We start from the raw sequence: 57671 nt of genomic DNA, 5'->3' as shown, positions 1-57671 counted from the left end.
GAATACGAGGTCACCGACGACGATCTCGTCTGGTGCAAGTTCGTTCGGGCGGCGCTGCACGGCCCGGATGCGAGCAAGCATTTCCTCCAGGTCGAAAGGCTTCACCAGGTAATCGTCGGCGCCATCATCAAGCCCGGCTACGCGGTCGCTCAGTTCCCCGCGAGCGCTCAACACAATGATAGGCACGCCCGGATTGTCTACCCGCAGCTGTGGAATAAGGCTGAGGCCGTCGCCGTCAGGCAGCGTGCGATCAAGCAAAACGAGCTCGTGCACCTGCGACCGGGATGCTTCTCTCGCAAGCGAAATGCTAGTCACCCAGTCGGCCACGAAGCGATCACGTTCGAGGGCGCCGCGCATTGCTTTGGCGAACTCCACCTCGTCTTCGACCAGAAGTATCCTCATGCTAGTGCTCCCGCAACGTGGGAAGGTGCGCCTTAATCCGCGAAGAGCACCTCTTGCCACCGAGTTGTAGCTTTCTAATACCGATACGCCGCATTTTCCCTGATTTGCCCAGATTTGACACGTATCTGGGGGCTCCGACGGAAAGCTGAGATGACGATCTTCGCCGCAGCCGCGTTATCGACTGAACTTTTTCGTGCATGAGGTGCACGGGTATGGTCAGGAAACTCCCCGGGTTTTCAGAGATTGGAATTGACTAGGTCGGGATGGGACAGATGCTGGCGATGACCTGTTTCAGCGGCCTGTGTGATCGCCTCGAGCACCCGGTGACGATCGAGCGCTACCGCGAAGCCCGGCACATCGGCGGTTCCATCGCGGAGGTCGGCGGCGAACTGGGCGTAGAGGCGGGCGACACCAGCCGCGGGTGCGTCGAGTTGCAGGTCGGGAGCCGCATATGCGGGCGGGACCTGTAGCCGCTGGACAGGCTCGCTGCCGCGGCGCAAAGTGATGGTCACATCGCCGAAGTGGATGTAGCCCGATGCCGTCTCGACGCGCAGACTGCCTTCGGTGCCTTGGATCTCCCACACCATCGCCGAGCCGGCGGACTGCCCGGCACTGTAGTGCAGCGAAGTGACGATCCCGCCTTCGAGAACGCCGGCGACGACGATCTCGTCCGGCGCGTCCTTCGGGAGGGACGTGCCATCCGAGAGGCGGACACCGTCGCCTCGCTGATTGGCGACGACGGCGGACAGGCTCTCAAATGCGCCGAGTACGTGCGCGAGCGGTTGGAGCGCGTGGCCGAGCATGATGCTTAGAAGCGTGGCGCCATTCTCTGCGCGAGCCATGTACTCGAACGGCGGGTCATATCGGCCGAGCCACATGGCGTCGGTCAAATGCGCTCGGATGCTCGTACTGAGCGGCATGCCGATCACGCCCTGCCGGACGAGGTCGCGAAGGTAGCGGATCGGCGGGTGCAGGCCGCCCTGCAACCCAACAGCCGTCCGCAGCCGCCGTTCGCGGGCAAACCCCTCCAGCGCTTCCGCTTCCGATAGGTTTCGCGCGAGCGGCCATTCGCAATAGACCATCTTGCCCGCGGCGAGCGCGTCGGAAACGATCTGCTTGTGCTCCGGCACCTTAACCGCAACCACCACCAAGTCGACCTCCGGTCGCAGGACCAGCGCCTGGTGTGTGTCAAAGGCAAGATCGGCGCCCAGTCGGCTAGCGGTCGCTTTCGCACTCTCCATACGAGTCGTGCTGACAGCGCGGATCTGGAACGCATCGAGCGCCCGCAGCGCCGGGACGTGAGCAATTCCGCCCCAGCCTCGATCAGCACTGGCGCCGACGATGCCGACGCCGATCCGGGTGTTTGCTGAATTTGTCATGTAGGCGTGCTCCTGTCTGGTGCAACCCGGGCAATGCTCGCCGCGCTGCTTCACCATGGTTTCGTTTCCGGACAAATGCTGGGCGCATAGCGGGTGACCAATCATTGCCGTTCGCGTTGCGGCTGCGTGGGTTTGAGCCCAAGTAACGCAAACGCAGGGAATTAAACGTGAGTCCAATGGGCCTCGAGTTCGCGCGCGACATCGGCCGGACGCTCTATCATCGGCCAATGTGAGCTGCGCAGCTTCACGACGGCGCGTGCGCGTGTGGCATTGCCGAGCTCGTCGGCGAAGCGGTGCGGCAAAAACGGATCGTCCATGCCCCAGATCACCAGCGCTGGCGCGGTCATGCTGCTCAAACCCGGCTTCCACTCCGCGCCGACCTCGATTGCGGAACGGTAAAGTGCGAGAATGCTTGCCCGCATAGTGGCATCGAGATGCCGAACCGATTCATCCGCCGCATCTCGCGGCATCTGCGCCTCGACGAGCTTCGCCGCAAATTCCTCGAGGTCGAGGTCCTTCATCCATTGCTCGCCTTCACCTGGCGTCTGCCAGATCTTGGCGAGATAGTGCCATGGGTATTCTGGATCGATGGGCCCGCTGATTCCGGTCCAGGTTCGCACCAGATCGGGGCGGATCGACGCGAGGCGCCCTGTCAGCAGGCAGCCCCAGTCATGGCCGACCAGGTCCACGGGTTCGCCGATCTGCTCGACCTGCTTGATCAACGAGTCGAGATACTCCTCCTTGGTCGAGGCGAAACCTGATGGCAGCGGCGTGCCAAAGCCCGGGAGATCGAGTGCGACGATATCGGTGCGCGCCAGATGTGAGCGGACGGGATCCCAGAGGCGATGAGTGTCAGGAACACCGTGAACGAGGACTGCCGGCATGAATATCTCCTTGTTGAGCGTTGCGCCTTGTTGAACGTTGTTAGGAAGCTAATCGCCTCGATCGCGTTGCAGTAGCTGGCAGACATGAAACATGGGGTTGCTGTTTGAGGAACCCAGGCGAACGACAGCCATGTAACCCGCAAGGATCACGAGCCGCGACTGTTCGGCGCATTCAGAAGCCAGCCCGGATACTCGACCGGCAGGCGGCTGACGGAATCGAGACGCGCCATGTCGTCCGGCTCAAGCTGGACCTCTGTGGCCTGAACATTCTCCCGCAGCTGCTCGACCCGTTTGGCGCCGATGATGACGGTCGACACCACCGGCTGTTTGAGGAGCCACGCGATCGCCACCTGCGCGGGACTGCGATCATGCTTGCGGGCAACGTCCCTGAGGACGCGGATCAGCGGCTCACCCCGGACGCGGTCGATCGGCGGGAAGTCGAGTTCGGTCTGCCGTGCACCTTCGGGGTTTCCGCCGTCGGCGTACTTTCCGGTCAGATAGCCTCCGGCGAGCGGGCTCCATACCATCAGGCCCACCTGCTCGGAGGCGAGGAGCGGCACGATCTCGCGCTCCACGTCCCGGCCGACGAGCGTGTAATAAGCCTGCAGCGAGGTGATCGGCCCCAGATTTCGCGCGCGCGCAATGCCGATCGCCTTCATGATCTGCCAGGCGGCCCAGTTTGACAGCCCGATGTAGCGAACATCGCCTGCACGAACGAGGGTGTCGAGCGCCTCCAGCGTTTCCTCCATCGGGGTCGCCGGGTCGAAGGCATGAATCTGGTAGAGATCGATATGGTCGATCCCCAATCGGCGCAGACTGGCGCGGCACTCGCTCAGGATGTGAAGCCGAGACGCACCGCCTCGGTTCGGTCCATCGCCCATGGACGACGCCACCTTCGTCGCGACAACCACATCGTCCCGCGCCACGCCCAAACTTTTGAGCGATCGGCCCAGGATCTCCTCGCTCCGGCCATGCGCATAGATGTTGGCCGTATCGAAGAGGTTGACGCCCGCATCCAGCGCGGCGCCGATCAGCGCATCCGCATCGTCCTGCCCCAGTTTTCCGACCTGTCCCCACAGACCGTCCGATCCCCCGAAGGTCATCGCACCGAAGCAGAGCTCGGACACGAACAGTCCGCTGCTGCCAAGCTTGCGCATCCGCGTACCACATCTCCTTGTCTTGACGGCCCGGCGCGTAGAACGTGACGCCGGGTCCCGTTTGAAAATCAGGTCAGCCGAGATCGCGCTGCCGCTCGCCCGTCCGGGCCGCGCGCTCCACCGCAGCAACCAGGCGGCTGTTGCGAAGCGCGTGATCGAACCCCGGCGTCTTGTAAGTGCCCGCGATCAGGTCACGCGCGAGCGAGGCGTAGACTTCCCCGACGTTGATCGCGGCGCCTGCCCAAAAATCCGCGGCGGTCGGACCCACGCCTGTCGCGATCGGCGTGTCGGGTGGTGTGAACGCGACGGTCGCCGTGAGCCTGAGATCGCCGACCTGTGCACCGGCGAGGTGATTGCCGGTCAGGGTCAGCCGTCCCTCGGTTCCACGAATTTCGAAAGTGAAGTGCGCGTCTTCGGCCGGAACGCCGGCGAGCACCTGGGCCGATACCGGCGCTCCGCTCGAGGTCTTGGCGATCAGGTCAAGATGATCCGGGATCTCGCGGGCCGAGATATCCCCGGTATCGACGACCTCGATCTCCGGCCAGAGTAGCGTGACGCGGGCGTCGACCTCGGTGATGTCACCCAGAACAGCTTCGATCACATCGAGAACATGGGCGCTCGTGATCGTCATGAAACTCGCGCCCGACGCGGCCTTGTTGAAATAGTCGTAGTTGCTCGTCGTCTGGGGCCCGTAGCCGAACGTCGTCGCGTCGATGCGGGCCGACAGCAGACGTCCAAGCTTGCCGGAAGCGACCAGTTCCGCGGCGCGGCGCACAGCCGGATTGTGGCGGCCCTGCAATCCGATCGCGGTATGAAGCGACTTGGACGCGGCCGCCATCGCCTCGGTTTCCGCTAAGGTCGCTCCGAGCGGTGACTCTGAATAGACCGCCTTACCCGCTTTCAGCGCCGCCATTACCAGGTCATGGTGCGCCGGAACCTTCACCGCGACGGTTACGACGTCGATGCTTTCGTCCCGAATGAGCTCATAGGGATCCGCGTACCAGCGTTCGGCTCCGAACGCCTCGGCCGCAGCCCTCGCGCTATCTTCCCGGCGTGTCGCCACGCCTGCCAGCACCAGCGATGGCTGCGCCGCAAGCGCGGGGACGTGTGATGCGCCAGCCCAGCTCGCCTGCGTATCTGCACCGATGATCCCGACACGAAACTTCCTGTCCGTCATGATTATGCTCCAGCATTGATATTCGAGCGCTCATTGGCGCTGTCGCCGGGCATTTAAACTGGCGGAATCGATATCTTGAAATCGATATCTGATATGCACCATCATCCATCGCGTGGATGGTTCGCTGTGGGGCCGCCTCAGTAATATTGCTGTCGGAGGTCGGCGCAGACCTGTTCGGAACCTTGCCACACTTGCGGGAAGGCGCCGGAAAGGCAGCTGCGGAGCCAGCGCTGCGCCGGATGCGCGTCGTTGCGGCGATGCCAATTCAGGACGAACGGCACGGGGTTCAGTCGCAGCGGAAAGTCCCGCACCGTGAGTCGCTCCGAACAGCCCGATTGCCTGACGACGCTCTCCAGAACGGTTGCGACCATGTCGGAAGCCGCGACCAGTTCCGGCGCGCTCGCCATATGCTGAACCGTGACTGCGACGCGGCGCTTCAGGCCCTTGGTGGCGAGCGCGGCGTCGGCCACGTCCAGCCCTTCGTTTTCCGGCGAGACGAGGATGTGGGGCAGCGACAGGAACCGTTCCATGTCGAGCGGCTGGTTCGCCGCAGGATGATCCCTGCGCAGGATGCACACGAAGCGTTCCTGAAACAAACGGGCACTCAGGATTCGGCCGGTCTCGACCGGCGGAAGTCCGACTGCCATGTCAACCTCGCCGGCGTCCAGCATGCGCGTAGCCTCGTCCCGGCTGGCATAGTCGCGAACTCGAAGGTCAACCGACGGCGCACGGTCGGCGAGAATCCGGATCAGAGGCGGAAGAACCACGCTTTCGGTATGCCCCGAGAGCCCCAGCGAGAACGTCATCGCCGCAGCAGACGGATCGAACTCTTGCGTGAATTCCAGCGTTTGCTGAATGTTGCGCAGTGCCAGCGAGATCGGCTCCGCCAACTCCAGCGCGCGTGGTGTGGGCTGGAGGCCGTTGGGTCCCCTGACGAACAATTCGTCCCGCAACAATGCCCGCAAACGATTGAGCGCGGCGCTCATCGCCGGTTGCGTGCGTCCGATACGCTGGCCGGCACGCGTGACGTTCCGCTCGGCGATCAACGCGTCGAGCGCCACGAGCAAGTTCAGGTCGATGCCGTGTAAATCCATCATGTGGATGTATAACCGAACGTGCTATCAGCGACAAGCATGGGGCTGCCTATCAGACGGTCAGGACAGGAAGGCCCGTCAGCGCCGGTTCTCCATGTCGGCGTGCGCTGTACCGATCTGGTCGAAGCGATAGCGGACGACTTCGAGATCGCTGAAAAGATCTGCCCGGACCGCGTCCCAGAGCTGTTCCGTAGCGACCGCGACGGTTCCGCCATGCACATACTGCGGGGTTCCGCCGGCACGGATCTGGATGCCGCGCGACGCCATCTGCTCGGTCGCTGCCGTAGGCTGCCCCGACGCAGCGCCGATCGCCGCGATCACGCCGCCATCGCGCACGGCGGCACCGCCCACCGGAAAGGTCGCTTTCCCGACAAAATCATAGACCACATCGACACCGGCCTGCGCGATCGCGCGGATCTTGGTGGACAGCTCCGGGTCGCTTGCAAGAAACGCGTGGGTTGCGCCCGCCTCGACTTTGGCGAGCTTCTCAGGCGACCCAGCCACGCCGATTACCGTCGCGCCGAGCGCACGCGCCCAACGCGAAAGAATTGAACCGACACTGCCCGATGCGCCGAGCACGAGGATGACGTCGCCGGCGGTGAGCCGGTGCAGCGCATACAGCCCCATCCACGCGGTCAGGCCCTTCGCTAGGAACGTTGCCCCGACCTCGTTGGAGATGTCATAGGGCAGCCGGACCAGATTCTCTGCGGGTTTCAGTGACGCTGTGGCGTAGGCTCCCTCGACGAAGAAATAGGCGGCGCGGTCGCCCCGTTCGAACCCCGTCACGCCCGGTCCGACAGCGTCGATCACACCCGCCGCCTCGAAGCCCAGCGTGGCGGGCAGGCGCATCTGGAAGAGCCTGGTGCGCACCATCACGTCGACATAGTTGATGCCGATCGCATCCTGGACCAGTCGCACCTGACCCGCCCCGGGTGATCCGACGTCCGTCTCGACAATCTTGAGAACGGCGGGCGTGCCGATCGACTACTTTTCGACTCTTCTGCTAACCCTTTTCCTTGGAGGGTGCCGCACGACAATCGCGGCGCGACGAAACGTTCCTACGCAGGGGCGACCGGCCGCATCGTGCCGGCATGAGGGAACTTGCCCTGACGGTAGCGGCATAGTAGCCGGCGAGCTCACTCGCCGATCCCGCAATGAACGGCCCTTGCGCTACCACCTCGATGCTCTGTGGCTGCCCGGCGTAAAGCAGCACCCGCGCGCCGCGATCACGTGCGCGCATCGTGAGCGAGCTCGTGCCATCGCCCACCGGCGTGGTGCCCACCGAGCCTGTGGTCAGCTGCTCGCTGGTGACGCCAGCCTCCACCTCGCCATCGATCAAGACGACGAAGGCGTTGTAGGAGGCGGGCAATTGCGGCGCGAAGGCGGCTCCTGCTTCCATATGAACGTCGATCAAGGTGACAGGCACCGCGTTCAAGGTCGGCGCTGCCGCATCCTCCAGCTGGCCGCTGTAGACTATCGCCGTGACCCCCGGCTCAGCGTGCACCGGCATATCGGCACGGCGCAGGACCTGCACCCGGGGGCGCATGTTGCGCTGCGCTTCCGGCAGGATCAGCCAGAGCTGGAACAGACGCATCCCCGTCGAGACCACCGCATTCTCCGAGTGGACGATGCCGCTGCCCGCAGTCATCCACTCCACATCGCCTTCCTCCAGCCGGCCTCCGGTATCCTCCATCGTGCCTTTGAGCATGAAGGTCACTGTTTCGAGGCCGGCATGGGGATGTGCACCGCCGAAACGTCCCTCCAGTGTGATGTTGTCGTCGGCCATCAGGAAGAACGGATCGGTCGAGGCAAGGTCGCCGGGCGCGATCACCAATGCGGCCTTGTGCCGCTCGCCGTCGAAGCCCGGGCCGAGTGGAGGTATGCTTGTGACGCGGTCAATCGATCTCTGCAGCATAATTCTGGTCCTTCTCGTAACTTGGAACCGAGTTCGCCGCGATCGGCGCCACCTCGGCATCATCGCCAATCATCTCGGATCGGACCGGCCTCAATCAAGATAGGGGTTCGAGAACCCAGTGTTGCGCAACGAGGAACCCAAAGATGCGTGAAGAAATGCAACCGATCGGCTAGGGGGATGGACTGAGTTCAGAGTCCTGAGATGATCGAAACGTATTGCTACAGGTCGCCGAAGGAAGGCCGGCCTGATTCTGTGCTCGCGCTTTGGAGAGCCGTGTAATATTTATCTGCCAATTGTTGACCGCGGATCGACCCTCTCCACTTACTGCCTCTTGAGCTCGAGGATGACCATCGCGCCAGTAAGGGTCGCCGAAGCCGTATAAAGGATTGCGCCAGTCGAGCCGAAGCCCTCGAAATCCATGGGGGCGTCGAAGCGAATTTTGGATTTCGCTCCGGCATATTTCAGGATGTGAAACCACCATCAGCCCGGATGTCGGCACCCGTTACAAATGAAGCCTCTGGACTTGCAAGGAATGCGACAACGCTCGCAATTTCCTGAGGCTTTCCATAGCGGCCCACCGCGATACGCGAGATTTGCATAGCGGCAAACTCGCCATCAACAGGATTCATATCAGTGTCGGTTGGGCCCGGATGCACTGTGTTGACTGTGATGCCGCGTGGCCCGAGGTCATGAGCCAGGCTTCGGTTGAAGCCGGCGACAGCGCCCTTGGTGAGACCATACGCTGACAGGCCAGGTACCCCGGCATATTTCGTGATTGAACTGCCGATCTGTATGATCCGGCCGCCATCCTTCATATGACGTACGGCTTCCTGCGTAGCAACGAAAACGCCTGTTACGTTGACCGCGAGCATTGCCTGGTAGTCATCGAATGCGATTTCGTCGATCGGACCGGCGAAGGCGATCCCTGCATTATTTACAAGAATGTCGAGGCCTCCGAACCTATCGACCGTCTCGGCAACGGCGGCTCGTATTGCATCCGGATTAGCGGCATCAGCTGCAATAGCCAGTGCGCGCCCCCCCGCTTTCTCAATGGCGAGGGAGACTTCCTCAGCCTTCGCGGGTGATTCGCGATAGGTGAAAGCGACCTGAGCGCCGTCGGCCGCTAAACGATGGACGATTGATGCCCCAATCGACCGTGAACCACCGGTAACGAGTGCGATCCTGCCACTTAATGGCAAGGTTCGCGAAAAGGATTCCTCAGTCATAATTCACTCCGTCGAGTCCATGTATTTGGTGGAGTGATATTTGCGCAGCCCCTTCCTAAACCACTTGTGGAGAGTCGCTTGGATCACATTCAAGCGTCTTTTGAATATTGAGTAATTGATGCGGTTCCGGAGACAGCTTTTTATCCGCGGGTGGCAAAGACGTATGGGCGCTACGTGAGACTTCCGGCAAATCGAACACTCAGGCGCTCGCGACGAAAATACTCAGTGTAGAAATCGATGAATGCGCGCGTCTTTAACGGTTGAAGCACGCGGCCTGAATAGTACAGCGATATAGACCCGGCATCGGCATACCACTTCGGAAGGACTCGTTCGAGCGCTCCACTTTCCATTTGCGGAAGGACGTCGGGTACCGCCAACAGTGCGATGCCTAACCCCGCGATCGCCGCCTGCGCCATGGCCGCCGCGTCGCTCATCACGACCGTCTCGTTGAGCAGCGCACGCTCTTCGCGCCCTTGGGCGTCACGCATCATCCATTGCCGTATCCGGCCCGAATTCGAGGACCGCATCAAGATTCCGGCATGATTGGCCATATCAGCAGGGCTGATTGGCCGGCGACGTCCAGCAAAATAGGCGGGCGATGCGACCGCGATGACGTGGACCGGTGCGAGCGTCGTGGAAACGATGCCCGGATTGAGCTCAAAACCACCGCCGATCGCGGCGTCAAAGCCCTCGGCAATAAGATCGACCTTGCGGCTGTCAAAATGCCAGTCAGGCCTGATGCCTGGATAACGAGCCAGAAAGTCGGGCAATGCGGGAAGAACGTATCCCATGGCGAACGACAAACTCGTACTGATCTTCAGAACGCCGACAGGCTCACGATTCGTATGTGATGCCCCTTCGATAGCCCCCTGAAGGTGGTTTAGGCTTTCGCCAATGCCTGCCAGAAACGACTCCCCTGCCTCGGTCAGGGTCAGCTTCCGCGTTGAGCGGTGAAACAGCCGTATACCGAGGTTCCTTTCCAGCATTGCGACATTCCGGCTGACTGCGGCCGGTGTGATCGAGAGACGCCGTGCAGCCCCAGAAAAGCTGCTCGCTTCTGCACTTCGAACGAAGGCTTCAAGGTTTGCCAGTGTCTCCATGGGAATAACCTTCAAACGTTGATTGAAACTAAAACAATTCATTTATGACTTATGCTGCGTGTATTTGCCAGCCATATTCCAGCCAACAGCAGCACCGGTTTTCTGCAACGCCAACCGCATCAGGCCCAGGATGCGGCGGGAAAACCGACCGTCGCAGACAAAATTCTCACGAACCGTAAAGGAGTGGGTCATGACCGTAGGAATTATCGGAGCCGGCAATATAGGCGGTGCATTTGCCACTGCGCTCGCCAAGGCGGGAATCGAAGCCGTGATCGCAAACAGCCGAGGACCGGAAAGCCTCACGATGCTTGTTTCGAAGCTAGGCAGCACGGTCCGAGCTGGAAGCCTGCAAGAGGCCGCGGCGCAAGACATCGTTCTCGTGGCGGTCCCGTGGTCAAAGATACCTGGTGCGCTCGCCGGTTTGAACTTCGACGGCAAGATCGTAATTGATGCCAACAACTCTATCGAAGCGCCGCTTTACCGGCCGGCGGACCTTGGCGGCCGCACCTCTACGGATATCTTTACCGCCCTCGTGCCAGGCGCGCGCGTCGTCAAAGCGTTCAACCACCTGACACCAAAGCAACTGTCGGGCGACCCCCGCTCTGAAGGAGGCAGGCGCGTCCTGTTTTACTCGGGCAACGATATGAGGGCGAAGGCTGAGGTCGCCGCCATCATTGATCGCCTCGGCTTCTTCGGGATCGATCTCGGCGGCCTCGCGGTCGGCAGCCAGCTGGTTCAGTTCCCCGGCGGCCCGCTGCCCGCTCTCAACCTCGTCAAGTTCGATTGAACATCGCTGCGCTCCTTCCTCTGCAATCGGAACGCCGCGCGCCATCTGGAACACGGAGACAAGATCATGACAAGATTCGTTCAAATGCAGTCGGCCGGCGGACCGTCGGTCTTACAAGTCATCGAGAAAGACCTGCGCGCGCCTCGTGCCGGCGAGGTCAGACTCATTCAAGATGCGATCGGCCTCAACTTCGTCGATACGATGGTACGAAAAGGTCAGTATCCGATGGCGTTGCCGGCGGTCCCAGGTTTTGAAGCGGCCGGGACGATCACCGAGGTCGGATCCGGCGTCGAGGGGCTGTCGGTCGGCGACCGGGTCGCTTACTTCTTTTCGGAAGGCGCGTATGCCACCGAGAGGATCATTCCGACCGGGCCGCTCATCCGGCTGCCCGCCGATATCTCGAACGAGATCGCGGCGACCTTTTTGGCAAAGGGTGCGACGGCCTGGATGGGGATGCGTGGTCTCCACGATCTCAAACCCACCGACACGGTGCTGGTACTTGGGGCATCGGGAAGCGTGGGTGCTATCCTGTCTCGCTGGGCGAAGTCGCTGGGCGCAACCGTGATTGGCGTCGCCGGATCGCCGGATAAGCTCGACAAGGTCGCGGCCGGTGCTACTCACGCCTTCCACGCTGGCGAGCCAGATATCGCCGCCAAGATCCGTGCGATCGCACCTGACGGTGTCGACGTCGTTTATGATCTGGTCGGCCTGGCGACCTTCTCGTTGGGTGTGTCAAGCGTCCGCGATGGTGGTGTAATTGCCGCGATCGGAGCCGCGACGGGTCAGTCAGCGCCGGCCTCTGATGTTGTGCGACGAGGCATCGATGTCCGCAGCGGCGGTGCCCCGCAATACGTCCGGGGACCGACAGTCGAGATCGCGACCTCTCAGCTATGGGATGCGCTGCGCTCAGGCATCTTCAGTGATCTCGAAACCGCACGCTATCCGTTCGACGAGATAGCCCGCGCGCATGACGACATGGACAACCGCCGCTTGAGCGGTCTCCCGGTCCTGATCGCGTAATCCGAAAATAATCGTACGGCGGCAGGCCGCACGGACGCCCGCCGCAAGGCGGCCGGGCGAACATTTCCCCTGTCGATAAAGAAAGGAATAAATCGATGAGTGAACTAGCAGGTAAACGTGCGCTTGTGACTGGTGCGTCTCGCGGCATCGGAGCCGCGATCGCAATCGCACTGGCCGAAAAAGGCGCCGACGTAGCGATCACGTATGAACGCGCCGCTGATCGGGCAGCGCAAGTTGTCGCAACGATCGAAGGCAAAGGGCGCAAAGCGTTGGCTATCCAGGCTGACAGCATGGACCCCAATGCGGTCAAGCGGTCGGTTGATGAGGCGGCGCAGGCGTTGGGCGGCCTCGACATCTTGGTGAACAATGCGGCTATCGCGATCTACAAGGATGTGGCGGATTTCACCGTCGCCGAGATCGACGCCCTCTTCGCCGTCAACGCTCGCTCCCCGATCCTGGCATCGCAGGCCGCGATGCCGTATCTCGGCCAAGGCGGCCGTATCGTCACAATCGGTTCCGCAGGCGCAGAACGCATTGTCGGACCATCGACGGTTTATTCGATGACTAAATCGGCACTCCAATCATTTACCCGCGGTCTGGCGCGAGAACTTGGCCCGCGTGACATTACCGTCAACCTCATTCAGCCGGGATCAACCAACACGGAAATGAACCCGGCCGAGGGCGAGTTCGGAGATTTCCAGCGTGCTCTGATTCCGCTCGGCCGGTACGGCGAGCCGGAGGATGTCGCGGCTGCAGTGGCATTCCTCGCATCTGGTGCGGCCCGGCAAATCACCGGAACCATCCTGACAGTTGATGGCGGCACGCTGACCTAAACACACGCCAGCGGGCCCGTGACTTTTAACATAGGAGAGTGGGAGCAAACTAGATACTACCCCTACTAGCTCTCCACTCTCATTTCACTTTGCACCATCATCAAATAGCGTGTTCGAACGGCGTCTAGGTCGCGGGTCTTTTAGGAGCGGACCGGCTCGTCGCGCGGGGCATCGCGCCACAGCGGCGGTTCTGACCTACGCAAAATAGACACCGCTGGCTCTTCTTCGACTGGGTTGTCGGTCGATTTGGGCTTCAACCGTACTGGGATCGTGGACTGGAAAGCGTCCGCGATGACCATGGATGATGCATGCCTGCCGCCGGCAAAAAGCTCATATCCGGCTAACATGTCTGCGCCCGCCGACGCTGTGGGTGTCAACGGTATTGCCTTCGGTAGCGCAATCGTCAGTGGCGTTTCTTTGTTTCAGCTTCCTCATATCCTAGCCTCGTTCGGGGTCAAATCCTTTCGATGAACTACGTGATTGCAGACTCATGACCCAGTTTCGCGACTTCCTAGATGATAAACCCCATGACTTTCCGGAGCATCAGCGGCCTGCTGTCGCCGGTTCGCCCGCAACCCCCTCGCACGATCCGGCGACCAGGCTCGCCCACATCCTGGTCGCGGTGCTGGTGGGAACGACGGCGGGCCTCGGCAGCGCGCTGGTGAGCGTCAACACTGCTCAACTGCAACAGGTTCTGAGCTTGAGTGTCGAACAGGCGGCGTGGCTGACGACCAGCCATGTCATGACCGCCGTTTCGGCCAATCTGCTGCTGATCAAGATTCGCCAGCAATATGGCCTGCGCCACTTCGCCCTGACTTCGCTCGGCCTCTACGCTGCACTCGCGCTCGCTCATCTGCTAGTTTCAGACCACGACACCGTATTGTTGCTGCGCGCCGCCAGCGGGTTCGTCTCCGTCGCGCTCATCCCACTTTGCCTCTTCCATATGATGCAGGCCTTTCCCGAGAGATGGCGTTTCCGAGGACTGGTGCTCGGCATCGGCGTGACGCAGTGCGCAGTTCCGTTGGCACGGCTCCTCTCGCCATCATTGCTCGCCAGCCAGGGATGGCGTTCGCTTTTCCTGCTCGAAGCCGGTCTGGCCCTGCTGTCGCTCGCCGCCGTGGGGCTGCTGCGTCTGCCGCCGGCCGAGCGGGCTCGGGTTTTCCGGCCGATCGACCTGCTGACCTTCGTGCTGATGGGCGGCGGGCTGGCGTTGGTCGCGGCCATGCTGGGGCTCGGCCGCTGGGAAGGATGGCTCCAGGCGCCGTGGATAATTGTCTCGCTTATCGTCGCCATCGGCGCCTTGCTGACGGCTGGCGCGATCGAAATCCGTCGCACGACGCCGCTGCTCAATCTGCGTTGGCTTGGGCGCGGCGACGTCGCGCGGTTCGCCGTGGCCGTTTTCCTGGCGCGGATCGTTTTGGCCGAACAGGATGTCGCGATGGTGGCGGTGCGGTCGCTTGGCGGCACATCGCGTGAACTCTTCACGCTTTCGGCCGTCATGTTGACCGCTGCCGCCTGCGGCGTCCTCGCCAGCGCCCTCTCGATCAACGTCGAGAAGCTTGCGCGGCCGATGATGCTGGCCATCGGGGTCGTGGCGATCGCGGCCTTTGGTGAGAGCACCTCCGCGAATCCGCATGATCTGTGGCGCTTCTATGTGTCGCAGGCGGGGATCGCGTTCGCGGGGACGTTCTTCCTGGGGCCAGCGCTGCTGCTCGGCATCACCAACGCACTCCAGTATGGCAGCAGGGAATTGATCAGCTTCATCGTGCTGTTCGGCGTCGTCAACGCACTCGGCGCGCTTGCTGGACCTGCTCTGCTGGGAAGCTACATGGACGGGCGCGTGGCAGCTGGCGCCGCTCCGCTCACGGCGCAATCGGATACGCTCCGTCTCGCGGCCGTACTGGCGGCGCTCACGACGGCATATCTGGCGGTTATCCTCGCTTTACGCATCCGGCGGAAGATGGCGGAACTGCGGATTCAGCGCAGCGCCAACACAGTCGATCAACCCGCGGCCGCGGGCGGCCCCCATGGTGCATCGAGTGATGGCGGCTGGCAGCCGCCGCGCCCCGGCCGAGGTGTTGCTGCCGCACTGGCCGCGATGTTGATTGGTGGTGCCATGCTGGTTCTGGTGGCCTGGAGATTGCCATGACCCGGCGAGTGACTCAGATTTCCCGGTCGAACTTCTCGTAAAGGAAATCCACCAATGCCCGCACACGCGCGATACCGGCGCGCGCGGGCGGCATGAAGATCTGCAGATCACCCCCTTCGTGCGGAAAATCGGGCAGGACCGCTTCGAGTTCGCCTTGCTCCAAAAGGCCTTCGACCATGAACCGCGGAACAAGTACAACCCCCAGACCTGCACGCGCAGCGGCCAGGAGCATCTGCCCGTTATCGGTGCAGAACCGAGAATTCATGCGCACGTGCTCCCAGCCTTCGCGGCCCTGAAAGCGCCAACGGCCGGGATCCAGCGCGTAGAGAATGGTGTCGTGCGCCGCCAGGTCAGCGGGGACCGCAGGGCGCCCGCGCGCATCGAGATAGGCCGGGCTGGCTACCACTACCCAGCGAACCTTGGCAAACTTGCGGGTGATGAGAATCGAGTCCGGAACGGCGCCGGGCCAGATCGCAAGGTCATACGCCTCGGCGATCATATCCACCTGACGATCGGTAAAGCGAACATCGAACTGGATAAGCGGATAAAGTAGCGCGAATTCCGCCAGCAGCGGCGCCAGCAGAAACTGGCCGAACGCAGCCGGAACCTGGATTCGCAGTTGGCCAGAAATCTCGCTGGTCGACTTGCTGACGACCTCCTGCGCCGATTCTAGTTGCAATAGGCCTGCGGCCGCATGCGCATGATACTCGCGACCAATATCCGTCAACCTCGTGCCCCTCGGGGTGCGGGTCAGCAACTGAGCACCAAGAACAGCCTCGAGGCGGCTGACGCGTCGGCTCACGATAGATTTGACGATACCTAGGCGCGCGGCAGCATTTGCAATGCTTCCGGTTTCCACCACTCGGATGAATGCGATCACGTCCAACAAGTCAACGGGCCCGGGTTCCGGCATCAGCAACTCCACGTTTCTGCCTTGGCGGCTACTGCAACACTACAGGATCGGTATTCTCGAGGAAAGGGCAGCGGAAACAACATCCGCCTCTCTTGCAATCGAACTCCCTGGAGGCCGCCGATGACAAGCTCGCGAAACTCTGAAGCAGCGAACATTCCCCGCGATCCGCATGGGCAGAGCACGATCACGCGTGCTCGCGCAGCCGTGGTCGAGCGAAAGGATGCACCCTTCGTGATGCAGGATGTGACACTTGAAGCGCCCCGGCCAGACGAGGTGCTCGTCCGCATGGTCGCAACGGGGATCTGCGCGACCGATGCCCATGTCCGGCAACAGCTGATGCCGACGCCACTGCCGGCTATCCTCGGCCACGAGGGCGCGGGCATCGTCGTGCGTACCGGAGTATCGGTCGTCCACATCAAGCCTGGCGACCACGTCGTACTCTCCTACCACTCCTGCGGACAGTGCAAGCCCTGCCTCTCGTCTCACGCCGCGTATTGCGAGAAAGTGTGGGAGGCTAACTTTGCGGGTGCGAGGTTGGATGGCTCCATCGGTGTCGAGCGGAACGGGGCGGACGACCTGCACGCCCATTTCTTCGGCCAATCGTCTTTCGCATCCTATGCGCTTGCGCATCAGCGCAACACCATCAAGGTGCCCAGCGACATTCCGCTGGACATCCTGGGGCCGCTCGGCTGCGGCTTCCAGACCGGCGCCGGTGCAATCCTGAAGGCGATGAAGGTTCCGGTCGGCGCCACGGTCGCCGTCTTCGGCGTCGGCGCGGTCGGCCTTGCCGCGATCATGGCCGCCAAGGTCGCTGACGCGGCGACGGTCATTGCCATCGACGTGAATGCGGAACGCCTGGAGCTCGCCAGGGAGCTTGGCGCGACCCACGCCGTCAACGCGGTCGGCCAGGCGGACGTATCCGCCGCGATCCGGCAAATCGAGCCGAGGGGCGTCGAGTTCGTCCTAGACACCAGCGGGCGCGCCGCCAATCTCGATGCGGGGGTTGGTACCCTCGCGCCGATGGGGCATTTCGGCTTCGTCGCCTTCAACGCCCATTCGGGCGCGATGGTGGACGCATCGCGTCTGACAGTCGGGCAGACGCTCCAGGGTATCATTCAAGGCGATGCCGTGTCGGCGCTGATGATCCCCGAACTGATCGGCCTCTACCGCACGGGCCGGTTCCCGTTCGACCGCCTGATCACCTTCTACGACTTCGCGGACATCAACCAGGCGTTCGAAGACGTCGCCGCCGGTCGCGTCATCAAGGCGGTCCTCCGGTTCGACGCCACGGACGCCTGAGCGTCCCGCGCGACTCCCAATTCATCAGCAAAGGAAGCGGATCATGTGCAACAACCATCAGAAAGCCATCAATGCCAGCGATACGCCGGCGTTCTTCGCGATCGACAATTACGGCTTTCCCGAGGCGGGTGAACATCCGGCCGATCCCCCGAACTACTATCCATCCTATTTCACCAGCGAGCGCTTCCAGAAGCTGGGCTACCATGTCGAGGAGTTGCGCGGCGGCTTCTACTGGGTCACCAGCGGCGGCTATGACGCGGCGTTCGTGGTGACGGACGACGGCGTGATCGCGATCGACGCCCCGCCGACGATCGGCGAGAACATGCTCGCAGCGATCGAGGATGTCACCGACAAGCCCGTGACACATGTCATCTACAGCCACTGGCACACCGATCACATCGGCGCCGCCTCCGTGTTCGGGCCGAACGTCGAGATCGTCGCTCACCAGATCACCAAGGAACTGCTCGAGCGCTTTCCTGATCCGAACCGTCCGATCCCGACCCTAACCTTCGACAAGGAACACACGCTGACGGTCGGCGGCGTGACGCTGGAGCTGTCGTACAAGGGCGAGAACCACTGCCCCGGCAACATCTTCATCTACGCGCCGGCGCAGAAGGTGCTGACCGTCATCGACATCATCAGCCCCGGCAGCGCCACCTTCATGCACTGCGACGCTTCGCAGAATATAACCGGCTGGTATCAGGCCCAGGAACAGCTCCTCGAGTTCGACTTCGACTTCCTCGTCGCCGGCCACCACATGAAGTACGGCACGCCCGAGACGGTCAAGGCGTCGATTGAGTATTTCGCCGACGTCCTTGATGGCGCGCAGGCGGCCGTCGATCGATTCTCGAGGTCGGATGCCCTGATCAGCATCTTGGACGGCGCCGGCTGGGACAAAGTGTTCGTCGGCACCGAGAACTGGATCAACTCGATGGCGAACTACGCCACCAAATATGTACTCGAGAAGCGCAGCAGCAACGGCCAGCTCTGGTCGGAACGGCTCGCCGGCGTGACCACACAGACAAAGTATCACGCCTACACGGTGCTCGAATCGATCCGGCTTGAACGCCCGCGTCCCAACTATCGCCTGCGCGGCGAAAACGCTCCGCCGTTCCTGACCTGATCCCCGACGCCCTCTGCGACCGCTGAAGCAAGGTCGCAGCGGGCGCAAGCACGAGCAGTAGCGCTCTAGCAACACCAGTCCATTCACGGCGGTGGAGGGACGGTCATGTCATGCAGCTATCTGAGGACTTTCAGATGAAGACATATTCGGCCAAGAATTGGATCAATGGCGCGTTCGTTTCGTCGGCGAGCCTCGGCATCTCCATCAATCCGGCGACCTACGAACGCATCGGCGATTATCCGGATGATGGCGGCGCGGCTGCAGGGTCCGCCATCGACGCCGCGAGCCGCGCCTTTCGAGGCACGGCCTGGGCACATGATGTCGAACTGCGAGCCAAAGTGCTCGACCAGATGGCTTTGGCGATCGAGCGGAACCGCGATCCACTGATAGACATCCTCTCGCTCGAGAATGGAAAGGTTCGGGGCGAAGCCGCACTTGAGGTTGACGGCGCCCCGAGCAAGCTGCGCTACTGGGCGGCGATGGCGCGAACCGAAGCGGGTCGCGCCGTGCAACCGCGACCGGGAAGCCTTTCGATCGTCCTGCGGCAGCCGATGGGCGTAGCGGGGGTCATCGTTCCCTGGAACTCTCCGATCATTCTGGCGACCAGATCGTTCGCGCCGGCACTTGCCGCAGGATGCGCGGTCGTCATCAAGATGCCAGGGCAGGCCGCCCAGATCGCTGGCGTGCTGGCGGAAATCCTTGCAGAAGCCTCGGACCTTCCGAACGGCGTCATCAACATTTTCGTTGAAAGTGGATCGGATGGGGCCGCGCTCCTTGTCGAAAGCGCCGACGTGCCGACGATCAGCTTCACGGGAAGCACGAAGACCGGCGTTGCGATCAGCGCGGTCGGGGCGCGCCGAATGAAACGCTTCGGACTTGAATTGGGGGGAAAGGCGCCAATGATCGTGTTCGACGACGCCGACATGGAACCCATGCTGCCCGTTTTGGAAAAGGCGCTGACGGTGTTCGCCGGCCAGTTCTGCATGACGGGCTCGCGGCTGCTCGTACAGGAAGCGGTCTACGACACCGTTCGCGATCGGCTTGCCGAGCGGCTGCGGAATGTGCGGGTCGGGCCTGCCTCTGATCCCAAAAGCGACATGGGACCGTTGATCGACAAACCCAACGTCGAGCGGGTCGACAAGATTGTCCAGGACGCGGTGAATGCCGGAGCCAAAGCGATTGTCCGCGGCGGACCGATCACCGACGGCCCGCTGGCGAATGGGGCGTTCTTTCGCCCGGCCCTGCTCGAAGTCTCGGACAACAGCCTTCCGATTGTGCAGCAGGAAACCTTCGGCCCCGTCCTCACCATCCAGCGTTTCTGCGAAGAGACCGACGCCATCGCGCTCGCCAACGACAGCGAATACGGTTTGTCCGCCAGCGTTTGGACGCGAGATCTGGACCGCGCGTTGCGGGTCGCTCAGGCGCTGGAGGTGGGCAGCGTCTTCGTGAATGATTGGGCGAAGGTCTATGACAGCACCGAAGAAGGCGGATTCAAACTTTCGGGATTGGGTAGGCTGAATGGTGTCGCCGCGCTTGACGACTTCATCGAATACAAACACGTCGCGCTGAAGCCCGGTCGGTCCGGCAATCCACATCAGGTTTCGGGAAAGTAGACCGGCCGGACGCATCGGGAAGACCCATCCTGCGCCGGCTATCCCGCTGAACCTTCATTTATGGACGGCCCGTGCCATCGCACGGACTTGCAGCTTGGGGAGGAGTCACGAAGCCGCCGCCTTAGATTGCTGGAACAGGTCCATATTGGCTTCTCCCCAAGCTGAGAGGGATAGAAGGATCGGTATGAATGTCCGGCCCCGATCAGACAAGCTGTATTCGACCTTGGGTGGCACCTGAGCATGGACTACGCGATTGATCAGTCCGTCGGCTTCCAATTCGCGCAACTGATTGGTCAAGGTCCTCTGCGTGACCCCGGACATCAAGCGCATCAACTCGTTGAAACGGACAGTACCTCTTTCCTGAAGATACCAAAGCGCAACGCATTTCCATTTTCCGTCGATCAGACTGATCGCCGCCTCTACCGCGCAACCGGGATTGCTATCCAGACTGGTGTGGCGCCGCTTGACCATAGCAGTATCCTTTTGTGCACCTAGAGTAAATTTTGTGCGTATTACATATGATGTGGGTATCCACTATTAAAGCTCTTACCATCATTGATTTTGAGAAAGGTAAGATCATGACCGACACCATGAAGGCAATCGTCCTCGAAAGGTTCGGTGGCTACGACGCATTCGCGCTGCGCGATGTGTCCGTACCGGTCGTCGGACCTCGGCAGGTCCGGGTGCGCGTTCACGCCACCGCCATTAATCCCCTGGACTATCAGATCCGACGTGGCGACTACGCCGACTACGTGCCGCTCCCCGCCATCATCGGTCACGACGTTTCCGGCGTCGTGGAAGAGAAGGGAGCCGACGTCAGCGAATTCGAGATAGGCGACGAGGTTTATTACACACCCAAAATCTTCGGCGGCCCCGGCTCATATGCGGAGCAGCACATTGCCGATGTCGATCTGGTCGCTCGCAAGCCGCACAATATCAGCCATCTGGAGGCTGCCAGTCTGACGCTGGTTGGCGGTACGATCTGGGAAGCCTTGGTCACCCGCGCCCAGCTTGCGGTCCACGAAACGATCCTGATCCACGGTGGCGCCGGCGGTGTGGGCACGGTGGCGATCCAGCTTGCCAAGGCGATGGGTGCGCGGGTCATCACGACGGCGCGCTCCAGCAACCATGAATTCGTACGTTCGCTCGGAGCGGACGAGGTAATCGACTACACCTCCGATGACTATGTCTCAGCCGTGGCGGACTTGACGCATGGGCAGGGGGTGAACGTCGTGTTCGATACCATCGGCGGCGATACCCTGACGAAAAGCCCGCTCGCCCTCGCGGATGCCGGACGGGTGGTCAGCATCGTCGACATTGCACAGCCGCAAAACCTGATCGAGGCGTGGGGCAAGAATGCCGCTTACCATTTCGTGTTCACCCGGCAGAATCGCGGCAAGCTCGACGCCCTGACAAACCTTATCGAACGCGGCCTGATCAAGCCTGTCATCGGCGCGGTGCTGCCTCTAGCTCGGGTCGGCGACGCGCATGAACTGCTCGAAGGCGGAAGCTCCCGTGGGCTTCGAGGTAAGGTGGCGATCGATGTTGTTGGCCAGACTGTCGAGCTCCCCACGCCGCGATAGATACACCGATAAGACAGCGGTATTCTCCCCAAATACCATCATTTTCGGGACGGCAGCTATCGCCCGTGCCGCCCGGAATCCGGCTGTCCGCTCGCCACCAGACCTTGCCGTTTCTCGGCCCGCCGGGCGAGATTCGAACCGCACGTGGGTGGGGCGGTACGCGTATGTCTGCTTTCGGGCCGCCTAGCGGACCATTATGCATTTCGAAAAGTCTCTCAACTCAATCTCGCTCGAGAGCGGCGATAAACATAGTTTGGTTCTGCTTCTACGCTGCGGCACGAAATAATGCGCTACGGTTTCCAGAAAGAAAAATTTCCAGCATCACATAAGAAGTCTTCGTCGATCGCAAGTAATGATTAAATCCTGCCCCCGCAACCACGCTATAGCACGCTAGACCACCCTAATCTACGATTCCTCACGACACGCTATCCTCCGGAATCGATAGGTTCAAATCAGGTTCGCACAGCTTCGGAGCGGTAGCGGCCTTGGCGTGTCTCTTGTGCCGACAATTCGTAGTATGTGGGTCGTGCGAGTGACAACCGGTTTCAGCCACGCAGCGCGGCGGCTTTGCGCCTTCGAAGCGGATATCAAAGGGTTTCGACGAGAGGTCGGCGAAGAGTTCCCGACTAGGCCGGTGGCGCTTGGAGCGGTGCCTTGCGCTCCAGCAGCAACACGGTCTCGTACGGCTGGCCCCACTTCTCCGTTGACCGAGAGAAGATCACACATGCGCTTAGCTTTTCGGTCTCCATCGTCTCTGCCGCAAGCTGCTGCATCGCTGTTCGCTGACTGTCGTGCAACTGCTCCGGAAACACGTAGAACATGACGGCGCCCTTCCGCGGCTCAGGCGGGTGGATGACGAGGGTGCTGATGTGTTTCGGGTCACGGTAGCGCTTCCGCACATTGGCGCGCAGCTTATGAAGGTTCCGCTCAACCGCCCGCTGCTCGGCCGGATCAGCGCTCGAAAGCAGGTGCATGCCAACGAGCGTCCAGCCGGGAGGCCTAGCCTGAACCAGTCGGTCAATGATGTCCCGCCACAGAGGGCGGAGCTCCATCTTCGGTTTGGGCACATTCAGCCCAGCCGCTCGCCCTTCGTAGTAACGATCAATGGGAGCAGACATGCCGGTGGGGGAGAATTCTGAGAACTTGTCGTGCAGGGCGGCGAGGTTGAATCCCGTGACTAGGTAGAGACCGAGGAAATCGAGCTCGTCTCCGAACAGGTTTAGAGACTTCTGCAAGTGGCCGCGCTCGGTCAGGTAGTGTAAGAGCAGGAGTGGATTGTCGAGAACATCGGCGATGCATCGAAGATCCGAAATCAGAAGGCTCGGCGCGAGTGCATGATCCCGGGGGACCCATCCCACCTTCTTGAAGTCCGACTCTGAAGCACTAAGCACCGAAAAGTCGTCGAGGGTGACGGAGAGGCGAACCACCCGGTCTGCCATGCCGGGGTCGATGCCGACGTCGCCCAGAATTGCAATGGCTTCCGCGTCGCCGCCACGAGCCGCCAGTATGAGTGCCTCAAGCCTCGACGACTGGACAGAGGGCTCCAGCACCATCTCGTCGAGATGCCGCTTCACACGTTCTTTGCCCCCGCGGAGCCCCGAGGGTGTAAGGCGGTGCGACTTGGCCTCGGCGATGATCACCACGTGATCAAAAAGGATGACCAGGTCGTTCTCGAACCGCTGTCCGTTCTTCTTCCACTTGAGGCCCGGCTTCAGTTCCGCTCCAGGGAGCGCCGAGCGAAACACGGCCTCGAGCTGCTGCTCCAGGTAGACTGCCCGGCGATCCTTTAGCTGTTTCTGCAGCCCCGCTTCAGCGACCAACCGGTCCATCAGCCGGTGGACATGGCTGAAGGCCATGTGTGGGAGCGGCACTACGAACCGGTCGCCCATTCGAATGGCCGGGTGATCCCACACGGGATTGTCGAGGAACAGATGCTCTGGTTTTTGATTTTCAAGGGCGCCCGGCTCGAATGCCAAAGCGTGGAGGACCGCTTGAATGATCGCTTCCGGCTTCTTCGTGAGCACCGCAATCTCGGCAATCGTAAAGGTCGCAACGTCGAGAAGCCTGAGATCGAGATGCGACATGAGCCATCCGATCATCTGCTCGCGGGTAACAGAATTTGGCAGCTCGGCCAGCATCTCGTCCGCGCTTCCTTTCAGACCGGGAACGTGCCTGAAATAGAGCTCCACTAGTTTGCGCACGGTGCGGCCGCGAAGGATTCTGCGAAGAGTATCCCAGTGCTGCTCGTTTCGGCGCTCGAACTCAGCGGTGAGCGCCGAGAGGACATCGAGCACGTCTGAGGCGCTAAACCCATGATGGGTAGATAGTGTAAGATCGAGCGAGGCGTAGAGATCGCGCGATAGCGCCACGACGTTGTCGAAGTAGCCCCAGTTTCGGACCCCGTGCGTGTGAAAGCGGATACGCTCCTGAAGGGAGAGCACGACTTGCGCCTCTTCGTCCTGGATAGCCTCGCCGTCTAGGACGCGCTGCATGAAGAACGTGTTGGATAGCTGGGGTACTGCCTTGAAGAGCCGGTCCATGACGTCGGGTGTGAGGGGTTGATTGCCCCACTCCTCAATCGGTAAAGTAAGTACCAGGGCGTGGAGGAGCTCGCCGTGATGCTGCAGGATATCCGGCAAGGCCTTGTGCTGCTCACCGCTCGGCCCCAGGCTTGCCTGCATGCCGTAGTTGAAGAACGCCGTTAACACGCCCTCCGGAAACGTCTGCCGGAGTTCTTTCTTCACGGCTTCCAGGTTGGCTGGAAACTGTTCAACAGCGGCACGTGCTGCCGATAGCATCGCCTCCTTGAACTCGGCGTGCTTCTCTGGCTCAATGCCGAACTGCTCCATTTGCAGCTTCGAGTCGGAAGCTCGAGGTCGGATCGGTCTCAGCGGCGCGGCCTTCCTCATACCAGTTCTTTCCTGATCTGACGTGTAATGGGAACCCCTTCTACACGTCCCTCATCATTAAGCACTGAATTTCGTCCCGTCTCTCGGCAAAGTCTCCACATGATGCCGACTGACAAGGACCGCTTCAGGCCCCAGTTCACGGGAGCTAGACTTTGCTGAGGATTGATCCAAAAATCCACTCTGTTTTGCAGTTCCAATTGCAGAATCATGTAGAGATGAGGGCTTAGTTTGTACTGGGTAAACCCCTGCTCTTGTCAAAACATTCGGGGCAATAATGGCTATACGTCCTCAATCATCAGAACTCACGGGAGGAAGTGGCTTCACCTTCGAGGATGGCGTTTCCGCCCAGTATCTGGCGGGGTTACTATTTGAAGGCAGTATGCCGGGCCTACCAGGACACATCATCACTCGTGTTGCTCTCCAACAGGCGGCTTTTGGTGAGCCCCTTGACGATTTGATCGTGGATGGCACCGCGAATGATGGCTCGGTTGCACGGCTAAGCTTGCAGATTAAGCGCTCGCTGAACATCGGGGCGGGCACGACGGATTTCCGCGAAATTATTGGCAATAGCTGGAAAACGCTGAAAAAAGACGGCTTCCAAATTGGTCGCGACCGGTTCGGTTTCGTTGTTGGCACCATCTCAGACGATCGTTTGCGGTCGCTGCAGACTATTTGTGAGTGGGCGCGCGCCAGTGACGATGCCACCCATTTTGCCGAGCGCTTCGCGGCTGGCGGGCTTGCGAGCAACGATCACCGCTCGATCAGACAGGCCATCGAGACAATCCTGTTGGAAGCCGGGGGGGTGTCTGTACCGATCGAAGAGCTGCAATCTCTGCTGGCGCATTTTTTGGCAATCAAATGCGATGCGCTGCACGAAGGTGCGGCGTCGTCGGTTGCCATTATCAATCAGCTGACCGCGGCGCTGTCGGATACAGACAGTGATCGTGGACATGATCTATGGGATGCTTTGCAGCAAATTGCTCATGAGCAGTCCGGACGGTCCGCGGCTTTTCAGCGTCCCAACCTGCTGACCGCATTGAAGGGACGTTTTCGCTTTCGCGGTAGCAATCGGCTTCAGTGCGATCTCCTGCTCCTCGAACGCATCGCCGCCGAATGGCCGGACGATATCGGCGACCGGATCGGCGGAGTGGCGATCACGCGTCCGAAAATCCAGGCGAAGTTAGATCGAGCGATTGCGGATCATCGATTTGTTCAGATTCAGGGGGCGCCTGGTACAGGCAAATCAGCGGTTTTCCGCCAATTCATCGAGCGTCACCGCGCATCCGGCCCGGTGCTCTTTATCAAGTCCGATCGACTGGACGGCCATAGCTGGCAGGCTTTCGCTCGATCAATCGGATTGGAATGCACGGATGCGAAAGTTCTCCTGCGCGAAATTGGCGCGTTAGGCTTGGCGTGTCTCTGTATCGACGGGATTGACCGCATCGAACCCGCGCAACGCAACGTCGTGACCGACCTTATACGCGTGATATTGGAAACGTCTGAACTTGCGGACTGGCGAATTGTTGTAACGGCTCGGGACGCGGGAATTGAGCCACTGCGCAACTGGCTACCTTCCCATCTCTTTGCATCCGACGGCGTTGGGATTGTCGAGGTTAAAGAATTTGACGACGATGAAACGCAGGCTTTGTCTGAGGCCGTGCCATCCCTGAGCCCGCTGTTATACGGCTCGGCCAATGTCAGTGCCATTGCCAGGCGGCCCTTCTTCGCGTCAGTGCTCGTCAAGGAACTCGCCGCGCCAAACTCTGACAGTTTCGCGCCTCGCTCGGAAGTTGATCTCATTGAGCGTTGGTGGGTCGGAGGAGGATATAACGCCAGTGCGGGAGATGCACGCGCGCGTCAGCGCGCCATCGTTGATCTGGCGCGGGCGGCGTGTCTGAGGTTGGGTCGACCATTTCCTTTTTCGACGTTGAAAGACTCCACCGTGGAGGCGATCGAACATCTATTAGTAGACGGCATTCTTATCGAACCGGCAGCGGGTCACCGCGTTAATTTTGCGCATGACATTTTCTTTGAGTGGGCCTGCTTCCACCTTCTGAAGGATGCAGAAGAAGACTGGATCTCACTCATCGAGCAAATCGGAGAGCCACCGGTTTTAGGCCGGGTTGTCGAACTGCTTTCGCAGGCAATTTTGACGGCCGATGATGGATGGAGAGAACGGCTCCGCGAAATCGAGGCGTCCAACCTGCGGAGCCAATGGGCAAGGGCATGGCTGCTGGGGCCGTTCTCGTCGCCGGACTTTGCAAGACATCGTGAGACGTTTGAACAAGTCGTGGTCGCAGATGAATTTAGATTGCTGCAAAAGTTGCTGGTCTGGTTTCAGGCGGAGAAGACGAAGCCAAACGAAATCGTACTCGCTGGCAATCCGGAGTTACCCGTCGCCTCAAAACAGGAGCTGATCCGAATTGCGGACCTCGTAGGCTGGCCCTCCGACATCATGATGTGGCGGCGGCTACTAGTGTGGTTGTTTTCAAAGCTCGACGGGCTGCCATTGTGGCTGGTTCCGCACATCGTCCCCGTGTTTGAAGTCTGGCAGAATGCGTTTGCCGACATTCCCAATGCTATTTCGAAGCGCCTCGTCCAACGATGCGCGAATTGGCTAGATGATCTTGAAGCTGTGCAACATCCGCCGACGTTTTCAGCCGATCTTGGCGCGTGGGAACAGGTCGGACGCAGAGACGACCTGAAAAGCCTTTCCTCCGCCATTCGGTCGATCGTCCTGAAAGCTGCGCGGTGTTATCCGGACAAGACGGAAGCATACCTGCATCGGATCATGGATACCGCTCGTATCCGCCAAGAGGTCTTTGAAGAGCTGATGCGTTTCTCTCCGGTGCTCGCTACGACGCACCCTCAATTGCTCGCCGATCTGGCGCGATCCAAAATCATGGAGGAGTTACCGGAGGATAAGCAGAAACGCTTGAAAAGGGAACGTGCGGAGCAGCTAAAGCGCATAGCTGAAATCAATGCCAAGCCAGAGTCGGAACGTACCCGCATGGACGAGATGGCTCTGATGAGCGGGCCATTCGGGTTTGACAGTTTCTCGCACCATAACTGGCAAGATCTATCCACCAGTGACGAGCATCGCGTCTTCTATCCTCCATCCCCTCTACGCGAGCCGTTTCATTCGCTGTTCCTGCACGCAGCCGACATTGCGCTGGCGCTGGTTCGGGACGTGACGAACCACGCGATCACCGCATGGCGGCAGCTTCATCACCTTGACCACCAGAGACAAGGAACACCCATACCGATAACCTTGCAATTTCCGTGGGGAGAACAGGCGTTTTGGGGAAATGAGCACGAATATATGTGGGGCAGGAGCTGGTGGGGACCGCAAGTAATCCAAAGCGCGATGTTCGCGTTGGATGCTTGGGCTTTCTCCGAACTCGAAAAGGACACCCCCGCCGAGACGATCATCGAGAGGCTACTAAACGGACATGAGAGCCTGGCACCGCTTGCGATCGCGACGGCGGTAATGACCGAAGGGAAATGTGCAACTGCGGTGACGCTGCCAATCGCCGTGAACCAAAGGCTGTGGCATCTGGATCTCAGGAGGTGGGTTGCTGAAAGTTCGAACTCACGGTCGAGTTTGATCGGATACAACGGCACGCGCACGGAACGTCCTCATATCGATGCCGTTGTCAAAAGCAGCAGCCGAGCATGCCGAAAAATTGAACTGCGCTCGATGGCGGTGCTCTTCGTATTGCATCACGATGAAGCGATCCGAAATGCCGCCCGATCTGCCATTCAGCAGTTTCCCGACAATCTTCCATACGCCTACGAAGAACAGCGTGGTGATAAGAATTTCACGCAAGGACTTAAGGAGACGGCAGAAAATTGGGCGGAGTGGGGGCGGATTGAAAATTATCGAACCCAGCAGTATCCGGATGAACAGAACCAGCGCATCATTTATCTGGAAAATCCGAAGAGTAACGAGCCGGAGGCTCTGGACGCTGCGGAACGTCACCAGGAACAGATGCAGGAACTTTCGCTGTTCAACTGGGTCACTGAGACATTTGAGAAATCAGCAATTGCGTCAGCGATGACGCTGGCTGATGCTGTCGCGATTGCCCGATCGCTGGATCATCCCGAATTGTTTCAGCAAGGCCAAGGGAATGAACCCACCGGAATGTGCGCGGGAGCCGTGGCGGGAGCGGCGGCAGCCATATTTTGTTTTTCGAACGGATCGGAGTTGCCTGAGCGAGAATGGGGGGAATTGGTTATCGAGCGAGCTTTTGAGACGCCCGAAGCCTCCGAAGGCTGGTTCTCCGGCTCGATTATTCCTTGGCATCCGCAGCTTTTTGTCGCCCGTGCACTAGCCGCGAAAATCCGTAGCGAGCCGGGCGATAGCAAGTCGATCGAGATGTTGCTGACGCTGACCGCGCATCCCCTAGAGAAGGTTTCACTAGAAGCGACACGTCAGTTGACCGCTTGTTGGGACGCGAACAAACGGCTGGCCTGGATCGGGTTCGATCTGGCGTTTCGGCTGTGCATCGGGTCGCGTAAGCGCGGGGTCCGCAGCGCATATGGCTACGATCCCGCGCACGAGATGGACGCCCGCGCTCCAATCGTGGCTGAGGTTGTACGCCTCTACTTGGATTCGTCGGATTGGCCCGAATTGACAACACCTCCTCCGGCTTGGGAACTGGCGCCCCGTCGACGTAATCGAGCCCCTTTTGACGATGATGAGGATGAGTCAGACTTCATTGAAGAAGATGGTGAACAGGTGTGGCGCGATCCCGATCAGTTTTGGCGATGGGATATGGCAAAGGAAGTGCTTAAGATTGCGCCCGTTGATCGAATTATGACCGACTCAGAGCTTCATCCAAGGTTTTTGACATTCGCTGACGCGTTGTTGGATTGGACCTTGGAACGCATCAATCCGAGTTGGAGAGATGATGATACTGAGCGCCGCCGGAACCAGCGATCGGAGCTTTTTGAATGGCGGCGGCAGCTTTCCATGACCCTCGCTCAGATCAGCGCACACCTTCCTGCCGATGAAATAGAACGTCGATATCTGAAGCGGATATTTGCCTTGAATGACGAGCAGTGCATGTCATTTCTTTCCGGGTTCGTGCATCTGTATCTCTGCATCCAGGTGATGGACGCAAAGGATGTCTCTGCTGATGTGATCCAGATATTGGACGCCTCGGTAGAGCGGATGCTCAAGGAGCGCTCCTTCCGGAGGTCTGGCTATAGGGACGGTGAGATATATGGACACGATGTCCCACAATTGATCCGGGATTTGTTGTTCTCCGGTGTACCGCAGGCCAACTTGGCACACCGTTTTGCAAACGGAGACTGGCGGGAAATTGGTATTATGATGCCGATTATCGATAAGCTGGTTGAAAAAGCGGGATGGATCCCGTTTGTGGCAACCAATTATCTCTCCTTGTGTGAGCAGGCATCGAAGGATTATCCGGCTCAACGATTTGCCGATCAGGTATTGTCAATTTTTGGGCATGGTAAGTTGCCGCGATCAGGTTGGAATGATTGGTCACTTCCGGCCCGCATTGCCGGGATGGTGCAGACACTGGCAGATCGCGAACACCCGGTGGATCCAGAACTTGCACGCAAGCTCCTCCGGGTTCTCGATTTCCTGGTCGACATGGGCGACAGGCGAAGCGCTGCATTGCAAACCAGCGATAGCTTCCGAAACGTCAAATTTGGGAAGGAAAAACCAATATGATCTGTCGACTGCGGTGGTGCCCCAAAAGTCAATAAAGATCAGATGATCCGTTGGTCGAAAACGAATATCTTCTTCGTATGGTTGACCGAATCACTCCGAAGTATGTTTCCGAGCAGACTAACGCACCTATCGAACTAGGATATCGAAACGCTGAGATTTCCTCGAACGGGAAGACAATCAACGGGCGCGGTTGCGCGCGACTTCATTTGGGGTTGCGCGAACGCGTTGTCGTCACTGTTGAAGTTGAGGAGTATTTTGATGCGGCGGGGATTGCCTATTCGGAAGCTGATCTGATGTTAAAGCTGGAAGGTGCCAGCCATCCGGCCGCCGTTATCAGCACGCAGACGCGCACGACCGACGAAAAATGCGAACTGAAGCTTCTGGCACGTTCCGGCACTTTTGAACTTTGCCGTGACCGGCGCATTCGGCTCAAATTCGCAATTCTTCATCTGGTGAACTTTCCGGCTTTCGTCTGTCTCTGCGAGACCTCGACGGACTTCAAATTTGAAAATGGCAACAAGCGCCGGCGGCTGGGGCGCGTTGTGCTGACTGACGAAGAATGGCTGATAGAGATTCAGGAACTGCCGCAGACGCAAGAGATCGTCAAGCAACTGAAAAACGATGGGGGAAGCGGTATCACCCATGTGATGAAGGTCGATCGCCGTGACGGAAAATCTTTTACCGTCTCCGCGCTGTGGCGGGTGATCGGGAATCTACATCGCTTTCTTTCGTTCGCACGCGGGCAATGGACTTCGATTTTTGGCCCAGTGGGATACGACGCAAAAAATACAGTTATCTATGAATCGTGGGGAACATTGCTTTCGGCCCCGTGGCAGTCCGGATACGCTTGGCTGGACGTTCATCACGGAGAGTGTCTTGCGGAAGCATATTCAGGCTTCGTCACCATGCTCCATGACAAGCAATTGCGCGAGGCGGTTTCGGCCGCGCTATATTGGTATCTGCGCAGCAACCGAGGTGGCGACGGCGCGGGCATTGACAGCGGCCTGATCCTTTCACAATCAGCGCTGGAGCGCCTGTCTGTCGCGGTTTTGTCATCGTCGGGGTTGACGATACCAAAGACAGCGGCGGAGAAAATCCGCACTGCATGCCTTAAGTTGGGGATACCAATAAAACTCCCGCCGCACCTCAGAGAGTTGCAGAGAGCAAGACGAGCGGACCCCAAACTATCGGATGCAATTGATATGATTGTCGGGGTCCGCAACGAATTCGTCCATCCGAAACGCCGTATGATCGTGAAAACCGCCCCGCTAATCGTGCCGTGCTGGCAACTGGCGCAGTGGTACATCGAGATGTTTTTACTGAGACTCTCGGGATACAGGGGCCGGTATTCCAATCGTCTTAAAGCGAAATGGGTCGGGGAGGTGGAGTTTGTCCCATGGGCCAATGAACATACACTTAGCAGGAAAGCCAGATAGAGGTGGGGCGAACCCCGAAAGTAATATTTTGCCAACCCAAAGCTTCAGCAAGAATGTCATCGGGAGCCGGGAGGGGTAATGCTTGTTCCCCTCTCATTGGAGACGTAGCAATGCGAAGAACCCCGAAGCACCGCCGATTGTCACCGAATTCTTTCATGTTGTAATGTTTGATTTTACACAGCTTCTAGTGACAAATAGAGACGAACAGTAATTTTGAGAATAATTCACATGCCAAAAAGACCGCTGATCCAAAAGGGTGTAGCAGAGCTTGAAAAATTATTCGATCAACGGCGCAATGACCCTGACTTTCTGAACGACTTGCTTGAAGAGCTTTCGGAGCGAAAAACCCAACGCGCGCAAGAGCTACGGCAGCGGGCGGTGCAGGCCAGAGGAACAATCGCTCAGCGACCTGGCTCGCGTATCGATACCAGCGAACCTGCCGCGGAAAGCCCGATTATTGTTGCCGCAAAACCAGTAGGTCGCCCGACTTCTCCTATTCCCAGACCGGTCTCAGCTTCGGCAAAAACAATCCGTCCAACTCTCGAACGCCCCTCTGTTAGCAATGATCCCGGAAGCATCCTGTCGGCGTGGACGGCGATGGAGGTCTTGTCTCCTCCGTCTTTCCGCAAGCCCGAGGATCTAGCGAGCGGTGATCGATATCGTATCGCCCGAATTGATAAGGACGTGCTGCCTTGGGAGAATGGCGGCGAGAAAAGCCGTCCCAATCAAAAGCTTTACTACCAAGTCATTCTCGGCAGCATCGACATGGAAGCTACCGTTTCGGCACTGCTAGCGGTTTACACCGACAGCCGAGCGGAGCGCCCGCAAGCGCGCGGCGAGGCTGTGCTCGCCACGATCATGGTGGACCGGGAGGGGCGTCCGGTAGAGAGCGAAGCCGTTTCCATTTCCAGCTTCGGTTGGGGAATACCCGTGGCACTGGGCGGCAGGCTGAGCGATCTAGGACAATGGTCGCAGGCGAAAGAGTCGCTCGTAGAGGGATTGACGGCAAAGACTGTAATTTCTGACAGGGACGGAAATCCGCTGCCGCTCACCCGCAAGACGATCCAAGACGCTTATGACTGGCTGGTGCAGGCCGTCGGCCTGCCGACGCAATTCGCCAGGCCACCGGCATTTGCCGTTCGGTCGTATCAGTATTTCAAGCTGCAAGATCCGCCTGAGTCCATTCTGCTCAATTCGTTCTTCCTTGATGATCTGGCGGCGGCACGCGCTCTTGTGGCTTCCGGTAAGGCGACGCCCAACCTCAAACGCTATCTGGGCGTCCTGAAGCCAGGCATCCGCCGAAACCTTATGAAGGATAACGAGGCGCTTTCAGAAGCACTCGAGCCTCGGAAATTTCCATTGGGGTCATGGCCGGGCGACGGCCGGCATCCGCTTGCACTCCTCCAGCAATGCGCGGTCAATCTTGCCCTTCACGATCTGAATACGGCCGGCATTCTTGCTGTGAACGGTCCACCCGGCACGGGAAAAACAACCCTTCTCCGCGACGTCATCGCCGCGCTTGTCACCAAACGGGCGGAAATTCTCTGTACCTATGACGAGCCGGAAAGCGCCTTTATCCATTCCGGGCAGAAGCTGAAGAAGGGAAATTCCTTCGTTCACCTCTATCGCCTAGATAACAAGATCAGGGGGTACGAGATGATCGTTGCCTCCTCGAATAACAAGGCCGTTGAAAATGTCAGCGCCGAGCTTCCCGCCATGCAAGCGATAGCAGGTGACGCCGGCGGCCTCCGATATTTCAAGACTGTATCCGACGCCCTGTTGGAACGCGACACTTGGGGCGCGGTGGCCGCAGTGCTCGGCAATGGCAAGAACCGAAGTGATTTCCGACAAACCTTCTGGTGGGACGACGATGTCGGGCTCCAGAGGTATTTGCAGCAGGCCAGCGGTAATCCTCAACTGATCACTGAGAAGACAGATACAGGAACGAAGCAAAGGCCGCCGCATGTCATTGTCAAGGAAAATGCACCGGAGGATCATGACGAGGCCCTGCGGCGTTGGAAAAAAGCCCGTCAGCATTTTCGCAAAGTAGCGGCATCTTCGAAATCGGCATTGGCGGAATTGCAGAAGGCCCATGACCTTTTGCGATCGATCCGGCAAAAGCAGGAGACGGTTGATGGTCTCGCCGTCGAAATCGAGGCGATGCAGCCGGTTTTGGCGCAACTGGCGGAAAACGCCGGAAAAGCGGTGTCCGCTTTTGATATCCAGAAGCGGAATGTGGAAGCGCTGGATCAGAATCGAGCGGCTTTATGGAGAACGCGGCCCGGTTTTCTCAGCCGGCTGTTCGGCGCACAGGCTTTTCGTTCATGGCGCGCGGCATACGATATCCTCTCGAAAAAACTGACCTCGGAGAAGACAGCGCTTTCGCGCCTGTCGGCAGATGCAGAGACGAAAAGGTCGGAATATGCGCGGGCGAACGGCGAGCTGCAAAAAATGCAGGCTTCGATTACTGAACTGACCGAGACGCTCAGGCGCGAACGGGTTGCATGCGAAGATCTCGCCCGCCGATATCCCGGCACGTTCATTTCAGAAGAGTTTTTCGACCAGCGCCATCAGGATAAACAAAAGAGCGCTCCCTGGCTGGATGCGGCCACCGCGCGTTTGCGCAATGATGTTTTCGAAGCAGCGATGGCATTGCATAAGGCGTTTGTTGATGGTGCCGCAAAGCCCATTCGGCATAATCTCAATGTTCTGATGGACGGCTTCGGCACTCGCTCGCTGGGAAGTCCGGAAAAGGACGCGCTAATCCCGGATCTCTGGTCGACCTTGTTCCTGCTAGTGCCGGTGGTTTCCACCACGTTTGCTTCGGTCTCCCGCATGTTCAGTAAAATCGGACCGGAATCGTTCGGCTGGCTGCTGGTGGACGAAGCAGGCCAGGCATTGCCGCAGGCGGCCGTGGGCGCGTTGGTGCGGACTCAACGGGCAATGGTTGTCGGTGATCCGATCCAGATCGAGCCGGTCGTCGTTCTGCCTGACCAGTTGACCGAAGCGATGTGCCAGCAATTCGGGATCGATCCGCTGATCTACAATGCACCCGGAGCTTCGGCACAAACACTGGCTGACAGTGCCACGGAATACTACGGAACATTCGAGACGAAGTTCGGAACCCGTGAAGTTGGCGTACCCCTTCTGGTTCATCGACGCTGCGCCGAACCGATGTTCAGCATTTCCAATTCCATTGCCTACGAAAACCTCATGGTGCAGGCGAAAGCGGCCAAGCCTTCCGCAATCCGGGATGTTCTCGGGCCTTCCCGATGGATCGACGTCGAGGGACGAGGACAGGAAAAATGGTGCCCGCAAGAGGGCGACGCACTGCTCGCTCAGCTACGTCATCTGCGAGATCGAGGATGTGCGCCAGACTTCTACGTCGTGACTCCGTTCGTGGTGGTGCAGGATCGCATGCGGGAAGTGCTGCGGAGCAGTGACTTGCTCGACGGGTGGATCGAAACCCCCTATCAGTGGGTCAGGGAGCGCATCGGAACGGTTCATACTGTTCAGGGCCGCGAGGCGGAGGCCGTCTTTTTCATTCTGGGTGCCCCTGACGCGCAGCAGCGAGGCGCAAGAGGCTGGGCCGGTGGCCGCCCCAATCTCCTTAACGTCGCGGCGACAAGGGCTAAGGAGGCTCTTTACGTGGTGGGCAACCGAAGCCTCTGGAAGACAGCGGGTGTTTTCCAGTCGCTTGATGATTTCCTAGACTGACCGACGACTCTTCGAACGCGCCGCGCATCCTCAGGTTGCTATGGCCGGCGACATAGACAACATAGTCAAGCTCACTCTCGACGCAATGATACCCGTCATATATCTCGACGACGGTCTCATAGATCGAGTGTTAGTCCAGCGATTCAATCCTAGCGCTGGCGCGGCTTTTGCCGATCCTTCGGACACATTGGTCGAAGCACTAGGATCGGAGGAGCCGATCCTCTATATTCGTGTAGACGCAGTTCCCGAGGAAGCCGTTTTCTAATGATTGATTTCGCGGCCAATGAGAGCTTAGCGCTCGAGGAATATCTGCCGCGGCTTGGCGCGCGGGGTTATAGAGTCATCCGGCGTCCAACCCGTGCGGATCTCCCGCCTTTTCTCGAAGACTACGGTGCCGACGCCATCGCAATTGGCCCTGATGGCAAAAACATTATCGTAGAGGTTGTCACAAAGGGAAATCCAACAGCGCGATCGAAGGTTCGCAAATTGAGAGAAATTCTTGCGGATCATCCTGAATGGCGGCTTGAAGTGATCTATGGTGGGGCAAGCGAGAGACAGGTTCCGATCGCCAGCATTCCTGCTACTGAAGGAACGGTCGCGGACCTTGACAAGCTTGCGGATGCGAGAGCGTCGCTGTTGTTGGCATGGGCATCTCTGGGGGCGATCGCGAGACATTTAAACCCTGCCGAAACCACGCGGCCCCAGACACCAGGCCGAGTTGTCGAATTGCTTGCCGCCGGAGGATTTGTGACCCCTACTCAGGCAGAGGGCCTGCGGAGCATGGCGAACATCCGTAATCAAGTTATTCACGGAAACATGAACCTGCAGCCATCCGCTGGTCAACTTCAGGAACTCATCCAGACCACCAGAGGGTTGGTACCCGTTTTGAAGGAGCAGCATGGCCTCAAATTACAAACCGAAACGCAAATAACTATCTGCCGTTGGCTTACTGAACGCCCCAGCTGCGATGCTTCTCATTGCGTTCAGCTCGCGGTTACGCAACGGCACGAAATAATCCGCTACGGTTACCTATAGGAAGTGATTTTAAAAGTGCACGGGACGGTGGTGATGATCGCAAGTTAAGATGAAATCCTGCCCCCGCAACCACGCTGCAGCACGCCTCGCTAGCGCCAAAACTACGATCCATCACGACACATTATCCTCCGGAATCGATAGGTTCAAATCAAGTTCGGACGCTTCGGAGCGGCAGTCGATCTTGGTGTGTCCCTCGTGCTGCCAACCGGCAGGCTATATGCGCGTGAGGGGCGCGCGAGTGACAAGCGGTGGCAGCCAAGCAGAGATGGCAGCATTGCGGCCCCATCGCGGAAATGATTTCCCCTTTTGCGCCTCCCTTTCGGTGGCGCCAGATTCCTTTCGCGATTTCCTGAAAGCTGCTGTTCCACGTCGAGTGACTGATTGCCATTTCACCGCCGACCGCACTGACCATCCTTACCGCGGAAGAAGCGGCCATGACCCACTGCGACGTGGACGAGTATGTTCGGGAGGTCTATTAGGATTGGGGAGCTCGGAAATGATGCTTCAGGAACTCCATCATGGCGCTTAGTTTTCCTCGTCGTCAGGATCGGCTTCGCCTTCAGCACGGCCCCTGCGCCAATAGGCGACAGGCACCACATCCTTTTTGTTGAGGTGCAACTCGTCGCGCCAATAGCGGCGGATCGCCTTGAAGGCGGTATATTCGACGCCGGCCATGACATGGATTCGGGTTTCGGCTGGCGGCATCTTAACGGCGCGCACGGCATCGACGAGCAGCGAGGTCGTGCCGGCTTCCGCGCCGTTGCGGTGAAGCCAGCGCAGTTGGATATCGGCGTCGTACCGCATCGGCTGTTGCTCGCTTTCGTCCGAAACCTCGATGATTGCCACGCCTTTTGCACTCGCAGGCAAGGATTCGAGCGTTCGCGCGATCACCGGCAGCGCCGTTTCGTCGCCGACGAGCAAATACCAGTCGGCCTCCGGCCGTCTACGCCCGGTCGGGCCGCGCACGCCGATAACGTCCCCCGGTCGCGCATTCAGCGCCCAGCGCGAGCCGACACCGTGATCGCCGTGCAGCACGAAATCCACGTCGATCGTCCCGGCGCCGAGATCGAGGCTGCGAACAGTGTAGGTGCGCACCTGCGGCCGCCTGTCATTAGTTGGCCAGACAGGCAGACCATCCTCTCCGGGCACCGGCCATTCCGGCATGGCGTTGTCTTCGGGTGGCACGAACAGCATGAGATGTGGGCCATGGGTCGCATAACGCCCGAGATCGGAGCCGGACAGCGTGATCCGGCGCATATGCGGCGTCACGTGGGCCACCCGCTCGACCGTCATCTCTCGGAAATTCGGGAATTGGCTCAGGCCGACGCCGTCACCTGTCCATGCGAAACGCGGCCGCTCGCCTTGCACGAATTCGATCAGATGATGCGCGGCAAGCGACTTCATAAAGGCAAGCCCGGTTTCGTCGTCAGCCTTGACGCGCATGAGGACGTTGTTCGGTCGCGCCTGCATGGAAACCTCTCCAAGGAAGAAGGCGGCAGAGGAACCGCGCTCGATCGGCGTAATCTCTGCGTCGTGCTCGGCAAAATGCTCGAACACCCGTTCGATGAAGCGCTCCGGATCGGCTATCGCGACTTCGGCCTGCGCTTGAAACGAGCGTTTGGCTTCAGCGGGTTCAGTTTGCATGGCGTAACTCCGTAGAATTTGCGGGACCGTCCACCATGATGTGCAGGCGGCCGCGCGAGCAGCGCTCGACACGGGCCTCCACGCCGTAGACGGCAGACAGGATGGATGGGGATAGAGACGATTCGGGAGGGCCTTCGGCAGCGACTGCCCCACGATCGAGTATGACGAGATGGTCGGCCCAGCTTGCGGCGAGCGTCAGGTCGTGCAGCACCACGACGACAATCCGCCCTTCGCGGGCCAGTTCGCGCACGATCGTCATGACGTCGAGCTGGTGGCGCAGGTCCAACGCGCTGGTTGGTTCGTCGAGAAGGAGCAGTTGCGGGACGCGAACGATCGCCTGGGCGAGGCTGGCGAGCTGGCGCTGCCCGCCGGAGAGCTGGCCAATGCCCTCCATCGCCAGGTCGAGGATGCCGAGCCTGTCGAGCACGTCGACGGCACGGCGGCGCGTCGCCGGGCCGCTGCCGTCGAAATCAGTCAGCGGAGATGCCTTCAACGCGCCGATCACGCCTTCCAGAACGGTCAGCTCCGCATTCTGCGGCAGAGTTTGCGGCATGTAGGCGACATGCTGCGCCCGTTCGGCAAGGCCGAGCGCGTTGAGATCGCGGTCGCCGAGCCGGATCGAACCTGTCGAAGGCACCAGTCCGGCGAGGCAGCGCAGCAAGGTCGACTTGCCGGCGGCGTTGGGACCGACCAGCGCCGTCACCTTGCCGGGTTCGAGCGGCGCGACGTTCAGATCGCGCAACACCGGCTTGTTGCGGTAGCCGGCCGAAAGGTTCGAGATCGCGAGGGTGCGGATGTTCTCCATCACAGTCGCTCCCGGCGGCGGAAGATCAGCGCGAAGAACACCGGCAAACCGACCAGCGAGGTGACGATGCCGATCGGGACGATGACGCCCGGAGCGATGCTCTTGCTGGCGATATCGGCGAGCGACATGACGACCGCCCCCGTCAATGCACTCGCCGGCAGAAAAAAGCGGTGGTCCTCGCCGATCAGAAGCCGCGCAATATGTGGGCCGACCAGGCCGATGAACCCGATGGTGCCGACGAAGGCGACGGAGGTGGCCGCGAGCAGGCTGATCCGGAACAGCGAGAAGAAGCGCAGCCGCGTTACATCCACGCCGAAGGAGCGGGCGCGGTCCTCGCCGAGCCGCAGCGCCGTCAGCTTCCACGACGCACGAAACGAAAACGGCACGGTCAGAACGGTGACGAGGCCGAGGATGGTGATGGATTCCCAGTTGCTGCGTGTCAGGCTGCCCATGCCCCAGAAGACGAGCTGCTGGAGCGCATCGGCCGACGCGACGAACTGGATCAGCGCCACGAGCGCGTTGAAGGTGAAGACCAGCGCGATGCCGAACATGACGAGACTGTCGACGCCAGCGCCGCGCATTCCCGTCAGGCTTTGCAAAAGCAGCACGGAAGCGAAGGCGAAGATGAAAGCGTTGCCGGTGACGATCCAGCTTTCCGGCACGCCGGGAATGCCGATGCCGAGCACGATGGCGAGCGCCGCCCCCAGAGAGGCGGCGGACGACACGCCGAGCGTGAAGGGACTGGCGAGCGGATTGTTGAGGATGGTCTGCATCTCCGCGCCGGCAAGCGACAACGCCACGCCGACCAGCACGGCCATGACCGCCGCCGGCATGCGAACGTCCCAGACGATGACGGAGGCCGAGCGCGATACCTCCGCCGGCCATAGGATGGCGCCCAGCGTATCGATCACGCCGAGGCTTGATGGACCCATGGCAAGGTCGAAAAGAAAGGAAGCGACGAGGATGGCGACGAGCCCGGCGACGATCGCGACCCGCCGCAAAGTCTGTCGGTCATAAGCAATAAGAACGGCCTCTCGGCGGTCCGTAGCCGGACCGCCCGGATTAACGATATCGTCTGTCATCGGCGTTCACCGGACCGTCGATCAGCGACCGGGTCGAAGCTCGTCCAGAACGGCCCCTTGAGCGGCGTCTTCAGGAAGCGCCGGTTGATCTCGTCAAGTGTCGCCTGCGGATCGATATCTGTGAAGAGTTCGGGGTGAAACCACTTCGCAAGCACCTCGAAGGTTACGAAGTTCAGAGGTGATCTCATGAGATACTGGTCGAGTGCATGGACGCGGCCGTTGCGGATCGCGGCAAGTTCGCCAAGACCGGGCTCCTGCTTCAGCGCTTGCAGCGCGGCCATGCCCCGCTCGAGGCTGCGTGGTTCGCCGAACATCGAACGGGCGTCGGAAAATAGGTCGATAGCTACGAAGACGTCCGGGTCACGCTCGATAATTGTCTCGAGGTTGAATTGAACCGGAGCGCCCTTGGTTGCCCCGGCGATGTTCTCCACACCCAGTCCGCCGAAATAGGCCGTTACGCCATTGTCCGGCGATGCCTGGCAGCACGGCACACTGGGGCCTCGCGACATCATGAGCAATGTCGGCCGAGAAAGTCCGGGCGTTGTCAGGCGACCGGTGATCGTCCGTACATGGTGGCGGTAAAAGTCGACGAACTCGGCCGCCTTGTCTTCCGCGCCGAGAACCCGCCCGAGAATCTCGAAGCTTCGATCCGTATCCGTGACGGGATTGGAGTCGAAGTCGACATAGACGACGGGAATGCCTGCCTTGGTGAAGGCGCTTTCTAGCGCCTGTTGAGCACGAGATGCCCCCCCGCCAATGACGATATCCGGCTGCAGTTCGAGCGCCTTCTCGATCGAAAAAGCCTGAGACCAGACGGTTCCCACACGCGGCTTGCCGGACAGGTCCCGCTCCGCTTCGGGCAAGGTGTCGCCGGGATTTCTGCCGATGCCGACGATCCGCTCTGCGGCCTCCTTGTCGAGGATCGCGAGTGCCGGATACCACGACGGCGCCGCCAGAAGAATGCGCCTTGCCGGGGCCGCGATCGTCACCTCGCGGCCCTCGATATCAGTCAAGGCAATACCCGCATGTGCGGTGCAAACGCTCGCCAACAGCATCAGTATGAGGAGGTACAGGGTTATTGACAAACGTAGCCCGAAGACGGGACGTGTTAACAATCCCGCGTTGGTCTGCACTCTGACGAGCATTTGAGGAAGATTTACTTGCATCAGAACTTGAATTCCGTCGAGAGGCGAAAGGTCCTCGGCTGACCTCGGTATACGAAACCAGACGCATAGGTACCGGCCCAGTAGTCCTTGTCGAAGACGTTATCGACATTGAAGCGGACAGTGACCGGCTTCTCGTTCCACGGAGAATTGAAGGTATAGCGTGCGCCAAGGTCCAATGTCGTCCATGAGGGAATAGTAAGACCGGAGGTGTTTGACACAACCGCATCACCGGTATGGGTTAATCGCCCAGTGAGCGTCAGCCCTTCCATGAAGGGCGTATCCCATTCCGCTCCCACCACCGCGCGGACCTTTGGCGCGGTATCGTTTCTTTTGCCGTCGAGGGTGCCATCTTCGGTCTTCACCAGGCGGGGGTCGAGCAGGGTGAGCCCGCCCAACAGGCGAACCTCGGGCGTGAGTTCGCCATAGGCGTTCAGTTCGATACCGCGAATGCGCTCCTCGCCATCCTGCGTCAATGTCGGAGGGCCGCCCAGGGGATCGTCTATTGCGATCGAAGCGGCCTTGTCGATCTGGAATACTGCCAACGTGGTCGTCACCTGACCCCAGTCGGCTTTGACACCCGCCTCGTACTGTTTGCTGACATATGGAGAGAATACTTCGCCAGCATTCGCGTAAGTAGTGCCGACGATGGCTCCTGCTCTCAAATCCTCGATGTAATTGGCATAGACCGAAACGTTTTCCCACGGCTTGACGACCAGCCCGAACGCAGGTGTCCAGGCATTGGCGTCGTAGTTCGAGGTCAGCAGGCCTGTTGTAACATTGAAGTTGTCGATGCCTGCTTCCTGATAGCGAATTCCGGCCATAAATTGGATACGCTCGTCGAATATCGAGAGAGTATCTGCAAAGCCAATGCTCGACGCCGTGGTCTGGGAACTCTTCCTGGGGTCACCCGGATCAGCGGGAGAGGTCATGAGCGGAAACACGGGCTCATATATGGAATCTATTATATAAGATGGACCCTCTGACTCGGCGCGTTTGTAAGTAAGTTCTGACCGAGACAAGTTAACGCTCAAAGCGTGATCGACCGGACCGGTGTCGAATTTCGCCCGAATGCCACCCTGCATGGACAGGATGTCACGCGAATAGTGCTGTATTTCTCGCGCGATGCTGTATCGGCCGTTACCGTCGAGCAGTCTGATCTTTTCGAAGCCATCCAAGTCGGCTTCTGAACGCTGCTTACCTATGGCACCGTAGGCTGTAACATTCTCAAGTAGATCGACTTCACCTCGTATCATGCCTATGGTTGAGTTGGTTTTGTATTCCGACCCGGAGGGAACCAGGCTAAGGCTCGAATCTGGGGCGCGGGGGAAGGATGATAGCGAGCCGATAGACCGTGCGTTGACATATACCCCATTCGGATCCAGCTTTTGAGATTGATGGGCAAAGTCTAGCGACAGCCGGGCACGTTCGCCGGAATAGTCGAGGTTGAGCGCCGCGGTACCGAGGTTCGCGTGTTGTATATCGATGGGAGTATGACCGCCGTCGATAGATCCGTTGAAGCGAATGCCGAATTCGTTGTCTGCCCCGAAGCGACGACCGACATCGAGATGTGCGCCGATTTGCGAGTTCGATACATAGCGCGTCGTCAGCTGGGTGATCGGTTCATCCGTCGCGCTCTTCGTGACGAGATTGACCGAGCCACCAATAGTGCCGGTGACCGCTGCGGAGGCAAGCGTCATACCGTTCAGGAGCGCGCTGGGGCCTTTTAGGATTTCCACGCGTTCAATGTAGTCGGACGACGGGAAAAATAGCGGTGCCATCCCGGCCAAACCATTGAGGGTGCGGGTCCCGTCGATCCCGTAGCCGCCAAACCCCCGGATGACCTGGTAATCGTGCGGAGTGCCACTGGAATTGCTCGCGACAACAGAGGGATCATTGTTCAATACATCCTGAACAGTCCGAGCCTGCTGATCCTCGATCAGCTTGCTCGTGTAACTGGTCTGGCTGAACGGCGTGTCCATGACGCCGCGGTTGCCAAGCATGCCGAGCTGGCCGCCCGTCGCCACCTGACCGCCTGCATAGGGCGCAGGTGGTTCGCCGATCGTGCTCGTAACCCTGTTACCCTTGATCACGATGGGAGCGAGAGTAGTCGCGCCATTTGCGTCAGTTGCCGAAGCCGCTTGATCCGGGGAAGATATGGTTACGGCATTGGGACCGGTGAAACGGTAGGAGAGTCCTGTTCCGGCGAGCAGTTGCTCGACCGCTGCCTGGGATGAGAGGTTGCCGCTGACGCCTGGCGTACGCAGCCCTTGCGTGACGGAGGCGCTGTAGAGGACCTGGATGCCGCTTGTCGCACCAAACCGCGTCAAGGCGGTGTCAAGGGAGCCGGCGGGGATGGAATAGCTTATTGTCCGCTGCGTTTGTGCTTGCGTAGTCCCCACGGCGACAGCGCTGATGGCGATCGACGCCAGCAATCTCGCAACAACGCGCTTGCGGCCCCGTGAACGCTCACGCGCTTCAACCACGGCAAACTTCTTCGGCCTCATATTCGTCCCCACAGATATTCAGGGCAGCCCCGCTGCTGCGCCCTCTACCTATAAAGACGATGCAAAAACCGCGACCCGCAATCTTTTCTGCACTTTCTTCGCGCTGCTGCGCGCAAGCCTATTGGAGAAGCACGATTCCGCCGACCAGATTAATCGGGCGGACATGCAGGGTGCTCTCGAGATGAGCCAATATCTCGTTCGGTCGATGGAGGTGAAATACCCCTGAAACCCGTCGCGAGTTCAGGCTACGTCGCGCGATCATCACCTTGCCGCGGCGGTGGCGATTGACGTCCGCGATCACATCAGCCAGAGGGCGATTGCGGAAGATCAGGAGGCCCTTTCGCCATGCCGCGGCTGTTTCCTCGTCCAAGGCAAGTTTCTCTCCGAGCCCTGCTGCGGAATAGAAGATGCCATCGCCTGCGCTAAGTCGGGCATCGCCCCGACATTCAACATTCACCGATCCATCGAGACATTCCACCAGAACATCTTCGACACCGTGCTTTATCGATATCGCCGCACGCCTTGTGGTGGATCTCCCGGATTTGGCGGACACGACGAACGGCCGCTGCTGCTCAACGACCTGGAACACGGCCGCGCCGGCGGCGAGCTCAACGTGTCGCGCCTGCTCGGAGTAATTGACGTTGAGCATGGTCCCGCCGTCGAGAGTGACGCTTGACCCATCGGGAAGCTGAGCCGTCTTCTGCTCCCCGACGGCCGTAGAGACGTCCGAGAGGAATGCGTCGAGCGTCGGCAATACGCCGAGTTGAGATAGACCGAAACTCATGCCTGCAACACCTGCCGTAAGGCAGGCGCCCCCCGTCAGAACAGCGCGGCGACTGAAGAAGGCAGGTGACGGCTCCGAATGGGCGGCAAGCGCCGCCCCCATGTTCTTCCAAAGTCGGCTGGCGTCGCGAAAAGCCTGCTCGTGCGCGGCGCTGCGTGCCCGCCAGCGTAAAAACGCATCTCTGTCCTCAGTCGTCGCCGTCCCGGATGTGAGGCGCACGATCCAGGCCAGAGCCTCCCTCTTCAGCGCCTCGATATCCTCGCTCAACACCTACTCCCTCAAATGCTCCTGAGCGCGCAGAAGCCGCACGTGATAGGCTCTATACATATAGACGATGGAGAATTGATAGGCCGCAAATCAGACGCTATTAATTTTCGCGAGCCGGTGCGCGCAATAATCAAGCGCCTTGCGGATTTCGAGCTCGACCGTTCTCAATGATATGTCGAATTCCTTGGCAAGCGCCGCATGGCTGCGCTGCTCCAGGCGGGCCGCGGTCAAGAGCTTCCGCTGGCGCTCTGGAAGATCTTCGACAATCTCCATCAGATGGCGCAATTGATCGCGATCCTCGACACACCGATAGGGATCGGCCTTTTCATCCGGTATCGACAAGCATGCATCAATATCGTGATGGTTCAGTCTCGAGCGATTTGTGCGACTGTAGTCAATTCCGACACTGCGAGCGATACGGAGCAGATATCCACCTGGATTGGAGAGACCAGCGGAGCCATTGCGTGCCAGCTTGATCCAGGCTTCCTGAGACAGATCTTCTGCATCCTGCCGCGAGCCGGCAACCTTCTGCAGATAGCGTTTGATGGAAGATTCGTTCTGCAGGAAAATGCCCAGCAGCTCGTCATCGCAACTCGTCATCCATACCCCCCGGAGCCTTGCCTGAGGATCGATACCTGCCTTGCAAGCTGAACTCAATTTAGTTGACGAATACACTCATCTTTTGAGAGGATTCATTACGGGCCTGTTGCACCACGGTCACAAAGCCTCCCGGAGGGCCGAGGAACGAGCAGTCACCGGCCAGCGGCCTTGGCTGCCGCCTCAATCCACGTCGGAATATTCGAGCAGCCGTTGTCGCTAACCCAATCGTACGTCTTGTAGATTTTGTCGAACGAGACATCGACACCGCCACATTCCGACCACCGCGTCCAACGGCGGTATGTCGCTTTCGCCGTGACTATGCCCAATAGCGGACAGACCGCGCCCGGCCCATAACGGACCGCTGTACATCTCGAAACGTCGCTCAACTCAATCTCGCTCGAGAGCGCAGTAAACACTGATGCTTCTACGCTGCAGTACGAAATAGTCCGCTACGATCATCCTCAAGAAGAATTTCTAGCGCATCATAGGATGGACGTGTTCGTCGCAAGTAATGATTAAATCCTGTCCCCGCAACCACTCTACAGCACGCTACGCTGCCCAAAGCTACGATTCGGTACGCTCAGGCACTGCGATCAGTCGCTAAATCCCCGGTACAATTACAAATTCCAAATTATCAGGTGCAAAGCGGGAGTCGCCAGCACAGAAAGGCCCGACGATTGGAGCATCGACAATCGTCCTGAATACATCCGAGCGGCCGTTGATCGGTCTCTCCAGCGCCTCGGCGTCGACGTCATCGACCTCTATTACATGCATCGCCGGACCAACAGGGTGGCGCTGGAGGATTCCATCGGTGCCATGGCCGCACTGGTCAGAGCGGGCAAGGTGAAGTGGCTTGGTTTGTCCGCTGTCAGCGCGTCCGAGCTGCGCGCGGCGCATGCCATTCATCCTATCGCGGCCCTTCAGTCGGAATGGTCGATCTTCACGCGCGATATCGAACAAGACCTGGTCCCGGCCGCGGCCGAACTCGGTGTGACGGTGGTGCCCTATTCCCCGCTTGGGCGTGGCATGTTGACCGGCCGGGCTTTCGCAACATCCCTGACGGACACCGATGCTCGCCAGCATTTTCCGAGGTTTTCAGCCGAAAACCGTGCGGCAAACATGCTGCCGGTCGCAAAGATCGAGGACATCGCGGCGGCGCGCGGCGTTTCGGCGGCGCAGATTGCGCTTGCCTGGCTTTATGCCCAAAGTCGCAAGCTCAACGTCAAAATGGTGCCGATCCCAGGAACGCGTAAGCGCAGCCGTCTCTTGGAAAACATCGCGGCAGTGTCCATGATCCTTGCGGACCCAGAGATGGAAGCACTCGCGCCACTCGCCTCCGCAGTCCAGGGGATCAGCGTATAGAAGCGCTGGCAACCAGCGTCGCCGGTGGCGGCGCTGCAATCTCTCAGAGGGGCGCTTCGGGCCAACAACGAAATAGCTTCCGGTTTGCGCCTTCATCTCCGTACTCATCTCGAAAGCAAATTTTCGAAGTTTCCCCTGGACTAGCGCGCCCGGGCCAGCAGCACGCTAGCCATCTGAGCGCCTGGTCTGCAGCTGGCCTGCAAGAAAGGGTCGTGCCGGCTCGCGCTCGGCCATCCTGGCGACGAGAAAATCGAGGAAAGCGCGCAATGCTGCCGGCTGGTGCCGGTTGGCGGGAAAGACCGCCGTTATCGTCCCGCCCTGCCGGCCATAGCCCGGCAGCACCTGCACCAGCTCACCTGTCTCGATGTATGGGGCGGTTACCACCGCCGGCAGCAGCGCAATACCGAGGCCGCAGAGCGCGGCACTGAGCTCGGCATGCGGCCCCTTGACGTTGACGCGGCCTGAAACCGTGATTTCAACCCGCCCCTCCGGTCCATCGAGGCTCCACCCCTCTTTCCCCAGGTCGGACGAGAACAGCACGAAATCGTGAGCGGCAAGAGAGTCCAGTCTCTCCGGCGCACCCCGTCGTGCGACATAGACGGGGCTGGCGACTAGGATCAGGGATGAAGCCGCGAGACGGCGGCTGAGGTAACTGGAGTCGGGCTGCGGGCCGGTGAGGATGGCAAGGTCCAGCCTTTCGGCCAGCGGATCAATCCTGTCGTCGACCAGGCGCAACGAGATGCGCACTTGTTTGTGCGCGTCGAGAAATTCTGAAATCCAAGGAATGAGCGACATGGTGCCGAAATTGATGGGCGCCGAAACACGCAGCAGTCCCGACGGCTCGGCGCGCGCCGCCATGACCGCTTCGCCGGCCGCTCCGATGAGCCCCAAGCCCTCTGCCGTCGCGTCGTGATAGGCGCGGCCGAGCCCGGTCAATTCCACCCGGCGTGTGTTGCGATAGAGCAGCTGCGCCCCCAGCGCTGCTTCAAGCCGGGCAACAATCCGACTGACGGTCGCGCGCGGCATGCCGAGCTCGCGCGCCGCGGCGCTAAAGCTGCCGGCCCCGGCGACCCGGTTGAACACAGTGATGTCATTGAGGTCGAGTTTTTGTTGTTTCACACGTAGCAGTCTGTTTCGATTGTCGCCTCTAGCGGCACGATACGCCTCCATGCGACCCTTCGGCAAGGATGGACCTTCTCGCAGTCCATCAGCCAAGGAGAGCAAGATGAGCCAAATCCCCGACACTCCAGCCGCGACGCGCATCCGGCGGCGCACCATTCTGCAAGCCGGCGCCGTCGCCTTCCTCGCTGCCGCGGGCCCGCTGCGCGCCCAGGAGACGCCGCCGACCGTCCTCATCACCGGCACCAGCTCCGGCTTCGGTCGGAAGATGGCAGAGGGCTTCACCCGCCAGGGCTCACGGGTTTTTGCCACCATGCGCGACGTGGAACGTCGCAACGCCCCTGCCGCCAAGGAGCTGCGCACCTTGGCGGCGCAGGAGAAGCTGGCCATCGAGGTGCTCGAACTCGACGTACTGAGCGATGCCTCGGTCGTCGCAGCCGTCGAGCGCGCCATCACCCGTGCCGGCCGCATCGACCTCCTCGTCAGCAACGCCGGCATCGTTGTGCCGGGTCCGGTCGAGCTGCAGCCGGCCGCATATTTCCAGTCCAATATCGAGACCAATGCCTTCGGCGCCATGCGCGTCATCAAGGCGATCGTCCCGCATATGCGGCAGGCGGGCCAGGGCACGATCATCCAGATGTCGAGTGCGCTCGGCCGGGCGATCGACCCGATGCTCGGTGGCTACTGCGCCTCCAAGCTCGTCCTCGAGGCCGCGTGCGATGCCCTCGGCTACGAATTGGCCGCCTCCAACATCGAGGTGGCCGTGGTTCAGCCGGCAGGCGCCTACCCGACGCGGTTTCAGAGCAACGGCCTCCGCTACTGGGAGGAAGTGCTCGCAAGCCTTGGCCCGGAAGAACGGCCCATGCTCGACCTCTATGCGCCGCACATTAAGGCGATGCTCGCCGGCCTTGAGCCTGACACCAGCCTTGATCCGCAGGAGGTGGCCGACGCCGTTCTCAGGCTGGCGGCGATGGAGTTCGGCACGCGGCCGAACCGGCTGACCGTCGGCCCCTACACTGACGGCATCGATCCGGTGAACGCCGCCCACGAGCAGCTGCAGACCGATATGGTCGGCCACTCGCCGGCCGCCAGCCTCTTCACCCTCAAGTGACGGCCGACGCTCAGTCGAGCATCTTGGTAAACGCTTTAGCAAGGGCGGCATGCCGCCGTCGGCAGACGCTGGTAGCGCAGCGGACTGGCAGTTTTGGCCATTGCTTGGCGCCGAAGTAATCAGTCCGCCCTCGGCCCCTGCGCTGCCGGACGGCAACGCGCCCCCATGTCGGTCATAGGGTCTATCTTAGCGGTGCCCCGGAAGCGGACATTGCAATGGACCGGTAACGGGGATGTGTGGGCCAGCAAAGGTCATAGCGCGGATGCCAGTACCAGGGCCTTCTTTGCTTCCCCTGCCGGCCAGCACGGACGTCCGTCATGAGGCACACCAGCTTTCGCAAGTCGGCGTTCGCGGTACGACAATACTAGGCCGTAGACTCATAAGCCCGCAACCACAGCCGCATTGAAGCGAGTTGGACCATAGCGCGGAAGTTGGTTGCGAGCTTGTCATAGCGGGTGGCGACGCGGCGGAAGTGCTTCAGCTTGGAGAAGAAGCGCTCGATCAGGTTGCGCTCGCGGTAGAGCCGCTTGCTGAAGCAGGGCTTCCATTTGCGGTTGCTTTTCGGCGGGATGTTGGGCGTAGCACCCTGTTCCTGTATCAGCTCTCGGATGCGGTCGGCGTCGTAGGCCTTGTCCGCGAGTACGATGGTGCGCGGGCCGAGGTGATCCAGTAGGCGATCTGCGATCTGCCCGTCGTGTGCCTGTCCTGCGGTCAGGCCGAGCCGGATCGGGAGCCCCTGCGCGTCGACGACGACGTGGATCTTGGTCGTGAGCCCGCCCCGACTGCGACCGAGACAATGATCTGGACCCCCTTTTTTGCTGTCGCAGCCTGCTGGTGCGCCCGGATGGAAGTGCTGTCGATCATCTGTATCTCGTCGTCGTGCGCTGCGCTGACGGAGAAGAGGTTCGGACTGCCGAAAGTGGGCTAGGTGCAGTATAGGTGCAGAGAGCCTAGGCTACCATCGGCGGTAAAAGTTCGGGCGTGGCGAAACGGTATTCCTCGACGTAGTGCAGCGCCATGGACGAGACGACTAGGTCGAATTGCTCGTGCCTTGGTGAGAAATCCTCGATTGAACTTTTCAAATAGAGGATATTGTCATCCGTCATTAGGCGCATTTCTTCGGAGATCATGTTCTCCGATACGTCCAAGGCAGCGACTGAGTGGGCGCCCTGGCTGCGGGCGTACCGAGCGAAGTCGCCGAAGCCGCAGCCCAATGTCCAGAATGTGCTTTCCTGACAGATTCGGCAGAAGCGCACGAAGGGCAGGAACTTCGAGCGCCCCGTTCAGGCCTGTGTCGTTCTGGCGTAGACGCTTGTAACCTTCGAAGAAGACAGTTTCATCGTCGATATTCTGAGGCGCGTGTTTGCTGCTCTGTTTATCGATCGGATAGTCACCATCCCCCGTCATTGCTGCATCTTTCTCATTAGAACGTTGATATTATTTGGAAAAATTGTCCGCTCCGAATGTCGTGGGTGGCGCTCAAACCAGGAAGTGCTCCGCCAGATAGTCCACAAACACCTTGACGTTGAGAGCGAGGCTCCGGCGCGCCCGGAACAACGCATGAATGTCAGCTTGATCGCGATGGTGATGGGGAAAGAGTCGGACCAGGCGACTATTTTCGACATCGTTGGCTACGAGGAAACTCGGTAACCAGCCGATACCCGCTCCGCCCAGCAGTGCGATGCGCAGTGCGGCAGGATCGTTCACCGACAGCCGAGGTGCGACCTCGACCTCGACGGAGCCATCCGGTCCATCGACCTTCCAGCTTTTAGGCCCAGGTAGTCCTCCCTTGTCGACGATGTCATGGCGCGCGAGATCGGAGAGGCTTTCGGGACGTCCCCTCCGTGCCAGATAGGCAGGGCTGGCGAACAGGCCGAACGCGGCATGGCCAAGCTTGCGGGCAGTAAGGCTCGAATCCTCCAGCCGGCCGACTCGAATAACAACGTCGAAATCCTCACCGACGACATCGACACGGCGGTTCTCCAGTTCGAGCGAGACCTGAACCTCTGGATAATGTTCGAGAAAGCCTGGCAGCAGAGGCGCGAGCAGGGCGTGACCAGAAGTAAACGGCGCGCTGACGCGCAGGAGGCCCCGCGGCACCGCGTTGAGCCGGCCAACCGCGGCCTCCGCATCCGCGAGGTCGCCGAGAATGCGTTGAGCATGCTGCAGAAACAGTCTGCCGCTGTCCGTGAGCGTCAGCCGCCGGTTCGAGCGCTGCATGAGTGTTACGCCTAGGCTTGCCTCGAGGCGCGCGAGGTCGCGGCTGACCGTGGATTTCGGCTTGCCAAGCGAGCGGGCGGCGCCGGTCACGCTCTTCATCTCGGCAACCTTGGCAAAGAGCCGCACCTGATTGAGATCGGAAATGACATGTTCGCTCATGGGAACATGATGTTCCAAAATGGGCCGATTGTCTATGCAGGGGAACGTAAATAGGTTTGTCATCGGAAACCAGAGGATCTTCATATGACAGACAAAACGACCATTCTTCTTGCCGGTGCTACCGGTATGCTTGGCACCAAGATCGCCGACACATTGCTCGACCGAACCGAGGTGAAGCTCAAGATTCTGGTTCGCAAACAGACGCTCGAGGCCGAAACGAAGAAGGTTGAACTCGATCGTCTGACAAGCCGTGGTGCTACGATCGTGGAAGGTGATCTCGACGAGCCTGCCAGCCTGGTCGCTGCGACCGGCGGCGTCGATGTTGTGATCTCAGCGGTGCAAGGCATGCGCGAGACGATCGTGGGCGGTCAGCTCGCGCTGCTCGATGCCGCCAAGCGCAATGGCGTCCGGCGCATCATTCCCTCCGATTTCGCCATCGACCTGTTCAAGCTGGAGCCTGGCAGTCACCCCATGCTCGACTGGCGGCGCGAGGCGGACGAGGCGATCACAACAAGCGGACTGGAGCATGTCCACGTATTGAACGGCGCCTTCCACGAGGTGGTGCTCGCACCCTTCTTTCAGGTCTTCGATCTGGACGCCGGCACGGCCAGCTATTGGGGCGATGGTGACACTGTCTTCGACGTGACCACGGTTGCCGACACTGCACGGTACACCGCAGCGGCGGCTCTCGACGCCGACCTTCCGAGCGGCAAGCTCTCGGTTGCCGGCGATCAGATCACCATGAAGCAAGCCATCGCTACAGCGGAAAAGGCTTTCGGTCGACAGTTCGAGGCGCGCCAGCTCGGCACGGTGGCGGATCTGGAACGCTGGATTGCCGACACCGAGGCGGCCAACGCCGATTTCTGGGCGCCGATCGCCGCGCAGTACCAGTGGACGATGGTGTCGGGAAAGGCGAAGCTGACCGATCTCAGCAATACCCGCTATCCCGAGATCAAGCCGACGTCTTTCATCGATTTCCTGGCTGAGCAGGCCCGTAATCGCTGAGCGGCCCCGGGAGTAGGATCGATGTTCGTGAGAATGATGAAAGCGTGGCGCATCCATGGTTATGGCGCGCCCGACGTGCTGGTCTGCGACGACATGCCCGTCCCGGAAATTGGACCTGACGAGGTGCTGATCCGTACATACGCGGCCGGCATCAACCCGGCCGACTGGCGCACTCGCAATGGGCAGTTCAGCGCGATGCGGCCGGCGACCTTCCCGCTAACGCTCGGCCTCGATGTCGCCGGCACGGTCGAAGCAGCAGGGGCGCAGGCCAATGGTTTCCGTCCGGGGGACAAGGCGATCGCGCGGGCTGAAGGCGCCCTCGCCGAATTCGTCGTGGCGAGGGCTGCCGACGTCGCGCATGCTCCGAATTCCATCCCGCTTGAGCATGCAGCCGGTATTCCGGTTGCCGCCGGCACGGCGTGGTTGGTGCTGTTCGACGCGGCGGCTATCCGCCGCGGGCAGACGGTCCTCATCCTTGGCGCATCGGGTGGGATCGGCGCCTTCGCGACCCAGCTCGCCAAACGCGCCGGCGCTCGTGTCATTGGAACGACCTCGGCACGGAACGCCGATCTCGTGCGTTCCCTTGGTGCCAACGAGGTCGTCGACTATCACCAGGGCGAACTTGCGAGCGCTCTTGCGCCGGTCGATACCGTCATTGATCTCGTCGGTCCGGCAGCGCAGGAAGCGGCATGGCCGCTTCTGCGCGAAGGAGGGCGTTTTGTTTCGATCGTCGCCCCTCCCGACAAGCATAAGGCGGCTAAGGGCAATGCGACCGCCATCTTCGGTCGCGGCCCTCGACCGATCGATGGGAGCCTTCTCAAGGAAATCGTGGATCTTGTCGATCGACAGGAGCTTCGTGTCGTTGTCGAAGCCGCGTTCTCTTTCTCAAAGGCGCCGCAGGCGATATCGCTCAGTGAGAGTGGCCGTTCACGCGGCAAGATCATCCTGACACTCCCATAACGCCGGAGTTCAGGAATATAGATTCGATTTGGAAGACTGGGCAGCGTCCATCAAAGATTTTCCGGTCGGGTCCTTCGGAGCAGGATCGGATATGGCGGGAACATCTGGAGTTATTGGTCTTCTCGGTGGCATGAGCTGGGGATCGAGCGCGCTCTATCATCGCGGGCTCAACGAGAGTGTTCAACGGCAGTTCGACGCACATCACAACGCCCGCTCCGTCACGTTGACGCTCGACTATGAAGAGCTTCTGCGGCTCGGATCGGATGATCGGAGGGACGCGGTAGGAGATATCCTGCACAATGCCGCCGTTCGCGTTTAGGGCGCGGGATTTCTACTCATCACGGCTGTCACGGGTCATGCCGTTGTTGATCGCGTCACGGATGGCCTGGAAATTCCGGTTCTTCATATCAATGATCCAACCGCGCGGGCTGTCCAAATGAACTTCAACGCAACGCGCGTGAAAACCAGTCCATCGCCTTCTTCCCAGTTCTAGAACGATCGGAAAACGAACTGGTGCTTGGTGTGGATGATCGACACCTTGATTTCAGGATATCGATACTGCTGGGGGCTTTGAAAGACAAAAAGCGATTTCGAAGTCGTCGTTACGACCGTTGCTCATTGTCACAATATCTTGGGGCGCGCTTATCTAGGCCGTAGACTCATAAAAGCGTCCTCGGATGGTCAGTTTTTCCGACCGGCGGGCGCGGCGAAGCCAGCCTCGAGTACAATGCGAAATAGGGCAAACGGCCAAGGGCGTCGATCTATGGCTTTCTGTCCACCGTTTTTGCCGAGAGCGAAGCGCCGTATGTGTGACTTTGATCGCTATTTGGCACTGATTGTCAGCGCTATGTGGCACGCGAAGTGGCGCTTAAAAACGCAGATACCAAAATAGCGCTACTTCCCGACTGTCTGGATGCAGTCCACGATAGAGATAACGATCGTGACCTCCAAGCAGGAATCCGTACCGCATGTAAAAGCGACACGCGGCCACGTTGACTGATTGGGTCTCAAGCCGCACCCCCGCCAACGTTGCTCCTCTTGCCCATTTGACCGCCGCGTCCATCATGAGGCGAGCAACGCCTTGCCCTCGATGGGGAGCGTCCACCGCTATGTCCTCTATGATGGCATAGTTGTTCCAACCTTGGGATGATCGGCGACAATCTGGTTGCCGATATCGAAGGGGGCCGGGCGGCCGGGTTGTCAACCATCCATCTTGCCCCCTCCGGTGCCGGCCGCGGTCTGTCCGTTTGCCGTCTGAGCGACATCCCGTCCCTCATCCAGTCTGTATCCATCGAGGAAAGGTGCCTGTCGTGACATCCGAAACTACAAGCTTGAAAGACAAGCTACGTCGAATTCCATCCCTGAAGGCACCGCTTCCGGACATGGACCTGGAGGCATTCCCCGCGACTCCACAAGAGGCCTTTACCATCTGGCTGGATGAGGCGCTGGCGGCCGGCATACGCGAACCACATGCGATGACGCTTTCGACCCGCGACGAGAATGGCTGGCCGGATGCCCGCGTGCTGATCCTGAAGAATGTCGATGGGCGCGGCTGGCATTTTGCAATCAAGGCAGAAAGCCCAAAGGCACGGCAGATCGCAGCGGAGCCGCATGTTGCGTTGACGTTCTATTGGCCGGTGCTCGGCCGGCAAATCCGGCTGCGCGGACCGGCAAGTCTTCTTTCAGCCGGCGAATGCGCTGCCGACTACCTTGAGCGCCCACAAGGCTCTCGGGCCAGTGCCCTTGCTTCGCGACAGAGCGCGGTGCTTTCGGACGCAACAGAACTGGAGAGAAATCTGGCGGAAGCAGAGGCGTTCCTCACGGCCAATCCAGATTACGTCGCCCTGGGCTGGCAGATCTACGCCGTCGCACCTACCGTTGTCGAGTTCTGGCAAGGGGCGAGCGACCGCAACCATAAGCGCCTGCGCTTCACGCTATCCGCCGATCACAAAGAATGGGATCGGGTTCGGCTCTGGCCTTGATCGTTAGCCATGTCCGGTTCCGGGCGATTACGATTGTAACCAGAAGTGCCGATCGTTTAGCTTTGTCATTTGATCGGAGCACGCCTGATGCCGCACGGGTTTGAACGCATTAGGCCGGAAGATTATTTAATGCGCCTTGCAGCGACTTCCATTGGACGGGCCTATAAGGCGCTTGCCGTCGAGGAACTCGCTGCTGGAACGGCCGATGTCGCCCTAGATCTCGGTTGCGGACCGGGAGCCGACCTCCGCGCTCTGGCCGAAGCAGTCGGCAGTTCAGGTCGTGTAATCGGAATCGATCATAGCCCGGACCACGTCGGCAAAGCACGCGCATCTATAAATGACCTTGGTGATAGGGTACGAGTCATCGAGGGCGACATTCACAGCCTTGAGCTCGAACCTAACACCGTGACTGTATTCACACGGACCGCGTGCTGCAGCACGTCGCTGAGCCAGCAAAGGTTATCTCGGAGATCCGGCGTGTCCTTCGCCCTGGCGGCAGGGTTGTCTTGGCTGAACCGGATTGGGATACGTTAATCATTGATTATTCGGATCTTTCGGTGGCCCGCGCTTACACCCGATTTGTGGCCGATAGAGTCATACGAAACCCCTGCATAGGGCGCCAACTCGCGGGCATGCTGGAGCGGCATGGCTTCCACGTTTCGAAAGTTTTGCCCATCACGACGGTCTTCCGGAATGTCACCGATGCCGACCAGATACTTGGCCTTTATCGTGTGACAGAGCGTGCTATTGCCGCGCGCTATATCAAGTCGGACGCCGCCCGGGTGTGGCTTGACAGCTTGGCTAATGCAACATTCTTTGCATCGATTACTTTGTTTCTTACCGTCGCTTTCCTCCCCGCCACTTTGACGCAAAAACCGGAAGCGCCAGATCAAGCCATCTAAGACTGTGAATGCCTCAGCTGTTTTCCTGTCGCGACTGCCGTATCGATCCTTGGCACCCGAGGCAGTTTTCACCAGACACCAGGAACCAATCTCCAACGTGCCTGACGGGAATACTCGTCATATCCGGGCAGCTCGGCCTGCAACAGCTGATCTTCCCATGACGTACGCAAGACAAGTACTGCCGCCGCCAGCGCAGCGGGAATGAGCGCCCAGAACGAACCCAGCGCAAGCGCCATGCCGAAGAACAACAACAGAGCGGCAATATAGCCGGGATGGCGCACGAAACGGTAGGGACCGGTATCGATCACGCGCTGATGTCGTTCGGACTGGATTCGAACACCCGGCTCGAAGAACGGATTGACCGCCTGCGCCCACGCGGTAACCGCGATGCCCGCCAGCACAGTGGCGTAACCCAACGGCATCGCCCAGGCAGGGACTGCCGACCAGTGAAAGCGCCCGGCATCGAGCGCCGCAACCGGCAGGATCGCCACCATCGCCGGCAGGATGACTGCAAGCAGCGCCTTGTCCCAGCTTTTCGTGCCTGCCTGAAACCGGCTGCGCGCTCGGTAGATCATAGGATTGACCCCGGCGAGTACGAGGGCAGAGGTGCCAAAGCCCAAGATCAGGACTGCAACGAATATCCATCCCCGCGACCAGGCGATCGTGCCCGCTGGCAGGAAAATCAGCCCAAGCAATGACAGCGGCAGGCCGACTGCATAGCCAACGGCCTTGCTGCGCGACATAGCGCTCGGTTCCCGAGGATTTTCGGTCTGTTCCATGTTGCTCGCTCCTTCGCGAAAACTGTTTCCTGCGCAGCTTTGGTCCACACGAGAAAGCCGATCGGTCGCGTCTCAGGATCGCGGCTTTTTCGAGCGCCATTGCCCCAGCGCGGTCTCCATTGCCTGGCGTATCGCCAGATAGAACTCGGCCATTTCGCAGAGGCGGTCACGCGTCGCGCCCGATGCAACGGAAGCGCCTCCGTTCTTCAGGAGTTCGGCGAGCGCGTCGAGCAAACGGTTCTGCTCGGTCAGCATGCCCTCATAATTGTCGGAAACGGTATACGAGGCGCGTTTGCTTCCGCGTTCGCCGTGACGTCGGGCAAGCATATAAGTTTCCAGCAATCGCGCGGCGACGCTTGCACTGCTCTTGCTGATCTCGAGGTCGGTCGTAATGCGGTCGAGGCTGACGGGCTCGGCGCACAGCAGCAGATAACCGTAGAGGCGCGCCGCCGTCTGGGGCACACCCCAAGGGATCAGCAGTCGCGCCGCACCCTCGATGAAGTGTTGCTCGGTGGTCGTCAGGCGCTTGTTCGATATATTCGGCATATTCCGAATATATCGAATTTTGATTAAATGTCCACGGAGCGAAAGGAAGCGAGGGAAATCCCGGACCGGCATGAGCCGGTTACAATGGGAGGGAGGGGTTGCAAAATCGCAAAAGGTCGGGAACACAAATGTCGCTTTAATCAGGCAGACCGTGTCAAAACCCATAGATAGCCACTGATTTAAGGAGCATGAAAACAGAACACGATTTCAGGATCGTTT

Annotated in this window: 45 protein-coding genes and 4 pseudogenes (1 of these 49 running past the window's edge); 22 read left to right on the top strand and 27 right to left on the bottom strand. The window is 59.9% G+C overall.

Features of this window, described 5'->3' with window-relative positions; all coding sequences use genetic code 11:
- The 10 genes and pseudogenes from ACMGE0_RS29940 to ACMGE0_RS29895 all read right to left on the bottom strand — a co-directional run.
- Positions 1–402 (bottom strand): annotated as a pseudogene (locus ACMGE0_RS29940) (response regulator) (its annotated part extends 261 nt beyond the left edge of the window); the annotation flags it as partial.
- A gap of 236 nt (positions 403–638) precedes the next feature.
- Positions 639–1838 (bottom strand): Gfo/Idh/MocA family protein, encoded by a 1200-nt coding sequence (locus ACMGE0_RS29935; protein WP_436819536.1) that lies wholly within the window; start codon positions 1836–1838, stop codon positions 639–641.
- 104 nt (positions 1839–1942) lie between these two features.
- Positions 1943–2665, bottom strand: coding sequence for an alpha/beta fold hydrolase (locus ACMGE0_RS29930; protein WP_436819535.1), 723 nt, complete (start codon positions 2663–2665; stop codon positions 1943–1945).
- Positions 2666–2811: 146 nt separating this feature from the next.
- A complete protein-coding gene (locus tag ACMGE0_RS29925) occupies positions 2812–3822 on the bottom strand; it encodes an aldo/keto reductase (RefSeq protein WP_436819534.1) in 1011 nt (336 codons plus the stop codon).
- Between the two features lie 73 nt (positions 3823–3895).
- A complete protein-coding gene (locus ACMGE0_RS29920) occupies positions 3896–4999 on the bottom strand; it encodes a Gfo/Idh/MocA family protein (RefSeq protein WP_436819533.1) in 1104 nt (367 codons plus the stop codon).
- 137 nt (positions 5000–5136) lie between these two features.
- On the bottom strand, positions 5137–6096 hold the full coding sequence (locus ACMGE0_RS29915) for a LysR family transcriptional regulator (protein WP_436819532.1): 960 nt from the start codon (positions 6094–6096) through the stop codon (positions 5137–5139).
- 75 nt (positions 6097–6171) lie between these two features.
- Complete coding sequence (locus ACMGE0_RS29910; RefSeq protein ID WP_436819531.1) at positions 6172–7011, bottom strand: zinc-binding dehydrogenase; 840 nt, start codon at positions 7009–7011, stop codon at positions 6172–6174.
- Between the two features lie 85 nt (positions 7012–7096).
- Positions 7097–8008 carry a pirin family protein gene (locus ACMGE0_RS29905; RefSeq protein WP_436819530.1) on the bottom strand — a complete coding sequence of 304 codons (912 nt, stop codon included), beginning with the start codon at positions 8006–8008 and terminating at the stop codon, positions 7097–7099.
- Positions 8009–8469: 461 nt separating this feature from the next.
- Positions 8470–9234, bottom strand: a complete 765-nt coding sequence (locus ACMGE0_RS29900) for a 3-oxoacyl-ACP reductase family protein (protein WP_436819529.1) — start codon at positions 9232–9234, stop codon at positions 8470–8472.
- Positions 9235–9404: 170 nt separating this feature from the next.
- Positions 9405–10334, bottom strand: coding sequence for a LysR family transcriptional regulator (locus ACMGE0_RS29895; protein ID WP_436819528.1), 930 nt, complete (start codon positions 10332–10334; stop codon positions 9405–9407).
- A gap of 130 nt (positions 10335–10464) precedes the next feature.
- Here ACMGE0_RS29895 and ACMGE0_RS29890 point away from each other — a divergent pair, with 130 nt between their 5' ends.
- From ACMGE0_RS29890 to ACMGE0_RS29875, 4 genes are all read left to right on the top strand, one after another.
- A complete protein-coding gene (locus ACMGE0_RS29890; RefSeq protein ID WP_436819546.1) occupies positions 10465–11121 on the top strand; it encodes an NADPH-dependent F420 reductase in 657 nt (218 codons plus the stop codon).
- Between the two features lie 66 nt (positions 11122–11187).
- Positions 11188–12141: a zinc-binding dehydrogenase gene (locus tag ACMGE0_RS29885; RefSeq protein WP_436819527.1), complete on the top strand. Its 954-nt coding sequence runs from the start codon at positions 11188–11190 to the stop codon at positions 12139–12141.
- A gap of 95 nt (positions 12142–12236) precedes the next feature.
- Complete coding sequence (locus ACMGE0_RS29880) at positions 12237–12974, top strand: SDR family NAD(P)-dependent oxidoreductase (protein WP_093002189.1); 738 nt, start codon at positions 12237–12239, stop codon at positions 12972–12974.
- Between the two features lie 490 nt (positions 12975–13464).
- Positions 13465–15123, top strand: a complete 1659-nt coding sequence (locus ACMGE0_RS29875) for an MFS transporter (protein ID WP_436819526.1) — start codon at positions 13465–13467, stop codon at positions 15121–15123.
- Between the two features lie 13 nt (positions 15124–15136).
- Here the strand turns inward: ACMGE0_RS29875 and ACMGE0_RS29870 are convergent, their stop codons facing one another.
- The gene (locus tag ACMGE0_RS29870; protein WP_436819525.1) at positions 15137–16036 is read right to left on the bottom strand and encodes a LysR family transcriptional regulator; all 900 of its coding nucleotides are present in this window, start codon (positions 16034–16036) and stop codon (positions 15137–15139) included.
- Between the two features lie 120 nt (positions 16037–16156).
- Between ACMGE0_RS29870 and ACMGE0_RS29865 the strand changes: the two genes are divergently transcribed.
- The 3 genes from ACMGE0_RS29865 to ACMGE0_RS29855 all read left to right on the top strand — a co-directional run bounded on the left by ACMGE0_RS29865 (position 16157) and on the right by ACMGE0_RS29855 (position 20071).
- Positions 16157–17335, top strand: a complete 1179-nt coding sequence (locus ACMGE0_RS29865; RefSeq protein ID WP_436819524.1) for an NAD(P)-dependent alcohol dehydrogenase — start codon at positions 16157–16159, stop codon at positions 17333–17335.
- 43 nt (positions 17336–17378) lie between these two features.
- Positions 17379–18458 (top strand): MBL fold metallo-hydrolase, encoded by a 1080-nt coding sequence (locus ACMGE0_RS29860; RefSeq protein ID WP_436819523.1) that lies wholly within the window; start codon positions 17379–17381, stop codon positions 18456–18458.
- Positions 18459–18592: 134 nt separating this feature from the next.
- A complete protein-coding gene (locus ACMGE0_RS29855; RefSeq protein WP_436819522.1) occupies positions 18593–20071 on the top strand; it encodes an aldehyde dehydrogenase family protein in 1479 nt (492 codons plus the stop codon).
- Positions 20072–20176: 105 nt separating this feature from the next.
- Here ACMGE0_RS29855 and ACMGE0_RS29850 read toward each other — a convergent pair whose 3' ends face one another.
- Positions 20177–20542 carry a winged helix-turn-helix transcriptional regulator gene (locus ACMGE0_RS29850; RefSeq protein ID WP_040115107.1) on the bottom strand — a complete coding sequence of 122 codons (366 nt, stop codon included), beginning with the start codon at positions 20540–20542 and terminating at the stop codon, positions 20177–20179.
- Positions 20543–20649: 107 nt separating this feature from the next.
- On the opposite strand from ACMGE0_RS29850, the gene ACMGE0_RS29845 reads away from it, so the two are divergent.
- Positions 20650–21654 carry a zinc-dependent alcohol dehydrogenase family protein gene (locus ACMGE0_RS29845; protein ID WP_436819521.1) on the top strand — a complete coding sequence of 335 codons (1005 nt, stop codon included), beginning with the start codon at positions 20650–20652 and terminating at the stop codon, positions 21652–21654.
- A gap of 626 nt (positions 21655–22280) precedes the next feature.
- Here the strand turns inward: ACMGE0_RS29845 and ACMGE0_RS29840 are convergent.
- A complete protein-coding gene (locus ACMGE0_RS29840; protein ID WP_436819520.1) occupies positions 22281–24503 on the bottom strand; it encodes a hypothetical protein in 2223 nt (740 codons plus the stop codon).
- A 334-nt stretch (positions 24504–24837) separates the two neighbouring features.
- Here ACMGE0_RS29840 and ACMGE0_RS29835 point away from each other — a divergent pair, with 334 nt between their 5' ends.
- The 5 genes from ACMGE0_RS29835 (at position 24838) to ACMGE0_RS29815 (ending at position 36455) form a co-directional block, all read left to right on the top strand.
- A complete protein-coding gene (locus tag ACMGE0_RS29835; protein WP_436819519.1) occupies positions 24838–30267 on the top strand; it encodes an NACHT domain-containing protein in 5430 nt (1809 codons plus the stop codon).
- Positions 30268–30317: 50 nt separating this feature from the next.
- Positions 30318–31703: a YopA family protein gene (locus tag ACMGE0_RS29830; RefSeq protein ID WP_436819518.1), complete on the top strand. Its 1386-nt coding sequence runs from the start codon at positions 30318–30320 to the stop codon at positions 31701–31703.
- Positions 31704–31931: 228 nt separating this feature from the next.
- Positions 31932–35420, top strand: a complete 3489-nt coding sequence (locus ACMGE0_RS29825; protein WP_436819517.1) for a DEAD/DEAH box helicase — start codon at positions 31932–31934, stop codon at positions 35418–35420.
- A 40-nt stretch (positions 35421–35460) separates the two neighbouring features.
- Entirely contained in the window at positions 35461–35685 is a 225-nt protein-coding gene (locus tag ACMGE0_RS29820; protein ID WP_436819516.1) for a RusA family crossover junction endodeoxyribonuclease, read from the top strand.
- Positions 35685–36455 carry a hypothetical protein gene (locus ACMGE0_RS29815; protein ID WP_436819515.1) on the top strand — a complete coding sequence of 257 codons (771 nt, stop codon included), beginning with the start codon at positions 35685–35687 and terminating at the stop codon, positions 36453–36455. Before ACMGE0_RS29820 ends, ACMGE0_RS29815 begins: the two co-directional genes overlap by 1 nt.
- A 525-nt stretch (positions 36456–36980) precedes the next feature.
- Here ACMGE0_RS29815 and ACMGE0_RS29810 read toward each other — a convergent pair.
- The 7 genes from ACMGE0_RS29810 to ACMGE0_RS29780 form a co-directional block, all read right to left on the bottom strand.
- Entirely contained in the window at positions 36981–38099 is a 1119-nt protein-coding gene (locus ACMGE0_RS29810; protein WP_436819514.1) for a DUF2218 domain-containing protein, read from the bottom strand.
- On the bottom strand, positions 38089–38904 hold the full coding sequence (locus ACMGE0_RS29805) for an ABC transporter ATP-binding protein (protein ID WP_436819513.1): 816 nt from the start codon (positions 38902–38904) through the stop codon (positions 38089–38091). The genes ACMGE0_RS29810 and ACMGE0_RS29805 overlap by 11 nt, the downstream gene beginning before the upstream one ends.
- Entirely contained in the window at positions 38904–39986 is a 1083-nt protein-coding gene (locus ACMGE0_RS29800; RefSeq protein ID WP_436819512.1) for a FecCD family ABC transporter permease, read from the bottom strand. Before ACMGE0_RS29800 ends, ACMGE0_RS29805 begins: the two co-directional genes overlap by 1 nt.
- Positions 39983–40999 carry an ABC transporter substrate-binding protein gene (locus ACMGE0_RS29795; RefSeq protein ID WP_436819511.1) on the bottom strand — a complete coding sequence of 339 codons (1017 nt, stop codon included), beginning with the start codon at positions 40997–40999 and terminating at the stop codon, positions 39983–39985. Before ACMGE0_RS29795 ends, ACMGE0_RS29800 begins: the two co-directional genes overlap by 4 nt.
- A 152-nt stretch (positions 41000–41151) precedes the next feature.
- The gene (locus tag ACMGE0_RS29790) at positions 41152–43656 is read right to left on the bottom strand and encodes a TonB-dependent siderophore receptor (RefSeq protein ID WP_436819510.1); all 2505 of its coding nucleotides are present in this window, start codon (positions 43654–43656) and stop codon (positions 41152–41154) included.
- A gap of 118 nt (positions 43657–43774) precedes the next feature.
- Complete coding sequence (locus ACMGE0_RS29785) at positions 43775–44710, bottom strand: FecR family protein (protein ID WP_436819509.1); 936 nt, start codon at positions 44708–44710, stop codon at positions 43775–43777.
- Between the two features lie 87 nt (positions 44711–44797).
- On the bottom strand, positions 44798–45307 hold the full coding sequence (locus ACMGE0_RS29780; protein WP_436819508.1) for an RNA polymerase sigma factor: 510 nt from the start codon (positions 45305–45307) through the stop codon (positions 44798–44800).
- 519 nt (positions 45308–45826) lie between these two features.
- Here ACMGE0_RS29780 and ACMGE0_RS29775 point away from each other — a divergent pair.
- Positions 45827–46669 (top strand): aldo/keto reductase, encoded by an 843-nt coding sequence (locus tag ACMGE0_RS29775; protein ID WP_436819545.1) that lies wholly within the window; start codon positions 45827–45829, stop codon positions 46667–46669.
- Positions 46670–46834: 165 nt separating this feature from the next.
- Here ACMGE0_RS29775 and ACMGE0_RS29770 read toward each other — a convergent pair whose 3' ends face one another.
- A complete protein-coding gene (locus ACMGE0_RS29770; protein ID WP_436819507.1) occupies positions 46835–47839 on the bottom strand; it encodes a LysR family transcriptional regulator in 1005 nt (334 codons plus the stop codon).
- 55 nt (positions 47840–47894) lie between these two features.
- On the opposite strand from ACMGE0_RS29770, the gene ACMGE0_RS29765 reads away from it, so the two are divergent.
- Positions 47895–48899 (top strand): SDR family oxidoreductase, encoded by a 1005-nt coding sequence (locus ACMGE0_RS29765; protein ID WP_436819506.1) that lies wholly within the window; start codon positions 47895–47897, stop codon positions 48897–48899.
- 364 nt (positions 48900–49263) lie between these two features.
- On the opposite strand, the pseudogene ACMGE0_RS29760 reads toward ACMGE0_RS29765, so the two are convergent.
- From ACMGE0_RS29760 to ACMGE0_RS29750, 3 genes and pseudogenes are all read right to left on the bottom strand, one after another.
- Positions 49264–49796, bottom strand: a pseudogene (locus ACMGE0_RS29760) (IS5 family transposase); the annotation flags it as partial.
- A gap of 53 nt (positions 49797–49849) precedes the next feature.
- Positions 49850–50155: a class I SAM-dependent methyltransferase gene (locus ACMGE0_RS29755; protein WP_436819505.1), complete on the bottom strand. Its 306-nt coding sequence runs from the start codon at positions 50153–50155 to the stop codon at positions 49850–49852.
- Between the two features lie 223 nt (positions 50156–50378).
- Positions 50379–51278, bottom strand: a complete 900-nt coding sequence (locus ACMGE0_RS29750; protein ID WP_436819504.1) for a LysR family transcriptional regulator — start codon at positions 51276–51278, stop codon at positions 50379–50381.
- A gap of 84 nt (positions 51279–51362) precedes the next feature.
- On the opposite strand from ACMGE0_RS29750, the gene ACMGE0_RS29745 reads away from it, so the two are divergent.
- From ACMGE0_RS29745 to ACMGE0_RS29730, 4 genes are all read left to right on the top strand, one after another.
- Positions 51363–52283: an NmrA family NAD(P)-binding protein gene (locus ACMGE0_RS29745; RefSeq protein ID WP_436819503.1), complete on the top strand. Its 921-nt coding sequence runs from the start codon at positions 51363–51365 to the stop codon at positions 52281–52283.
- A 33-nt stretch (positions 52284–52316) separates the two neighbouring features.
- A complete protein-coding gene (locus tag ACMGE0_RS29740; protein ID WP_436819544.1) occupies positions 52317–53243 on the top strand; it encodes an NADP-dependent oxidoreductase in 927 nt (308 codons plus the stop codon).
- 91 nt (positions 53244–53334) lie between these two features.
- Positions 53335–53562: a hypothetical protein gene (locus ACMGE0_RS29735; protein WP_436819502.1), complete on the top strand. Its 228-nt coding sequence runs from the start codon at positions 53335–53337 to the stop codon at positions 53560–53562.
- A 152-nt stretch (positions 53563–53714) separates the two neighbouring features.
- Complete coding sequence (locus tag ACMGE0_RS29730) at positions 53715–53900, top strand: hypothetical protein (RefSeq protein WP_436819543.1); 186 nt, start codon at positions 53715–53717, stop codon at positions 53898–53900.
- Between the two features lie 211 nt (positions 53901–54111).
- On the opposite strand, the pseudogene ACMGE0_RS29725 reads toward ACMGE0_RS29730, so the two are convergent.
- A pseudogene (locus ACMGE0_RS29725) lies at positions 54112–54390 on the bottom strand (GNAT family N-acetyltransferase); the annotation flags it as partial.
- On the opposite strand from ACMGE0_RS29725, the gene ACMGE0_RS29720 reads away from it, so the two are divergent.
- From ACMGE0_RS29720 to ACMGE0_RS29710, 3 genes and pseudogenes are all read left to right on the top strand, one after another.
- A complete protein-coding gene (locus ACMGE0_RS29720) occupies positions 54390–54557 on the top strand; it encodes an HAD hydrolase-like protein (RefSeq protein ID WP_436819501.1) in 168 nt (55 codons plus the stop codon). The pseudogene ACMGE0_RS29725 and the gene ACMGE0_RS29720 sit on opposite strands and share 1 nt — an antisense overlap.
- A 68-nt stretch (positions 54558–54625) precedes the next feature.
- Positions 54626–55225, top strand: a complete 600-nt coding sequence (locus ACMGE0_RS29715) for a pyridoxine/pyridoxamine 5'-phosphate oxidase (protein WP_436819500.1) — start codon at positions 54626–54628, stop codon at positions 55223–55225.
- An 87-nt stretch (positions 55226–55312) separates the two neighbouring features.
- A pseudogene (locus ACMGE0_RS29710) lies at positions 55313–55957 on the top strand (methyltransferase domain-containing protein); the annotation flags it as partial.
- A 238-nt stretch (positions 55958–56195) separates the two neighbouring features.
- Here ACMGE0_RS29710 and ACMGE0_RS29700 read toward each other — a convergent pair.
- Positions 56196–56906, bottom strand: coding sequence for a methyltransferase family protein (locus ACMGE0_RS29700; protein ID WP_436819497.1), 711 nt, complete (start codon positions 56904–56906; stop codon positions 56196–56198).
- Positions 56907–56978: 72 nt separating this feature from the next.
- Positions 56979–57617: a GbsR/MarR family transcriptional regulator gene (locus tag ACMGE0_RS29695; RefSeq protein ID WP_436819496.1), complete on the bottom strand. Its 639-nt coding sequence runs from the start codon at positions 57615–57617 to the stop codon at positions 56979–56981.
- Positions 57618–57671 lie beyond the last annotated feature (54 nt).

This window comes from Neorhizobium descurainiae (assembly GCF_051400715.1).
GTDB lineage: Bacteria > Pseudomonadota > Alphaproteobacteria > Rhizobiales > Rhizobiaceae > Neorhizobium.
Note: the sequence above shows the minus strand (reverse complement) of the source record. Positions and strands in the feature narration are given on the sequence as shown.

What these genes read in the sequence shown, in the direction of transcription:
- ACMGE0_RS29935 (WP_436819536.1), bottom strand. Translation starts at nt 1,838, where the DNA reads ATGGTGAAGCAGCGCGGCGAGCATTGCCCGGGTTGCACCAGACAGGAG.
- ACMGE0_RS29930 (WP_436819535.1), bottom strand. Translation starts at nt 2,665, where the DNA reads ATGCCGGCAGTCCTCGTTCACGGTGTTCCTGACACTCATCGCCTCTGG.
- ACMGE0_RS29925 (WP_436819534.1), bottom strand. Translation starts at nt 3,822, where the DNA reads ATGCGCAAGCTTGGCAGCAGCGGACTGTTCGTGTCCGAGCTCTGCTTC.
- ACMGE0_RS29920 (WP_436819533.1), bottom strand. Translation starts at nt 4,999, where the DNA reads ATGACGGACAGGAAGTTTCGTGTCGGGATCATCGGTGCAGATACGCAG.
- ACMGE0_RS29915 (WP_436819532.1), bottom strand. Translation starts at nt 6,096, where the DNA reads ATGATGGATTTACACGGCATCGACCTGAACTTGCTCGTGGCGCTCGAC.
- ACMGE0_RS29905 (WP_436819530.1), bottom strand. Translation starts at nt 8,008, where the DNA reads ATGCTGCAGAGATCGATTGACCGCGTCACAAGCATACCTCCACTCGGC.
- ACMGE0_RS29900 (WP_436819529.1), bottom strand. Translation starts at nt 9,234, where the DNA reads ATGACTGAGGAATCCTTTTCGCGAACCTTGCCATTAAGTGGCAGGATC.
- ACMGE0_RS29895 (WP_436819528.1), bottom strand. Translation starts at nt 10,334, where the DNA reads ATGGAGACACTGGCAAACCTTGAAGCCTTCGTTCGAAGTGCAGAAGCG.
- ACMGE0_RS29890 (WP_436819546.1), top strand. Translation starts at nt 10,465, where the DNA reads ATGCGGCGGGAAAACCGACCGTCGCAGACAAAATTCTCACGAACCGTA.
- ACMGE0_RS29885 (WP_436819527.1), top strand. Translation starts at nt 11,188, where the DNA reads ATGACAAGATTCGTTCAAATGCAGTCGGCCGGCGGACCGTCGGTCTTA.
- ACMGE0_RS29880 (WP_093002189.1), top strand. Translation starts at nt 12,237, where the DNA reads ATGAGTGAACTAGCAGGTAAACGTGCGCTTGTGACTGGTGCGTCTCGC.
- ACMGE0_RS29875 (WP_436819526.1), top strand. Translation starts at nt 13,465, where the DNA reads ATGACCCAGTTTCGCGACTTCCTAGATGATAAACCCCATGACTTTCCG.
- ACMGE0_RS29870 (WP_436819525.1), bottom strand. Translation starts at nt 16,036, where the DNA reads ATGCCGGAACCCGGGCCCGTTGACTTGTTGGACGTGATCGCATTCATC.
- ACMGE0_RS29865 (WP_436819524.1), top strand. Translation starts at nt 16,157, where the DNA reads ATGACAAGCTCGCGAAACTCTGAAGCAGCGAACATTCCCCGCGATCCG.
- ACMGE0_RS29860 (WP_436819523.1), top strand. Translation starts at nt 17,379, where the DNA reads ATGTGCAACAACCATCAGAAAGCCATCAATGCCAGCGATACGCCGGCG.
- ACMGE0_RS29855 (WP_436819522.1), top strand. Translation starts at nt 18,593, where the DNA reads ATGAAGACATATTCGGCCAAGAATTGGATCAATGGCGCGTTCGTTTCG.
- ACMGE0_RS29850 (WP_040115107.1), bottom strand. Translation starts at nt 20,542, where the DNA reads ATGGTCAAGCGGCGCCACACCAGTCTGGATAGCAATCCCGGTTGCGCG.
- ACMGE0_RS29845 (WP_436819521.1), top strand. Translation starts at nt 20,650, where the DNA reads ATGACCGACACCATGAAGGCAATCGTCCTCGAAAGGTTCGGTGGCTAC.
- ACMGE0_RS29840 (WP_436819520.1), bottom strand. Translation starts at nt 24,503, where the DNA reads ATGGAGCAGTTCGGCATTGAGCCAGAGAAGCACGCCGAGTTCAAGGAG.
- ACMGE0_RS29835 (WP_436819519.1), top strand. Translation starts at nt 24,838, where the DNA reads ATGGCTATACGTCCTCAATCATCAGAACTCACGGGAGGAAGTGGCTTC.
- ACMGE0_RS29825 (WP_436819517.1), top strand. Translation starts at nt 31,932, where the DNA reads ATGCCAAAAAGACCGCTGATCCAAAAGGGTGTAGCAGAGCTTGAAAAA.
- ACMGE0_RS29820 (WP_436819516.1), top strand. Translation starts at nt 35,461, where the DNA reads ATGGCCGGCGACATAGACAACATAGTCAAGCTCACTCTCGACGCAATG.
- ACMGE0_RS29815 (WP_436819515.1), top strand. Translation starts at nt 35,685, where the DNA reads ATGATTGATTTCGCGGCCAATGAGAGCTTAGCGCTCGAGGAATATCTG.
- ACMGE0_RS29810 (WP_436819514.1), bottom strand. Translation starts at nt 38,099, where the DNA reads ATGCAAACTGAACCCGCTGAAGCCAAACGCTCGTTTCAAGCGCAGGCC.
- ACMGE0_RS29805 (WP_436819513.1), bottom strand. Translation starts at nt 38,904, where the DNA reads ATGGAGAACATCCGCACCCTCGCGATCTCGAACCTTTCGGCCGGCTAC.
- ACMGE0_RS29800 (WP_436819512.1), bottom strand. Translation starts at nt 39,986, where the DNA reads ATGACAGACGATATCGTTAATCCGGGCGGTCCGGCTACGGACCGCCGA.
- ACMGE0_RS29790 (WP_436819510.1), bottom strand. Translation starts at nt 43,656, where the DNA reads ATGAGGCCGAAGAAGTTTGCCGTGGTTGAAGCGCGTGAGCGTTCACGG.
- ACMGE0_RS29780 (WP_436819508.1), bottom strand. Translation starts at nt 45,307, where the DNA reads ATGACGAGTTGCGATGACGAGCTGCTGGGCATTTTCCTGCAGAACGAA.
- ACMGE0_RS29770 (WP_436819507.1), bottom strand. Translation starts at nt 47,839, where the DNA reads ATGGAGGCGTATCGTGCCGCTAGAGGCGACAATCGAAACAGACTGCTA.
- ACMGE0_RS29765 (WP_436819506.1), top strand. Translation starts at nt 47,895, where the DNA reads ATGAGCCAAATCCCCGACACTCCAGCCGCGACGCGCATCCGGCGGCGC.
- ACMGE0_RS29750 (WP_436819504.1), bottom strand. Translation starts at nt 51,278, where the DNA reads ATGAGCGAACATGTCATTTCCGATCTCAATCAGGTGCGGCTCTTTGCC.
- ACMGE0_RS29745 (WP_436819503.1), top strand. Translation starts at nt 51,363, where the DNA reads ATGACAGACAAAACGACCATTCTTCTTGCCGGTGCTACCGGTATGCTT.
- ACMGE0_RS29740 (WP_436819544.1), top strand. Translation starts at nt 52,317, where the DNA reads ATGATGAAAGCGTGGCGCATCCATGGTTATGGCGCGCCCGACGTGCTG.
- ACMGE0_RS29735 (WP_436819502.1), top strand. Translation starts at nt 53,335, where the DNA reads ATGGCGGGAACATCTGGAGTTATTGGTCTTCTCGGTGGCATGAGCTGG.
- ACMGE0_RS29720 (WP_436819501.1), top strand. Translation starts at nt 54,390, where the DNA reads ATGATCGGCGACAATCTGGTTGCCGATATCGAAGGGGGCCGGGCGGCC.
- ACMGE0_RS29715 (WP_436819500.1), top strand. Translation starts at nt 54,626, where the DNA reads ATGGACCTGGAGGCATTCCCCGCGACTCCACAAGAGGCCTTTACCATC.
- ACMGE0_RS29700 (WP_436819497.1), bottom strand. Translation starts at nt 56,906, where the DNA reads ATGGAACAGACCGAAAATCCTCGGGAACCGAGCGCTATGTCGCGCAGC.
- ACMGE0_RS29695 (WP_436819496.1), bottom strand. Translation starts at nt 57,617, where the DNA reads ATGGGTTTTGACACGGTCTGCCTGATTAAAGCGACATTTGTGTTCCCG.